The sequence below is a fragment of the Amycolatopsis ultiminotia genome, from assembly GCF_039536925.1.
Lineage (GTDB): Bacteria > Actinomycetota > Actinomycetes > Mycobacteriales > Pseudonocardiaceae > Amycolatopsis > Amycolatopsis ultiminotia.
In genome coordinates this window covers 114,029-169,889 of record NZ_BAAAZN010000007.1, presented here as the reverse complement: position 1 = coordinate 169,889, position 55,861 = coordinate 114,029, and the positions used below count along the sequence as shown (strand labels likewise).

54 protein-coding genes, 2 tRNA genes, 3 pseudogenes and 1 riboswitch (2 of these 60 cut by a window edge) are annotated in these 55,861 nt (G+C 69.4%); of the genes and pseudogenes, 37 read left to right on the top strand and 22 right to left on the bottom strand.

The annotated features are described in order from the left end of the window. From ABD793_RS18050 to ABD793_RS18025, 6 genes are all read left to right on the top strand, one after another. A protein-coding gene (locus ABD793_RS18050; RefSeq protein ID WP_344861335.1) for a replication-relaxation family protein crosses the window boundary here: on the top strand, positions 1 to 548 show its 3' portion. Its footprint begins 313 nt before the window's first position; the window shows 548 of its 861 coding nt (coding positions 314-861); its start codon lies off the left edge, out of view; it ends in the stop codon at positions 546 to 548. Then, positions 545 to 1,669, top strand: coding sequence for a ParB/RepB/Spo0J family partition protein (locus ABD793_RS18045; protein ID WP_344861333.1), 1,125 nt, complete (start codon positions 545 to 547; stop codon positions 1,667 to 1,669). Before ABD793_RS18050 ends, ABD793_RS18045 begins: the two co-directional genes overlap by 4 nt. 242 nt (positions 1,670 to 1,911) lie before the next feature. Beyond that, positions 1,912 to 2,790: a DUF4417 domain-containing protein gene (locus ABD793_RS18040; protein ID WP_344861332.1), complete on the top strand. Its 879-nt coding sequence runs from the start codon at positions 1,912 to 1,914 to the stop codon at positions 2,788 to 2,790. 237 nt (positions 2,791 to 3,027) lie between these two features. After that, entirely contained in the window at positions 3,028 to 3,342 is a 315-nt protein-coding gene (locus ABD793_RS18035; protein ID WP_344861331.1) for a hypothetical protein, read from the top strand. Continuing rightward, positions 3,332 to 3,949, top strand: coding sequence for a hypothetical protein (locus tag ABD793_RS18030; RefSeq protein ID WP_344861329.1), 618 nt, complete (start codon positions 3,332 to 3,334; stop codon positions 3,947 to 3,949). Before ABD793_RS18035 ends, ABD793_RS18030 begins: the two co-directional genes overlap by 11 nt. A gap of 61 nt (positions 3,950 to 4,010) precedes the next feature. Further along, a complete protein-coding gene (locus ABD793_RS18025; RefSeq protein ID WP_344861328.1) occupies positions 4,011 to 4,250 on the top strand; it encodes a hypothetical protein in 240 nt (79 codons plus the stop codon). Between the two features lie 109 nt (positions 4,251 to 4,359). Here the strand turns inward: ABD793_RS18025 and ABD793_RS18020 are convergent, their stop codons facing one another. Continuing rightward, entirely contained in the window at positions 4,360 to 5,184 is an 825-nt protein-coding gene (locus ABD793_RS18020) for a hypothetical protein (protein ID WP_344861327.1), read from the bottom strand. Between the two features lie 332 nt (positions 5,185 to 5,516). Here ABD793_RS18020 and ABD793_RS18015 point away from each other — a divergent pair, with 332 nt between their 5' ends. Then, positions 5,517 to 6,308: an N-6 DNA methylase gene (locus ABD793_RS18015; RefSeq protein ID WP_344861326.1), complete on the top strand. Its 792-nt coding sequence runs from the start codon at positions 5,517 to 5,519 to the stop codon at positions 6,306 to 6,308. A 60-nt stretch (positions 6,309 to 6,368) separates the two neighbouring features. Beyond that, positions 6,369 to 6,668 carry a hypothetical protein gene (locus ABD793_RS18010; protein ID WP_344861324.1) on the top strand — a complete coding sequence of 100 codons (300 nt, stop codon included), beginning with the start codon at positions 6,369 to 6,371 and terminating at the stop codon, positions 6,666 to 6,668. Positions 6,669 to 6,688: 20 nt separating this feature from the next. On the opposite strand, the gene ABD793_RS18005 is transcribed toward ABD793_RS18010, so the two are convergent. The 4 genes and pseudogenes from ABD793_RS18005 to ABD793_RS17995 all read right to left on the bottom strand — a co-directional run bounded on the left by ABD793_RS18005 (position 6,689) and on the right by ABD793_RS17995 (position 7,898). Beyond that, entirely contained in the window at positions 6,689 to 7,255 is a 567-nt protein-coding gene (locus ABD793_RS18005; RefSeq protein WP_344861323.1) for a Scr1 family TA system antitoxin-like transcriptional regulator, read from the bottom strand. Positions 7,256 to 7,258: 3 nt separating this feature from the next. Further along, positions 7,259 to 7,456 (bottom strand): annotated as a pseudogene (locus ABD793_RS42715) (helix-turn-helix domain-containing protein); the annotation flags it as partial. Beyond that, positions 7,453 to 7,641, bottom strand: coding sequence for a hypothetical protein (locus ABD793_RS18000; RefSeq protein ID WP_344861321.1), 189 nt, complete (start codon positions 7,639 to 7,641; stop codon positions 7,453 to 7,455). The gene ABD793_RS18000 and the pseudogene ABD793_RS42715, both read right to left, overlap by 4 nt. Next, positions 7,638 to 7,898 carry a hypothetical protein gene (locus tag ABD793_RS17995; protein ID WP_344861319.1) on the bottom strand — a complete coding sequence of 87 codons (261 nt, stop codon included), beginning with the start codon at positions 7,896 to 7,898 and terminating at the stop codon, positions 7,638 to 7,640. Before ABD793_RS17995 ends, ABD793_RS18000 begins: the two co-directional genes overlap by 4 nt. A 335-nt stretch (positions 7,899 to 8,233) precedes the next feature. Between ABD793_RS17995 and ABD793_RS17990 the strand changes: the two genes are divergently transcribed. Together ABD793_RS17990 and ABD793_RS17985 are read left to right on the top strand one after the other, a co-directional pair. After that, positions 8,234 to 9,280 (top strand): helix-turn-helix transcriptional regulator, encoded by a 1,047-nt coding sequence (locus ABD793_RS17990; protein ID WP_344861317.1) that lies wholly within the window; start codon positions 8,234 to 8,236, stop codon positions 9,278 to 9,280. 25 nt (positions 9,281 to 9,305) lie between these two features. After that, on the top strand, positions 9,306 to 9,962 hold the full coding sequence (locus ABD793_RS17985; RefSeq protein WP_344861315.1) for a YdcF family protein: 657 nt from the start codon (positions 9,306 to 9,308) through the stop codon (positions 9,960 to 9,962). A 24-nt stretch (positions 9,963 to 9,986) separates the two neighbouring features. Here the strand turns inward: ABD793_RS17985 and ABD793_RS17980 are convergent, their stop codons facing one another. Both ABD793_RS17980 and ABD793_RS17975 read right to left on the bottom strand, forming a co-directional pair. Next, entirely contained in the window at positions 9,987 to 11,333 is a 1,347-nt protein-coding gene (locus ABD793_RS17980; protein WP_344861313.1) for an FAD-binding protein, read from the bottom strand. Continuing rightward, the gene (locus tag ABD793_RS17975; RefSeq protein WP_344861311.1) at positions 11,334 to 13,544 is read right to left on the bottom strand and encodes an ATP-binding protein; all 2,211 of its coding nucleotides are present in this window, start codon (positions 13,542 to 13,544) and stop codon (positions 11,334 to 11,336) included. It lies immediately after the preceding gene. Between the two features lie 287 nt (positions 13,545 to 13,831). On the opposite strand from ABD793_RS17975, the gene ABD793_RS17970 reads away from it, so the two are divergent. The 17 genes and pseudogenes from ABD793_RS17970 to ABD793_RS42710 form a co-directional block, all read left to right on the top strand. Then, positions 13,832 to 14,200, top strand: a complete 369-nt coding sequence (locus tag ABD793_RS17970) for a DUF6355 family natural product biosynthesis protein (RefSeq protein WP_344861309.1) — start codon at positions 13,832 to 13,834, stop codon at positions 14,198 to 14,200. A 66-nt stretch (positions 14,201 to 14,266) separates the two neighbouring features. Next, complete coding sequence (locus tag ABD793_RS17965) at positions 14,267 to 14,839, top strand: hypothetical protein (protein WP_344861307.1); 573 nt, start codon at positions 14,267 to 14,269, stop codon at positions 14,837 to 14,839. Between the two features lie 254 nt (positions 14,840 to 15,093). After that, positions 15,094 to 15,708, top strand: a complete 615-nt coding sequence (locus ABD793_RS17960) for a hypothetical protein (RefSeq protein ID WP_344861305.1) — start codon at positions 15,094 to 15,096, stop codon at positions 15,706 to 15,708. A gap of 97 nt (positions 15,709 to 15,805) precedes the next feature. Continuing rightward, the gene (locus ABD793_RS17955; RefSeq protein ID WP_344861303.1) at positions 15,806 to 16,345 is read left to right on the top strand and encodes a flagellar biosynthesis protein FlgA; all 540 of its coding nucleotides are present in this window, start codon (positions 15,806 to 15,808) and stop codon (positions 16,343 to 16,345) included. A 1-nt stretch (position 16,346) separates the two neighbouring features. Further along, positions 16,347 to 17,252: a hypothetical protein gene (locus tag ABD793_RS17950; protein ID WP_344861301.1), complete on the top strand. Its 906-nt coding sequence runs from the start codon at positions 16,347 to 16,349 to the stop codon at positions 17,250 to 17,252. After that, positions 17,242 to 18,612, top strand: coding sequence for a TadA family conjugal transfer-associated ATPase (locus ABD793_RS17945; protein WP_344861299.1), 1,371 nt, complete (start codon positions 17,242 to 17,244; stop codon positions 18,610 to 18,612). Before ABD793_RS17950 ends, ABD793_RS17945 begins: the two co-directional genes overlap by 11 nt. Beyond that, on the top strand, positions 18,609 to 19,442 hold the full coding sequence (locus tag ABD793_RS17940; protein WP_344861297.1) for a type II secretion system F family protein: 834 nt from the start codon (positions 18,609 to 18,611) through the stop codon (positions 19,440 to 19,442). The genes ABD793_RS17945 and ABD793_RS17940 overlap by 4 nt, the downstream gene beginning before the upstream one ends. After that, on the top strand, positions 19,439 to 20,266 hold the full coding sequence (locus ABD793_RS17935) for a type II secretion system F family protein (protein WP_344861295.1): 828 nt from the start codon (positions 19,439 to 19,441) through the stop codon (positions 20,264 to 20,266). Before ABD793_RS17940 ends, ABD793_RS17935 begins: the two co-directional genes overlap by 4 nt. Before the next feature lie 16 nt (positions 20,267 to 20,282). Further along, entirely contained in the window at positions 20,283 to 20,489 is a 207-nt protein-coding gene (locus ABD793_RS17930; RefSeq protein ID WP_344861293.1) for a hypothetical protein, read from the top strand. A 1-nt stretch (position 20,490) separates the two neighbouring features. After that, positions 20,491 to 20,880, top strand: coding sequence for a hypothetical protein (locus tag ABD793_RS17925; protein WP_344861291.1), 390 nt, complete (start codon positions 20,491 to 20,493; stop codon positions 20,878 to 20,880). Beyond that, complete coding sequence (locus ABD793_RS17920; protein ID WP_344861289.1) at positions 20,877 to 21,314, top strand: hypothetical protein; 438 nt, start codon at positions 20,877 to 20,879, stop codon at positions 21,312 to 21,314. The genes ABD793_RS17925 and ABD793_RS17920 overlap by 4 nt, the downstream gene beginning before the upstream one ends. Continuing rightward, entirely contained in the window at positions 21,311 to 21,715 is a 405-nt protein-coding gene (locus ABD793_RS17915) for a pilus assembly protein TadG-related protein (RefSeq protein WP_344861287.1), read from the top strand. Before ABD793_RS17920 ends, ABD793_RS17915 begins: the two co-directional genes overlap by 4 nt. 155 nt (positions 21,716 to 21,870) lie before the next feature. Then, the gene (locus tag ABD793_RS17910) at positions 21,871 to 24,306 is read left to right on the top strand and encodes an AfsR/SARP family transcriptional regulator (protein WP_344861285.1); all 2,436 of its coding nucleotides are present in this window, start codon (positions 21,871 to 21,873) and stop codon (positions 24,304 to 24,306) included. 117 nt (positions 24,307 to 24,423) lie between these two features. Continuing rightward, positions 24,424 to 24,978 (top strand): hypothetical protein, encoded by a 555-nt coding sequence (locus ABD793_RS17905; protein ID WP_344861283.1) that lies wholly within the window; start codon positions 24,424 to 24,426, stop codon positions 24,976 to 24,978. Further along, positions 24,978 to 25,805 carry a DNA-methyltransferase gene (locus ABD793_RS17900; protein ID WP_344861281.1) on the top strand — a complete coding sequence of 276 codons (828 nt, stop codon included), beginning with the start codon at positions 24,978 to 24,980 and terminating at the stop codon, positions 25,803 to 25,805. Before ABD793_RS17905 ends, ABD793_RS17900 begins: the two co-directional genes overlap by 1 nt. Further along, positions 25,802 to 26,023, top strand: coding sequence for a helix-turn-helix domain-containing protein (locus ABD793_RS17895; protein ID WP_344861279.1), 222 nt, complete (start codon positions 25,802 to 25,804; stop codon positions 26,021 to 26,023). The genes ABD793_RS17900 and ABD793_RS17895 overlap by 4 nt, the downstream gene beginning before the upstream one ends. 477 nt (positions 26,024 to 26,500) lie before the next feature. Next, a pseudogene (locus tag ABD793_RS42710) lies at positions 26,501 to 27,442 on the top strand (site-specific integrase); the annotation flags it as partial. Between the two features lie 254 nt (positions 27,443 to 27,696). Here ABD793_RS42710 and ABD793_RS17885 read toward each other — a convergent pair. From ABD793_RS17885 to orn, 3 genes are all read right to left on the bottom strand, one after another. Then, positions 27,697 to 27,769: transfer RNA gene (locus ABD793_RS17885), tRNA-Lys, on the bottom strand. Between the two features lie 216 nt (positions 27,770 to 27,985). Continuing rightward, positions 27,986 to 28,061, bottom strand: a tRNA-His gene (locus tag ABD793_RS17880). Between the two features lie 74 nt (positions 28,062 to 28,135). Then, positions 28,136 to 28,744, bottom strand: a complete 609-nt coding sequence (gene orn / locus ABD793_RS17875) for an oligoribonuclease (protein ID WP_344861276.1) — start codon at positions 28,742 to 28,744, stop codon at positions 28,136 to 28,138. Positions 28,745 to 28,862: 118 nt separating this feature from the next. On the opposite strand from orn, the gene ABD793_RS17870 reads away from it, so the two are divergent. After that, complete coding sequence (locus ABD793_RS17870; protein WP_344861274.1) at positions 28,863 to 30,407, top strand: helicase HerA-like domain-containing protein; 1,545 nt, start codon at positions 28,863 to 28,865, stop codon at positions 30,405 to 30,407. A 138-nt stretch (positions 30,408 to 30,545) separates the two neighbouring features. Here the strand turns inward: ABD793_RS17870 and ABD793_RS17865 are convergent, their stop codons facing one another. The 3 genes from ABD793_RS17865 to ABD793_RS17855 form a co-directional block, all read right to left on the bottom strand. Then, positions 30,546 to 31,739, bottom strand: a complete 1,194-nt coding sequence (locus tag ABD793_RS17865; RefSeq protein ID WP_344861272.1) for a S1C family serine protease — start codon at positions 31,737 to 31,739, stop codon at positions 30,546 to 30,548. A 153-nt stretch (positions 31,740 to 31,892) separates the two neighbouring features. Next, entirely contained in the window at positions 31,893 to 33,215 is a 1,323-nt protein-coding gene (locus ABD793_RS17860; RefSeq protein WP_344861270.1) for a M20 family metallopeptidase, read from the bottom strand. A gap of 54 nt (positions 33,216 to 33,269) precedes the next feature. Then, a complete protein-coding gene (locus tag ABD793_RS17855) occupies positions 33,270 to 34,031 on the bottom strand; it encodes a class I SAM-dependent methyltransferase (RefSeq protein ID WP_344861782.1) in 762 nt (253 codons plus the stop codon). 165 nt (positions 34,032 to 34,196) lie between these two features. Between ABD793_RS17855 and ABD793_RS17850 the strand changes: the two genes are divergently transcribed. Further along, positions 34,197 to 35,105, top strand: a complete 909-nt coding sequence (locus tag ABD793_RS17850) for a DNA-3-methyladenine glycosylase family protein (RefSeq protein ID WP_344861780.1) — start codon at positions 34,197 to 34,199, stop codon at positions 35,103 to 35,105. Here ABD793_RS17850 and ABD793_RS17845 read toward each other — a convergent pair. Further along, positions 35,043 to 35,505: pseudogene (locus tag ABD793_RS17845) on the bottom strand (helix-turn-helix domain-containing protein); the annotation flags it as partial. The gene ABD793_RS17850 and the pseudogene ABD793_RS17845 overlap by 63 nt on opposite strands. A gap of 166 nt (positions 35,506 to 35,671) precedes the next feature. On the opposite strand from ABD793_RS17845, the gene ABD793_RS17840 reads away from it, so the two are divergent. The 4 genes from ABD793_RS17840 (at position 35,672) to ABD793_RS17825 (ending at position 39,846) form a co-directional block, all read left to right on the top strand. Beyond that, positions 35,672 to 36,460 (top strand): M50 family metallopeptidase, encoded by a 789-nt coding sequence (locus tag ABD793_RS17840; RefSeq protein WP_425548722.1) that lies wholly within the window; start codon positions 35,672 to 35,674, stop codon positions 36,458 to 36,460. 743 nt (positions 36,461 to 37,203) lie between these two features. Next, on the top strand, positions 37,204 to 37,404 hold the full coding sequence (locus ABD793_RS17835) for a hypothetical protein (RefSeq protein WP_344861267.1): 201 nt from the start codon (positions 37,204 to 37,206) through the stop codon (positions 37,402 to 37,404). A 71-nt stretch (positions 37,405 to 37,475) separates the two neighbouring features. Further along, positions 37,476 to 38,708, top strand: coding sequence for an aldehyde dehydrogenase family protein (locus ABD793_RS17830; RefSeq protein WP_344861266.1), 1,233 nt, complete (start codon positions 37,476 to 37,478; stop codon positions 38,706 to 38,708). Positions 38,709 to 38,742: 34 nt separating this feature from the next. Then, on the top strand, positions 38,743 to 39,846 hold the full coding sequence (locus ABD793_RS17825) for a dihydrofolate reductase family protein (RefSeq protein ID WP_344861265.1): 1,104 nt from the start codon (positions 38,743 to 38,745) through the stop codon (positions 39,844 to 39,846). Positions 39,847 to 40,070: 224 nt separating this feature from the next. Here the strand turns inward: ABD793_RS17825 and ABD793_RS17820 are convergent, their stop codons facing one another. The 6 genes from ABD793_RS17820 to ABD793_RS17795 form a co-directional block, all read right to left on the bottom strand. Next, positions 40,071 to 40,943 carry a glycoside hydrolase family 18 protein gene (locus ABD793_RS17820; protein WP_344861264.1) on the bottom strand — a complete coding sequence of 291 codons (873 nt, stop codon included), beginning with the start codon at positions 40,941 to 40,943 and terminating at the stop codon, positions 40,071 to 40,073. Positions 40,944 to 41,797: 854 nt separating this feature from the next. After that, positions 41,798 to 45,403 carry a cobaltochelatase subunit CobN gene (gene cobN, locus ABD793_RS17815; RefSeq protein WP_344861778.1) on the bottom strand — a complete coding sequence of 1,202 codons (3,606 nt, stop codon included), beginning with the start codon at positions 45,401 to 45,403 and terminating at the stop codon, positions 41,798 to 41,800. 52 nt (positions 45,404 to 45,455) lie between these two features. Further along, a riboswitch (cobalamin riboswitch) is annotated at positions 45,456 to 45,535 on the bottom strand. 51 nt (positions 45,536 to 45,586) lie between these two features. After that, positions 45,587 to 46,216 carry a hypothetical protein gene (locus ABD793_RS17810; protein WP_344861262.1) on the bottom strand — a complete coding sequence of 210 codons (630 nt, stop codon included), beginning with the start codon at positions 46,214 to 46,216 and terminating at the stop codon, positions 45,587 to 45,589. Beyond that, positions 46,213 to 46,455, bottom strand: coding sequence for a helix-turn-helix transcriptional regulator (locus ABD793_RS17805; protein ID WP_344861260.1), 243 nt, complete (start codon positions 46,453 to 46,455; stop codon positions 46,213 to 46,215). Before ABD793_RS17805 ends, ABD793_RS17810 begins: the two co-directional genes overlap by 4 nt. A 6-nt stretch (positions 46,456 to 46,461) precedes the next feature. Then, the gene (locus ABD793_RS17800; RefSeq protein ID WP_344861258.1) at positions 46,462 to 47,316 is read right to left on the bottom strand and encodes an ABC transporter permease; all 855 of its coding nucleotides are present in this window, start codon (positions 47,314 to 47,316) and stop codon (positions 46,462 to 46,464) included. After that, entirely contained in the window at positions 47,313 to 48,212 is a 900-nt protein-coding gene (locus ABD793_RS17795) for an ABC transporter ATP-binding protein (RefSeq protein ID WP_344861256.1), read from the bottom strand. Before ABD793_RS17795 ends, ABD793_RS17800 begins: the two co-directional genes overlap by 4 nt. A gap of 87 nt (positions 48,213 to 48,299) precedes the next feature. Between ABD793_RS17795 and ABD793_RS17790 the strand changes: the two genes are divergently transcribed. The 3 genes from ABD793_RS17790 to ABD793_RS17780 are packed head-to-tail and all read left to right on the top strand — an operon-like array spanning position 48,300 to position 51,543. Continuing rightward, a complete protein-coding gene (locus tag ABD793_RS17790) occupies positions 48,300 to 49,415 on the top strand; it encodes a precorrin-3B synthase (RefSeq protein WP_344861775.1) in 1,116 nt (371 codons plus the stop codon). Continuing rightward, entirely contained in the window at positions 49,412 to 50,035 is a 624-nt protein-coding gene (locus ABD793_RS17785) for a precorrin-8X methylmutase (protein WP_344861254.1), read from the top strand. Before ABD793_RS17790 ends, ABD793_RS17785 begins: the two co-directional genes overlap by 4 nt. Further along, positions 50,032 to 51,543: a precorrin-2 C(20)-methyltransferase gene (locus tag ABD793_RS17780; RefSeq protein WP_344861252.1), complete on the top strand. Its 1,512-nt coding sequence runs from the start codon at positions 50,032 to 50,034 to the stop codon at positions 51,541 to 51,543. The genes ABD793_RS17785 and ABD793_RS17780 overlap by 4 nt, the downstream gene beginning before the upstream one ends. Positions 51,544 to 51,614: 71 nt before the next feature. On the opposite strand, the gene ABD793_RS17775 is transcribed toward ABD793_RS17780, so the two are convergent. Beyond that, positions 51,615 to 52,370, bottom strand: a complete 756-nt coding sequence (locus ABD793_RS17775) for an AraC family transcriptional regulator (RefSeq protein WP_344861250.1) — start codon at positions 52,368 to 52,370, stop codon at positions 51,615 to 51,617. A gap of 54 nt (positions 52,371 to 52,424) precedes the next feature. On the opposite strand from ABD793_RS17775, the gene ABD793_RS17770 reads away from it, so the two are divergent. Next, positions 52,425 to 53,627, top strand: coding sequence for an MFS transporter (locus ABD793_RS17770; RefSeq protein ID WP_344861248.1), 1,203 nt, complete (start codon positions 52,425 to 52,427; stop codon positions 53,625 to 53,627). 4 nt (positions 53,628 to 53,631) lie between these two features. Here ABD793_RS17770 and ABD793_RS17765 read toward each other — a convergent pair whose 3' ends face one another. Continuing rightward, positions 53,632 to 55,861 carry the 3' portion of an arabinosyltransferase domain-containing protein gene (locus ABD793_RS17765; RefSeq protein WP_344861246.1) on the bottom strand. 857 nt of this gene lie beyond the right edge of the window, so 2,230 of the gene's 3,087 nt are visible here — the last part of the coding sequence; the start codon falls outside the window, past its right edge; it ends in the stop codon at positions 53,632 to 53,634.

The following is a 55,861-nucleotide window of genomic DNA, read 5'->3' as shown; positions in this document are numbered from 1 at the left end:
CCGGTCTCGCGTTCGTCGAGACCGCCCGTACGCACGGGCACGACTGCGGTCCGCTGTCCTGGACGCCGGAAGTCGCGCACCACCGCGACGGCCGCCGCGCCACAGTGATCGCGGACGCCGTCCTGCACTACGTCCTCGACGAGGGTCATCGTTCCCAGCGGATCTTCTTCCTCGAACTCGACCGGTCGACCATGCCGGTCGCGCGCCTGGCGCAGAAGCTCGTCGCGTACGTGCGTTACCACGACTACGTGCCGCGGCGTCCGGGAGCAAGTCCGGTCTGGCGCTCGCGGTACCCGCGGTTTCCCCGCGTCGTGATCGTCCTGTCCGGTGCTGCGGAGCACGTGCTCGAACGCCGGCTCGCGGACCTGCGTGCTCACGCGCAGGCATTGGCGGTGGCCGCCTCGGCCGGTGACCGGGTCGATCTGGCCGTGACGACCTTGCGGCGACTGCAGAACGACGGGGTGCTCGCCGACGTCGCCGTGCCCATCCTCGGCACGGACACACGCCGCCGGTCGCTGTTCGCGCCGCTCCACGGGAACACACGATGACCAGCGAAGAAGCAGAAGAAGCGGTCCAGCAGTTCGGGTTGTCGCCGAGGTTGCGGCAGCGGCGGTTCGCGCTGCTGCCGTTGCGCGGCGAGGGCACGGCGTTCACCGAGTCGCAGGGACGGCTGCCCGGGGACACCACCGCGCCTGCGGACCTCGCCGACCTCATCTCCTCGATCTCGACCGTCGGCGTCTTGCAGCCGGTGCTCGTCGAGGAGGTCGCATCCCGCGAAGGTCGCGCTCCGGCGATGAAGCTCGCGGCAGGGGAGCGCAGGCTCCGCGCGTGCCGGTGGGGTGCAGTTCACAAGCCGGACAATCCGCATTTCGCCGCGCTGCCCGCAGTCGTGTGCCCGGGGCCGTTGTCGGACGAGGAGCGGCGAATCTGGCAGCTGGTCGAGAACCTGGCCAGGGAGAACCTCCGCCCCGGAGAGTTGGCCGCTGCCCTCGTGCTCGACCGGTGTGCGGTCTTGCTGGGCAAACTGCTCGCGAACGACCACCCGGTCCCAGCTGACGTCTACGCCATCGACGACCCGATCGCCCGCTTCGCCGCGATGGAACGCATCCGCGGCAGCGACCGCAGCTGCGCCGCACCCTGGTCCGAGGTCCTGACCAGACTCGGCCTGCAGCTCACACCGCGCAAAGCGCGCGAACTCGTCCGCGCCTTCGCCGAGATGCCGCGCGAACTCGCCGAGGAAATGGACGAAGCCAAAATCAGTCTGCACACGCGCATCCGGTTCATCGAACTGCGCCGCGGCCGCGAGGGCGCCGCCGAAGGAATCTGGGCCGCAGTCAAGGAAAACGGCCGGACCCGACTGCTCGGTACCGCCCTCGCGCACGCCCACGACCGAGACCTCTCCGCCGAGGAGGCTCTCGCCTCGGCCGAGGAAACACACCAGCACGCCGACGAGGCCCGCGCAGCCAAGCTCCGGGCTCAACCGGCCGACGAGTACCTCACCGAGGAGGAAGCACCGCCGGTGGACCAAACGCTGGTCGACGCCGCACTCAACGCCCTTCGTGCGCTCGTGCACGCGGTGTCTGCCGGGAACCGGCTGCACGACCACGACGCCTCGTCCCTGCGCTTGCTCACCGATCACCTCGCCGATAATTCAGGGAGTACGCCGTGACCGTATTTCTCGGCCAACCAGGTTCCGCCGCGCCCGCCGCAGCCTGCGATTGCCGCCGATGCCCGTGGTACTCCGGCGAAGACGCCGAGCCCGGCGTCACCATCGCTCCGTTGTGCTCCGGCTCCAACTCCGACTGCAGCTACTGCGGCTGCGCTCGCGCGGACATGCCTGGCCCCGCTCGGCAATCAGCGTGCGGCGCTTGCCCGATCCGATGCGGTTCCCGCGTCGACATCCGAGCCTGGATGAGCGACGTCGGCGGCACCTTGGAATTCGACGACATCGAGCTGACCGGCACGCTGCCCGCCGGGCTGCCCGCGTTCATCCCGCAGATCGACGGCTCCCGCCAGGACCAGGTCGACGCCGCACTGCACTGGCCCGCTTATGCGGTCGGCCTGCGGCGGGTGTTCTCCCTGGCGAGCCACGCGATCTTCCCTCGCTGGCGAACCGGCGAGACCGCCGCCGAGGTTCTCGGCCTTCCGTCCTCGACCCTCACGGTGCTCTCCGGCTACGGCGAGGATCCGCTTGTCGAGTTGTTCTGGACCGTCCGTGACCGCGAACGGCTCGTCGACCGGATCGCCGCGCTCAGGTTCGACCTCGTGCTCGCCCCGAACTTCTCGGTCTACGGGAACTGGCCGCGCGCGGAGCACCTGCTGAACATGCGCCGGTCCCTGCTGATCGCCGCCGAATTCGCCGACGCGGGAGTCGCCGCAGTCCCGAATCTGTCCTGGTACCGGCTCGAAGACCTCAAGCGCTACGTCGACTGGCTCGGCACCGCAACCCCGCCGGCCGTCGCGATCAACCTCCAGACCGTCCGGGAAAGCGCCAACTGGGACACCTGGACCCTTCCCGGACTGGACTGGCTCGCCGAGAACCTTCCGGCCCAGCTGCCGGTCGTCCTCACCGGACTCTCGCGGCGCGACCGGATCGCCACCGCGGCCGAGCTCTTCGGCGAACGGCTGGTACTGGTCAGCGAGAACCCCGCCCAGTACGCACTCCACGGGGCCGTCATGACCGACGAAGGCCGCCGCGACCTCCACGCACGGACTGCCGACGCGTTCGCGCAATCGGTCCGCTATATGGCCTCGCTCCTGCCGTGCAGCACCGTGTCCGGCGGTTCCTGATGACACGGCGCGTCTGGATCCTGCTCGCCTGGTCCTCCGAATACGGCGCGGCGACAGTCCCGGTCGGAGTCCTCGACCTGCAGATCAACCGGCGTCGTGCCCTCGACGTCGCTGAGGTGCGGGTCGAAGGGCTGCAGCTGGAGCTGACGTTGACCACAGGCCAGGCCGCGGTCGTGCATCGGGTCCCTGCCCGGTTGCCTTGTCTCCCATGCCATTGCGCGGTCCGAGGGAGGCGACGTGGAGCTGCTGAGAACCGTCGAATGGGTCGCGAACCACGACGAGGCGCACGGCCAGTTGCTCGTCCGGGGCGAGAGCCTGGGCGGGATGATCGATTGTGCGTGTGCATCGGTGGCCGGACGTTTTCCGTACGGTCGGTTGCCGGGTCGGCTGCACCTGCTGCGGGTGGGCTGGTGGACGACCGTGCCGTGCCGATGCCATCGGACGATTGCTGTCTCTAATCACCCGAGCTGGCACTACCAACCAGCGCACCGCGGCGATGGCGGTGCTTGGTACGGCGCGGAGGTGCGGGTCGAGGTTCGGCGTGACGGTTGAATCTCTCGTCTGGACAGTCGTGGCCACGGTCGTCACCAGCATCGGCGGGGGCGTCGTGCTCTGGCACGTCGGGGCAGCGAGCCGCCGGTACGGACTGCTTCTCATCGGTTCCGTCGCGGTTGTCGCTGCCTGCACCACTGCATGGCCGCAGGCACTCTGGCCGGCTGCAGTCCCGCTCGGCGCGTTCGGGTTGCCAGCGGCCGTCGTGGACCTTGTCGAGCACCGGATCCCGAATCAGGCCAGCGCGATGTTCGTCGTGTCCGAGGCAGCGGGAATCACTGGGATCGCTTGTGTTTCGGAGACGCCGGAGATGCTGTTCCGCGCCGCGGTCGGCGGTTTGGGGTGGGGCGGCCTCTTGCTCGTGTCGTTCGTTGTCAGCGGGCAGCCTGGTCCCGGCGACGTGAAGCTCGTCCCGTCGCTGGGGATGCTCGCGGGCGCGGCGGGGTGGTCTGCGATCGGAACTGCGATCGCGCTCTGCTACCTGCTTGCCGGATGCGCCGCGCTGGCGCTTGTGGTGTCGGGTCGGCGGCAGGCACGAATCCCGCTGGCACCGGCGATGGTCGGCGGCACGGTGTTGGCCGTGACGATGACATCGCTGGCGGCCTGAATGATCGGTGACGGGGGGCGACCGTGTCTTGCGGGGAATCGGCGACGAAAGGGGTTTACTCGTGAATGAGCAGATGTGGCCGGAGGAAATGCTCGATCACGCCGCAGCGAACGCGGCCGACCGTTTCGACCTCGACCAGGACGAAGCCCGCGACATGGTCGGCATGGTGTCCGAGGCACTGGAGGAAGGAGGCGACGCCGTCGAGGACGTCGCATGGGACGTGCACCAACACGACACTTCTGTCCCCGGCGAAGACTTTGTCGAGGACGTTGCCGACAGCCTGGGCTACGACCTCGACTAGTTCGTCCGCCGAAGACCTCACTCGGCGGCGGACGTGTGGTAGGTGCGGCCGAATCCGTATTCGAAGCATTCCCGCGCGGTTCGCGCGTAGCCGACCATCGAGATCTGTTTCAGCCCGTGACGGGTTTGTTGACGAGGTTGACGGTCTTGCCGATGCGGATCGGCGCATCGGCTGGGCCGCGCCAATGGCCGGCGACGAGCGTCCGGCGGCGCAGTTGGCGGCCCGGCCCATATGCCTGCCGACGGACGAACGGCGCGACCGGGAACCGGACTCCGACTGTGCGGCCGCTCGGTTCGGCCGGTCGCGTGGCGGATCGCTGGGGCGTCCGGCTGACGGACACGACGCGTACCGGCGAGGTTTCGAGCCCCGCCCGTTCCGCGCGACGGCGCATCGTTCGCGGAAGGTGCTCGTCTTCGGCGACGGTGAACGAGTTCGGGCGGCAGAACAGCCACGCCGCGATCACGATCGGAAGCCACGCGGTTGTGGTTTGCCCGGCGACGACCACGCGCGGGTCGATCAGCCGTGGTCCCTCGGCAGGATCGGCGATCACTGGTGCCGCGGTATGCCCGAACGGCAAGTAGATCTCGTTGTCCCAGGTCAGCTCTGCATGGAGCGTTCGGGCATAACGTGCTGCCTCCGCGGCGGAAAGATTGGCACCGCGCAACGCCTTCTCGACGGCCGAATAGTCGGTCGCGCTCCAGAACGTGATCCATACACCGTTCGACGGGTCCTCGATGAGGTCAGTCGGCCCCCACGAGAACGCGACGATGGGAACGCTCGCCCCATCCGCCCTCGTGTACGTCGCCAGGGGCGTTGGGAACACTGCAAAGCCGGTGAGGGCAGGAAGTTCCTCCGGCTCGATCTCCCATTGACCCGTGACGCTTCGTGCGGCGTGCTGCACCAGCTGGGCGATGTCCTCGGTGAAGTAGAACATCTTGGCTTGGCTCAGTCGTTGGTGCTCGTCAGAAAAGCCGCCATTGCCGGGTCGCCTACCGGACGGATCGTGCCGAGCCCGTTGAGCATCGCTACCGCGGTGAGCTTCAGGGACTCGTCGCTGAGCAAGTACTCGACCTGCCGCTCCCGCAGCGCCGGAGTTCGCGCGGTGCCGGCGCGGCCCAGGACACCGGATCCGGCTGGTTCATCGCATCCTCCAAAAACATTGCAAGTACTGGTTGCAACGTTTACGGTAGATCAACGTTGAGGCGCATGTCTTCAATGTTTCTGGGATCTGCTCGATCGGAGGAACCAAAGGTGAGGACTGACGAGATGGCGACCCGCGTCGCCGATGCGGTCGACGAGGCCTGGCACCGGAACGGGAGCGGGGGCGGGCACGAGGTCCCGGTTGGCGTGGCCGCCACGCTGTCGCTGCTGCAACCCGACGACCGGCCCGCGTTCGCGAACCAGGTCGCGGCGATGACGCCCCGTGCGTACTGGTACCAGTCGCGCGCTGCGTGGACGGAGATCGTCCGGGCGCGGACTGATCTGGTGGACGCGATCAGTCCGATGATTTCCTGGTTGTTCGACGAGCCGGACGAGCCTCTCCGCGAGCGGGTAAAAGCGACAGCAGACGCGGCTCTGGCCGCAGGCTTGCTGGATCTGTACAAGCCGGAACTGCGGCATGACGCTGACCTGCTCGGCCGCTTGCTGGCGGTCCTGAAAACCCGCACGGAGGCCAAGGTCAATGCGCAGGTCTACACCCCGCCGGACATAGCTGACGTGTTCGTTTCGCTGACCGTGGATGCCGTGAAGCCCGGCCAGGCGATCTGTGAACCCACCGTCGGCACCGGCAGCTTCTTCCGGGCGACTGCCAAGCTTCTCCGGCAGCGGTCACTGGATCCGGCATCGATGATCTGGGTCGGAGCCGACATCGACGAGCTTGCCCTGGCGGTGACCGGAGTGAACAGCATGTTCTGGGGCCTCGGGCACCAGGTGATCCTCTACCACGGCGATACCCTCGCCCGCGCCGACTGGGTCGAGGTGGCGTTCAAGCGCCGCCACCACGTTCTGCGCTTGGCCAGCGAGGTGCGTGCCGCGCGCCGGATATTCGACCTGATGTGATCAGTTCAGTGCGCGTGGCGATGCTGCTGGAGCTGCAGGTTCGCTGCTATCTTCCGCGACGTGACCGACCGGCGAACCGAGGTCGACGGCCAGCCCGCCGAGCCCGACCAGACCCTTCGCTACCTCGACCTGGGCGAGGTCGGCAGTTGGTTCGGCGTTACCCAGACCACTGTCTCCACGTGGCGCAGCCGCTATGCCGAGACGCATCCGTTTCCCGAGCCGGACGTGGTCGTCGGCCGTACTCCAGGCTGGGCTCGCGGACGCCGCGAAGAGATCGAACGATGGGAGCGTGGCCGTCCCGGCCGCGGGGCTGGCGGAGGCCGGCCGCGGAAAGACCGCTCCGGCAAGTCCGGGCAGTAACCGGGACGATCCTTGCAGGGCTACCGGTTCGCCTTGAGATCGTGAAGGGTCATCTTGATCGCGTAGGCCGTCTCGGCCGTGGAAAGCGCTTCATCGGAGAAGCGCTGCATCGCGCGGACATAGGCGGAAGTCGCCAGGTCGGATGTCAGGTAGACGTTGCAGTGCGCGTGTCGCAACGCGACGGTGGGAGTCTTGCCGTCGATCTGATAGACGGCGAAAGCCGGAAGGTCTCCGACCTCGAAGGCCACTAGCCGGAGGCGTTCCGGTCCGTCGACGAGGCGGAGCAACTGTTCGGACTGTCCGGGGATCGCTTTCCTGCTGATGAACAAGTCCCGCGTGGCTTGCGGGTCGTCCGGCTGCGGTGCTCGGCGAACGAGCGGCAAGGTTCGGCGCGGCCCGCCCACGGTGAATTCGGGGCGCTGCAGGCGGTCAGGCAGGGACACCGGGGCCCACTCGACAATGTGGGATGCCAGTTTTTCGTAGGCGGTCCTGAGCCGTGCCGCCGCGCCTTGATCGGGTTCGACGTGGTCTTCTCGGCGCGCGTCCGCAGCGAGTTGCCGAATACGGCGGTGCTCGGTCATCGTCATGCGCAGCAGTCCCGCCAGGAACGAGACGCAGTCCGCTGGCGGAATTCGCTCTCCGCGCTCCCAGCTGCTCACTTGGGCGGGGTTTACGTCCGCCCTGCGGGCGAGTTCGCGGACTCCGAATTTGGCTTTCACGCGTGCAGCGCGAAGCTCGAGCCCGATAGCTACGGCGGCGGGACATGTGGCGCGAGTGAGCGTCTTCACGGTTCTGTCGATCTGGTGCGGCTGTCGAAGGCCCGCTGCTGCCGAATGCGTCGGCGAAGAGCCTCGACGGAGTTGGCGGAACGACGGACAGTCAAGTTCTGCCGGTGCTCGATGATGCCGGTCGCGGTGAAGAAGACGACGGGGAAGGCGATGACTGCGAGCACGAAAACGACGCCCCAGCTCATGATCGCGGATCCAGTGCGGTCACGCTGGCGAGAATGCGGTCGGCGTCAGCCTCGGTTTCGCGCTGAAGCTGCACGATGCCGCGTGCTTGGTCCTCGGCGTGGTCGCACACCAACTCCGTGGCTTCGCCGAGGAGATCGGCGAACTCGCGAACCTCGTCCGCTGTCAGTTGACCGTCTACGAGGCCGACAATGATCCCGGGCAGTCGGCGATGCACGCCTGCCAACGCAGTCAGCGTGTCGGTCGTCAAGAGATTCACGAGATCACCCGGCCGATCAGGCTCAGAGTCCGGGTCTTTCGTGGTTCTGTCATCGCGGCTGTCCTCCGTTGCTCGGGAAGCTGAGCAGCAACCCGGAGGCCGGGGCAGATTCGCACGCCGGGCTAGTTTGGCCCTCGACCGAATCCTCGGGGGGGGGCGGCCGCGCGGAACCTCCGGGTTGCCTGGCACGACTGTCGTTCTTTTGCCTGGAAGGGGCCAGGGCGGTAACGGGGCGGACGGGACGTTCTGGGGGCGGTGAGCCCGCTGGCGGGGTTGTACAGCGTGTTCCGCAAGTCGCGCTGAACTGGGGTAACTTGTTAGCAAGGGGGTAGATCATGAGCGCTCCGCGGATAAAGCTGAAGCGTGCGCGCAAGGCTGTGGGCTATACCCAAGAGGCGTTCGCCTATGCACTCGAAGTCGACCCGCGCACGGTCAAACGCTGGGAGCACGGCGTTTGGGCGCCGAGTCCGGTCCGTCGCAGCGAAATTGCACGGCTGCTGGGCATAAGTCTGAGCGAGCTCGAAATGCTGCTCGCCGATGCGGAGCCCGTCGGGTCTGAGAACGAACAGCGTCCCTATGTGTCCACTGTGGATTGTGAATCCTGGTCCGATGACCTGGACCGTGCGATAGTCCACTTCGGACGGCAAGACTTTCCGGCGGCGACCATGCTCGTCGATCGCTGGCTGCGTCGGTTTTCGCCGGACAACAATGATAGCTGCGGCATGTCGCTCTACGCCCGAAGCCTGCGGCTGCAGGGAGACTTGCGCCAGGACCAGGGCTTGCTCCGCGGGCCGCTGTCGGCCAGGCAGAGCTACTCGCTCGCCCACCAGATCTTCACCGAACTCGGCATGCACAGACGCGTCGCACAGATCGAGCTGCAACTGGCGGTGAACGAAGAGATGACAGGTGCGCACAGCCGGGCGGCGGAGAAATACCTCGACCTTGCCGGTGACGCGCGGTTGTCGGGACGTGACCGCGCAAGGTCCCGGCTTTGGGTCGGCACCGCGCTGAGCAAAGCGGGCGAGCCCGAACAGGCCGTCCACTTCATCGAACCAGCGATCATCGAATTCGACCGGCTGGAGGAACCGCTCGACTGGTCGACTGCCCACCAGAAGCTGGCGCTCGCGCACCGGAGCGCTGGCGATCTCCACCGAGCGACGGCGGCGATCAGCGTGGCATTGGACGCGCGCGGTTCCGGTACGCCCATGCAGCAGGTCCGCCTGGACACCGCCTACAGCCACATCCTGCTGTCTGATCCGCGGACGGAGACGGCTGGGCACCGTCGGCTTGAGGAGGCTGCAGACGTCGCTCGCCAGTACGGCATGATGCACCAGTTGCAGAGCATTCGAAGTCTTCGCTTCGCTCAGGAGGGCCAGGCGTGACCGAGAGGGGTTGACGGAGCACGTGGTGCGCGAGCTGACCGCTCAGGACTGGGCGGACGCCGAGGTCGTCTGGGACTATCACCAGCTCCACCACGAGCTTGTTCCGTGCTCGGCCGCGCTGGTTCTCGGCGGCAACGACATCGGCGTCGCGTCGTTCGCGGCCGAGCTGTACCACCGGAGCGTATTCCCGGTGATGGTCATCAGCGGCGGGAAGGCTCCAGGGACTGAGAAGCTCTTCCCCCGAGGCGAAGCCGAGCACTTTCGCGAGGTCGCGCTCGACTGCGGAGTTCCAGGCGAGGTGATTCTGTTGGAGCCGAACGCTCGGAACACCGGCGAGAACATCATTCTGTCGCGCGAGGTGTTCGCTGCGGCTGGGATTCAACCGACCTCGTTGCTGTTGGTCGCGATGCCGTACATGGAGCGTCGCGCCTACGCGACCTGCCGGCGGCAATGGCCAGAGGTCGACCCTCGGTGCGCGTCTGCGCCTGTCACCCTGCGCGAGTACGTCAAGACTATCGGGCCCGCGGCTGAGGTCGTCGACATGATGATCGGCGACATGGAACGGGTCATGCGTTACCCCGACCTGGGCTTCGCGATCGCGCAAGATGTGCCGGAGCCTGCTCTCGAAGCCTATTCGCGGCTCGTCGAGCGCGGCTTCACCAGCCGGATGCTGAAAGCCTGATACTCACGGAGTGGCGCTGCTCAGCTAAGGGGCGAGCTTGAGGCGGCGGTTGAGCACTCCACGGGGGTCGTAGCGGGCCTCGGCCGCAGCGAGCGGCCGGTGCGCTTCGCCGAGATGGTTTCGCCAGTCGCCCTCAGCGAAGGGTATTGCGCCGACTGGGTAACTGGTGCCGCCGAGGTTGACGGCGGTGTCGTACCAGCGGCGGTTGCTCTGCACCATCTGCTCGGCAATCGGTCCGGACGAGGCGAAGCGGAGCGCTGCGACGAGGAAGATGGTCGGTGCGTCCGGCACTCGGAAAAGGGGAGTGGCGAGAACGTCGGCGGGCACCGGGTAGGTCAGGATCAGCCCGGAAGCCCCGAGGTCAGCGTGGGTGAGGTCGTGCATGATCTCGTCGACGAAAGTGTCAGTCGTACGGTCGGGCAGGAACAGATTGGGCCACGGGTGCGGTGAACGCCATTCGCCGGTGCTTTCGAGGTAGGTGACGGTTTCGTCGAGCCGGGTGGCGAACTCCCAGTAGCTGAGGTCTTCGATCTTGTCCCGACCTGCGTCGAAGCCGATGCCGTCCAGCAAGTCGGCGTCGTCTGGCTCGGCGGGCGAAGTGTAGAAGGCGGCGACGTCGAGCAGGTGGACCCAGCCCGCGTCGCTGGGGAGGATCTGTCCTTGGAGGAAGTCGAACCGGCGCTCGCCGAGGAGTTTCCGTTGCTGGGTACGTAGTTCGGCCGCAGTCGAGTAGTAGACCTTGATCCGCCGCACCCGCGCCGGCGCGGCGATCAGGGGGATGGTGGCACGCACGATGACCCCGCAGCGGCCGAACCCGGCGAGCACCGCGTTGAAGAGATCGGGTGATTCGGTCGGTGAGCAGGTTCGGAGTACCCCGTCGCCGGTGACGACGTCGAGGGACAGCACGTTGTCGGTTTGGACTCCGTAGCGGTGGGTCGTCCCGCCGATGCCGCCGACGGACAACGTTCCGCCGACGGAGGTGCCGAGATAGTCAGTGAGGACGCGGGGAGTCAGCCCGTGCTGGAGAGTAGCGGCCAGGAGCGCGGCCCAGGTCGTGCCGGCGTCAACGACCACGCGATCGTCGCTGATGTCGTGCACCGCATTGAGATCGCTGAGGTCGAGCACGATGCCGGAGCGGGCCTGGGCCTGCCCCATGCTGCTGTGGCCTTGTCCTCGCGGAGTGACCGAGAGACCGTGGTCAGCAGCGAAGGTGAGGACGGCGGTGACGTCCTGTGCCGAGCTGACCTGGGCGACGGCGAGCGGAATTTGGGACACGATTCCGCCGAAGTCAGTTGCCGCGTAGGCGATTTCTTGGGGATCAGTGGACAGGTTGCCCTCAAGCCGTAGTCCTGAGAAGGATTGTTCGGGCATTCACTGCCTCCCAGTGTCGAGGTCGTCAAGCCGTGCACGGACTTCGGCTTCAGCCGGTTCACCGCGCTGGCTCAGGATCGTCGCCGCCTGTTGAAGGTAGTCCCGTGCGGTGTCGTGGTCGCCGGCGGCGGTCAGCACTTCGTTCAAAAGCAGGAGAGTGTCAGCCTCTCCCTTGCTGTCCCGGGCGGCTCGCTGGCTCGCAAGTGCCTCCTCCAGGTAGCGCACCGCGGCTTCGAGTTTCCCTCCTGCGAAGTTCGCTTTGCCTATTTGGTGAAGGGCGAGTCCTTCGCCGTACTGATCCCCGACCGTGCGGCAAAGCGACAACGCGCGGAACGCGTACTGGACCGCGTCCTCGTGGTCTCCTTCTTCCCCGCACACTTCGGCGAGGTGCATGAGAGTGACGGATTCACCATGCTGGTCGCCCTGCGCCTGCTGGATCGCGAGCCCTAGTTCGAACGACTCTCTGGCCTCGGGGTGGCGTCCTGCTCCCGCGTAGGCGAGCCCGACGCCGACGTGGCACCACGCAGTCCCGTCTGGGTCGTGATGGTTCTCAAGCGTTTCCAGCGCTCGCAGAAAGAAGTCGAGACCCTCGTCGTACAGGCCGAGGCCCAGCCGGACCAGGCCGAGCCCGGTGAGCATTTCCGCTTGGGCACTGGGGTCGAGCGCCTTGTGCGAGCCTTCGAGGCCGAGTTGGTAGATGCGGTCCCAGGCTGTCCAAGGCTTGCGCAGGTGCAGAAACGGAAACAGTGCCTGCGAGATTTGCCAGCCGATTTCTGGATATTCGCCACGCAGCGCGCATGCGATGACGGAGGGGAAGTTTTGCAGCTCCGCTTCGCTCCACCTGAAGGCAGCTGCATAGTCGAGTTCCACGGTGGCGGCACTGGGTTCGCGGTACGGCGCAAGGGCTTGTGCCGCGGAACGACACATGTGCAGGTACCACGAAAGTTCGCGCAGTTGTGCGGCGTCGCGTTCGGCCGGAGGCTCTTCGTCGAGCGCACGCTCGGTGGCGTAAACCCGGAGGAGGTCGTGGAGCCGGAAGCGGTCTCGATCGATCTCGGCCACGAGATGCCCGCCGGCGAGGACTCGCAGCAGTTCGCCGGCGCGTGCGACCGGGAGATCTGCGAGTGCGGCGATGGCCTCGACGCTGATGTTCTTGCCGGGATGTAGGCCAATCATCCGGAACACGCGTGCGGTATCGGCGGCGAGAGCTCGGTATGACCACGAGATCACCGTTCGTACGTTGGTGTCGTCGTCCTCGACCGTCAGCGCGCCGAGCCGATTGCGCTCTTCTTCCAGCTCTTGGGCGAGATCGGACAGCCGGAGTGGGTGCGCCGCAATGCGTTCCGCGGCGACTGCCACCGCCAGGGGCAGGTGTCCGCACCGGTCGAGCACGTCGCGCGCGGCATCCGGCTCCTGATCGACCCGCAGTCCGACCACGTCGCGAAGGAGCCGAAACGAATCGTCCGGCGCGAAGGGGTCGAGGCGGAGTTGCGTCGCTCCCGGTCGCACGGAGAGCCCGGTGAGCACGCGCCGCGTGGTCACCAGCACCATGCTCGTCGCGTCGCCGGGCAGGAGCGCCCGGATCTGTTCCGAGGACACGGCATTGTCGAGCACGATCAGCAAACGGCGTCCGTGTGTCATCGTCCGGAACAGAGCTGCCCGCTCTTCGGCTGTCGCGGGTACGTCCGACGGGGAGAGCCCCAAGGAAATGAGGAATTCTTCCAGGGTTTCGGCTGCTTCGACCGGATGGCCATGCCGCGAGTATGCGCGGAGATCAGCGAAAAGCTGGCCGTCCTCGAAATGGGCGGCGTTGCGATGTGCCCAATGCAGGGCGAGTGTCGTTTTTCCCACGCCGGGAGGACCGTGCAAGACCGCGACCGAGAGTTGGTCTTGGCGCTGCGCGAGGGTGTCGATGGCCGCGAGATGTTCGCTCCGGCCGATGAATCGACCCGCGGCGGCTGGCAGTTGGGCCGGACGTGTCTGGGGCTTCGGAGCCGCCGATCGTTGTTTCGGGATGAGCGCTTTGAGTTCGCCGTCGGCGCCGAGTGCGTCGTCGCACGCCTCGGCGAGTTCGAAACTCGCTGCTTTCGTGCCGTGCTCGACATTGTTGAGGTGGCTGCGGCTGTAATGGACGCGCTGCGCCAGAGCAGCCAGCGAAAGTCCTTGAGAGGTGCGCAATTCGTGAAGCTTCTTCGCGAATTCAGTTCGCATTCGCTCGGGCTGCTTCGAGTGCGTCTTCTGTATTCCCATCATGAGAAGACGGAAACCCCCTAGTCATACCCGTTGCCGCATTCGATCCTTGACGGAGTGAAGGCGAGCATCCCCCTCGCACGACCCCTCGTCTGTTGAGGGTAACGCGACCGGGCTCGGCTCACATGCGGCTTCCAGTGTTCACCCTAAAGGAGCTGGTTTTAGTGGCTATCTGTAGTCGAACTGACCACGGCGGCCAGGTGGCGTACCTCGGGGAACGTGGGCAAGCCGCTTGATGATCACTAGTTGTGATCAGCGTGAAGCAATTTCGTTTTCATCGGGGAGGAACTATGTCCATTTCCGGAACGATCAGACGTGCCGTGGTGACGGGGGTGGCGGTGCTCGCGCTGGGCGCGGGTGTCGCGACGGAGGCGTCGGCCAGCCCGGCGAGCGTCCGTATGCCGTGCGGCTACATCGATCCCGGGACGTACCGGCACTGCGACGGCGGATCGGGTTCGACCGTGATGCTCGATGTGCAGGACATTTTCCGGAATCTCTTCCACTACTGCGTCGGACCGGGCATCACGAACGTGCAGCCGGTGGTCCATTGGCGGGTGATCGACGCCTGGTGGAACGGTGGCGTCGGATGCCAGCCCGGCTACTACGGCCCGGCCTGACCCTGTCCGCTGCGGTGTGGCGGACCTGCTCAGGCCCGCCACACCGCCAATCCCTTGGAGACCCTGATGACTCAGCTCAGGTATCCGGCCGCCGGCCTGATCATCGTCGGTGCTGCTCTCGCCGGATGCTCCAGCGCGGTGCCGACACCGCCTTCTGCACCGCCATCGGCCGCCGCGCCGTCGTCTCCCTGGATCCCCACACCTGAACACGAGATCGCGCCGAAGGCGTTGGCGGTCTACCGCCAGTACTGGGAACTGAGCGAGCAAGCGGAGGCGGCACCCCGGTCCCACGATTGGCGTCCGGCGCTGACTCGCCTGATGGCTGACCCCGCCCTGACGTCGTTCGTCGACGAGCTGGCCAACCTGGCCTCGGTGCCTGCCCACTCGATCGGGCAATATCACCGGGCTCCCACGGTGCGCTCGGTCAGCCTCGCCGACCCGGCCCGCGTCGTGATCGATGACTGCCTGGATGCTTCCGACGAACACCTGGTCAGCGACCGGCTGGGGGAGACGGGCAAGTACCTCGACAGCCCTGGGCAGCCTCGGCGTTATCGGCTGGAAGCTGAGGTGGTCCGGTATCCGGCACCGTACCGGTGGCTGGTGCAGAGCGTGCGACCGCACGTGGACCAGCCATGCTGAGCCGCACCGACGTCGCTATCGGCGTGCTTCTGCTGCTGATCCTCATTCCGGCGCCGGCTGCCGGGCAGGAGGGCGGGTGTACGTCGACCGGTACGCGCGGTCGCTGCTGGGTGGCCGCAACCGACCCTGGCCGTCCAGGAGGTCCTGCTCCTGTGCCGAGCCCTTCTCCGCCCGGCACAGGAGGCCAAGCGCCGCGGCTGAAGTTCACGTGTGTCGAGCGGCCATGGGCGCAGCAGCCGCCTCCGGGAGATCCGATGTGGGGCGGGCACGACCCGCACGAGGGGTCGTTGAAGTTCCAGATGTGCCAAGGCGACGGAGCGGCGCTGCCCTGGCCGAGGGTCGTGTTCGCTCCCAACGGTCAGCCTGCCGCCGCTCCGCAGGTTTCGCCCGCGGAGCTGGCCCGGCAAGTGATCGCTGAACTGGGGCTCGAGGCCCCGGATATCCAGCTCGCGCCGCCGGGAGATTCGCCGCACGGCGCGACCGTCGGTTTCCCGGTCTGGATGTGGACGACCCGTCGGCCGTCAACGACCGGCCCGATCTCGAAGACGGCAGCCGCTGGCGGGATCTCGGTGACTGTGACCGCCGCACTCGAGTCGATCACCTGGGCCATGGGCGACGGCGCGACGGTCACCTGCCCGGGCCCGGGCACCCCGTTCACCGACGACCAGGCCGGCCGGCCGTCTCCGTCCTGCGGGCACGTCTATGTGCAGCCCTCCAAGCCAGGGTTCTCCATCGCCGCGACTGGGCACTGGCGGATCAGCTGGTCCGGGGCAGGGCAGGGCGCGGCCGACTCGATGGACCTGACATCGCGGGCGCAGCTGGCCGTCCGGGAGATCCGCACGCTCAACACCGACGTGCGGGGAGGCTGAGATGACCGTCAAGTCCGTGCCGCCCGCGGTACCACCTGCGCCGACGCCTCTGCACCCGCCGCGGCGGCACCGGTCGAAGCTGCTGATCCTCGTCGGCGTGGTGCTCTCGGCGATGTGCGCCGCCGGAACCGTGGCCGTCTTCCGCTCGGCCAGCGACACCATCGCGGCAGTCGGCGTCGCCGCACCGGTTCGCTTCGGCGAGGTGGTAACTGAGCTTGCGTTGCGAGAGGTCGAGGTCCATCCGACTGCTGGGCTCGACCCGGTTCCGTGGGACGACCGGGCGGAGATCGTCGGCAAACCGGCTACCTCGGACCTTGTCGTCGGCAATCTGGTGACGCGGAGCCAAGTCGAAGGCCCGCTGCTTCCCGTCGTCGGCCAGCAACTCGTCGGCGTCCCATTCAAAGCCGGGCAGATGCCGGGAGACGCACCGACCACTCGATCGCCGGTCTTGCTGGTCTCGGCCGAGGCCGACAGTTGGCAGCCGGTCCGCGCGACCGTGCTGCGGGTCGGTACGCCCGACGCCAGCGGAATCCGCGTGGTCGACGTCGTCGTGCCCGCCGCCGACGGTCCTCGTCTCGCGGCCAAGGCCGCCGCCAGCGCGGTGGTGCTGATCATGCTTCCGATGGGGGCTGGATGACATGCTGATCTCGTTCTTCTCACTGGCTGGCAGCCCCGGCGTCTCAACTGCGGTGCTCGCTCTCACCTGGTCGTGGCCGCGCGATGCCGTCGCTGTCGAAGCGGATCCGACCGGCGGGCACGCGCTGGCGGTCTTCGACCCGGACGGCACTCACGGCCACCGCGGTCTCCTTGAGCTGACGGTGGCCGCCCGCAGGACTCCGCTGCACCACGCCATGTCGGCGCAGCTGATCACCTTGCCGGACGGAACCGGCCGCCATCACCTGCTGCCAGGATGCCGCGGTCCGCTGGAGTCTGACGGGGTTCCCTGGACCTCGCTTGCGGGACTGTTCCGCGAGTTCAAGACGGTCGACGTCCTGGTCGATTGCGGTCGGATCCGGGCACCCGGGGCACCGCGTGCGGTCATGGCCGCCTCGGACCTGGTCGTGCTGGTTCTCCGGAACGACCGCCATTCGCTGGCTCGCGCGGTGCGCTCATTCGATCTCGTCCAGCGCGAAGCCGGGCTCACCGCGTCCGGCGACGGCAGTCTCGTCGCCGTGGTAGTCCCTAGCGGTTCTGCAGTGTCCCAATGCTTTCCGCCTGCAGAGGTCGCGAAAGTGTTCGCCGCGCACGGGCTGCCGTTGGCAGGCGTGCTGGCCAAGGATCCGGCGGCGGCCGCGCAGTTCGCCGACCTGTTCCAGCCGTCGCGGCGATTCCTGACCTCCCCGTTGCTGTCGTCGAGTCGCGCGGTCGCACAGGAACTGGGGAGGCGCGCCTCGACCCGGGAAGCCCTGTTGCGCTCCGCCAACGTCGTCCGGTTCCCGCCCCGCCCCGGGCCTCCGTCGGTGCGCATGGCACCGGTGCCTGCGGTTCGGCCGATCCCGGTGCCGAGGCCGAATCACGGTGGGGAGCCAGACGATGCCGGATGACGCGGAGATATTCGAGGGTGCCGACGAGCTGGTCGATCTGGTGCAGGAACGCTTGGCCCCGCGCGTCCAGAACGCGCTGCGGCACGGAAGCCACGCTCCGGCCGACGAACGAGCGGTCGCCGGGAACCTTCTCGACGAAGTACTGAGCGAAGTCGGAAAGGAGTGGATCGCTCGCGGTCGGTCGCTTCCGGATCCGGATCAGGATTGGGTGATCCGGCAGGCCGTCATGGCGGAGATGTTCGGTCTCGGCCGTCTCGAGCCGCTGCTCGCGGACGACTCGATCGAGAACATCGACGTGATCGGCAGCGACGCCGCGTGGCTGTCTTACAGCGACGGCCGGGTCATGCGCGGACCGAGGATCGCACCCACCGATGACGCGCTGATCCGTTGGCTGCAACGCGTCGCCGCGCGCCACGGTCGGACCGAGCACGCGATCAACGCGACGCATCCGCTGCTGAACATGGAGTTGCCCGGCGGCGAGCGTCTCGCCGCGACAGTCGGGGTCACCGACCGGCCGCACGTCTCGATCCGCCGCCACCGGCTCGGCGCGGCCGACCTGGAGGCGCTGCGCGCCCGCGGAATGATCTCCACCGCCCAACTGGCGCTGCTGCGCGCCGCGGTCCGGGCGGAGAAGAACATCGTGGTCAGCGGACGGCAGAAGGCCGGCAAGACGACGCTGCTGCGCGGCCTGTGCTGGGAGATCCCGCCGACCGAACGGTTCGCGACCCTGGAGACCGAGTTCGAACTCGGCCTGCACCGGCATCGCGACCGGTTCCCCGCCGTGGTCGCCTTCGAAGAGCAAGAAGGGAACGCCGAGCACCTCGAGAACGGCCATGCGGCCGGTGGCGTCAGCCTGATGCAGCTCGTGTGGCAGGCCCTTCGCATGCACACAGCCCGGATCGTGGTGGGCGAGGTCCGCGGCAAAGAGATCGTCCCCATGCTCAACGCCCTGTCATCCGGCGGAGCTGGATCTCTGTCCACTGTGCACGCCCGCAGCGCGGACCAGGCGATCCAGCGCATGGCCTTGCTGTGCCTGGACGCGAATTCCGCGTGGACGCCCGAGTTCGCGCGCGACATGGTCGCGCAGTCGGTGGACCTGATCGTCCACGTCGACCTCGCTGCCCGCGCTGGTGCACTCGACCGGTCGGTGTCGGAGATCGTCGCCGTCGAACCCGGAGAACACGGGCGCCCGGCGCGCACCCACCTCTTCCGACGTCCGACCGGAGCGTCCCGCGCTGTCCCGACCGGGAACCTCCCGACCGACATCGCCGACCTCGAAGCCTGCGGCTTCGACCGGAACTGGCTCACCACGAACGGAGACGGCGACTGGACACTCCCGGCTGAGGGGCGGGCGTCATGAGCAGCCTCCTCGTCGCACTCACCGGTCTCGGATTTGCCGCCGGACTGACCGCAGTGCTGGCCGGCCTGCACGGCACGACCGCAGCCCGCGTCGGGTGGCCGCATCGTCTGCGGCGCCTGCGGTTCACGCGACGCCACCTGGCCGCTGTCGGCACCGGGGGAGTGCTGTGGCTGGTCTCCGGGTGGCCGGTTGTCGCGGTCGGCGGTGCCGCAGCGGTGGTGTTCCTGCCCTGGCTGGTCTCTGCCGGCCGTGAGTCGGCGGTGCGGATCGCTCGGTTGGAGGCGATCGAGACCTGGCTCCGCCGCCTCGGCGACCTTCTCGGTCCCGGTCACATCGGCCTGTCGACCGCGATTCAGGCGTCCGCGCACGAAGCACCGCCGGAGATCGCCTCAGAGGTGAGCACTCTCGCGCAGCGGTTGCGGATCTGGGAGTTCCGTCCGGCGCTGCTGGAGTTCGCCGACGACCTCGACGACCGGGTCGGCGACATCGCCGCCGCCGGTCTGTGCGTGGCCCACCACTACGGCGCAGGCGCTGCCGAACTCCTCACCGCACTGGCACGCCAAGTTTCCGACGAAGTCGGCGCACGCCGCGCCGCCGAAGTCGACCGCGCCCGGCGACGCTCGACCGCGCGAATCCTGCTCGGGATCTGGGCCTTGATGTTCCTCGGCTCCGCCCTGCTCGGCGGCTCGAGCTACACCGGCGTCTACAACACGGTCGGCGGCCAAGCGGTGCTCGCCGCCGTCCTGGCCCTGGTCGGTGCCGCGGTCGCGTGGCTGCGCCGGCTCGGCATCGAACCGAAACCGCCGCGGTTCCTGGGAGCGCCGCAATGACCGCGCTCTCGCTGCTGATCCTCCTGTCCGTCGGATTCGCGACCGGCGTGATGACGGTGGCCGCGGCATTCGTCCAGGCTCCGCCGCGACTGGCCGACATCGTCGGCGACCCGCGCCCGAAGGGCGTGCCCGTGCGATTCGCCTTCCTCACCGCGCCGCCCGCCGACCTGGGACTGGCCGGGCAGACACCGGAAGCGTTTCTGCTGCAACGGATCGTGTTCGCGACGATCGGCGCGCTCTGGGTACCGCTGCTCGCCGTCGTCCTCGCCCTGGGCGACGTGGCCCCACCTGTCATCCTCACCGGCGCGCTGTCGCTGGCCACGGCCGTCGTCGGGTGGATGCTCCCGGCCGCGAGCCTCAAATCAAAGGTCGCCCGTGCACGGGCCGAACTGCGCGGCGCGCTCGCGTGCTACTGCCGCCTTGTCGCGCTCGGCAGGGTCGGCGACCGCGGCCCGGTCGAGGCACTCCGCTACCCCGCAAGCTTGGGCGACGGCTGGACGTTCCGCCGCATCCGCGACGCGATGGACGAGACCGCCCTGCTCGGCGAGATGCCCTGGGACGGCCTGCAACGACTCGGCGTCGCGACCGGTGTCCGCGAACTGAGCGACCTGACCCACGTCGTCGCCAGCGCCGGTCGCGACGGCGCGAGCATCGTCACCTCGTTGCGCGCCAAGGCCGATTCCATCGAGCAGCAACTGTCGGCCGAACGCAAAACCGGCGCGGCGGTGCGTTCCGACCGGATGGATCTCCCGCTTGCCCTGCTCGGGCTCGCGTTCGTCGTCTTCCTCGCGTTCCCCGGCGTCGTCACCATGCTCACCACCTAACGAAGGGAAGCCCGTCATGACCCGCCTCTTTGTGACCTGCTGGCTGTTCGCACACGAGCTGCTGTCCATTCGGCTGCAGGAGTTCCGCCGCGACAGCGAATGCGGCGACGAGAACATCACCAAAGCGCTGTACGCCGCGCTCGCCGTCGGCATCGCCACCCTCATCGCCGGTGCGATCACCGCCTACGTCAACGGCAAAATCCCCCTCATCGGCGGACACTGACATGAGCCGCGTCGAACAGTTGCGAACAGGGGAGCGGGGCGACGACACGATCACCGCGGTCCTGATCGTCAGCACCCTGATCATCGCTGCACTGACGGTGTTCCAGCTCGTCGCGGTGTTCCTCGGCCGCACGATCGCACTGGAAGCCGCGCGCGACGGTGCCGACCGTGCCCGCATCCCGCCCGTCGATGTGACCGGAGCCGCGCAACAGGCCGCCGCCTACGCCCGCGACGCCACCGGCACGTGGCTGTCGCATGTGGACGCCAGCGGACACTCGGCCGGCAACGTCGTCCGGGTAACGGTCGACGCTGAGGTCGCGTCTTTTGTGCCGTTCGTGACCGTGCGGATCAGCCAGACCGCCGCCGCACCGATCGAGCGGATCCGGCCATGACAACTCGCCTCGCCGAACTGCGCACCGAACGCGGCGACATGAACATCGAAGCCGTCATCGGCATCTCCGCCCTGATCGCGCTCCTCGGCCTCGGACTGCTCGGCATGCGCGTCGAAACCGCCCAATCCGCCGTCGACGCCGCTGCCCGGGCAGCAGCCCGCCAAGCATCTCTCGCCCACGACGGCCGGGCAGCCGCCTCCGCAGCCGAGCAGCAGTCCCGCGCCGTACTCGCCGAGCAATCCATCACCTGCGCACGCCTGACCGTCGGCGTCGACGCCAGCGAATTCGCTCGCCCCGCAGGCACCGACGGCACCGTCACCGCACGCATCCGCTGCGACGTCCCTCTTGCCGACCTCATTCCTGGGCTGACCGGGACCAGACCAGTCGAAGCAACGTTCCGTTCCCCGATCGACCGATACGGAGCCCGACGATGAACCTGTTCCGCGACGAACGCGGCTCCGTCTCCGTGCTGATCCTCGGACTCAGCCTCGCCCTGATCATCGCCATCGGACTCGCCGTCGACGGCTCCCGCAAAGCCCTCGCCGCCTCACGGGCCACTGCGGTCGCCGAAGAAGCCGCCCGCGCCGGCGGCCAAGCCCTCGACCCGCACGCGCTCGCCGCCGGACGCACCGCGCACGTCGACCCAACCGAAGCTGCTGCCGCAGCGAAACGCTATCTCGCCGAGGCTGGCATGACCGGGACCGTGCAGGTCCGGACCGACCGCATCGCCGTGGAGACAACGGACTCGCTCCGCACCGTTTTCCTGGGCGCTGTCGGCATTTCCGGGCTCATCGTGCACGGCCACGGCGCGGCGGACTTGTTGTCCGCCGACTGACCACGAAGGAGTCGATCATGCGTCCCGTCACCAGCATCGTCCGGTTCCTGGGCGGACTGCTCGCCTTGGCCGCGATTCTCGCCGGGCCGCCGACCGCCTTCTGGACCTTCCGCGACGTCCTGCTCCCGAGCCACGTGCACAGCTTCGCAAACGTGGTGGCCGCACTCGTCACGCGCGACAGCGGTCAGGTGTTCCTGACACTACTTGCGTTCGCTGGCGTCGTCGCCTGGCTGCAGCTTGCCGCCGCGGTGCTCGTCGAAGCGACCGGCCGCCTCCGCGGACTCCCGGTCCGCCGAGTCTCCGGGCTCGCCTGGGCGAGGAAGATCGTCGCCGGAGTGCTCCTGCTAATGATCGGGACCGCCACCGCCGCCGCAGCAGCGGAACCACTCGCTTCTTCCGCATCTCCATCGCGCACGACGCCATACGTCGTGAGGCCCGGCGACAGCCTGATGCGCATCGCTGCCGAACACCTCGGCGACGAACGCCGCTACACCGAGATCTACGACCTCAACCACTCCCGTCGCCAACCTGACGGGGAAACCCTCCGCGACGTCGCTCTGATCAAACCGGGATGGCGCCTTGACCTGCCCGCGAAGACGGTCTCGGACGAGTACCTCGTCCGCCCGGGCGACACGCTGACGTCTATCGCCCGGGATCGACTTGGCAACGCGAACCGCTACGGAGAAATCGTGCGGCTCAACAAGAACGTGCACAGCCCGGACCGCATCCGCGCGGGTGAGACGCTGCAGGTGCCGACCGTGCCCCCGGCCGTCCCCGCACCGCGGCCGCAGCCGGACCCTCGGATTCCGCCTCCACCGGTGATTCACCCGATGGCGGAACCGCCGACGAAGCAGGACAGCATCGCACCGCCGGCCCCGCAGCCCGGATCGACCGTCAACACGCCGCTCGTCATCGCAGGAGCCGCCGGGCTGGCAGCGGCAGCCGTCCTGAGCGCTCTCGGCATCCGCCGGCTCCGCGCAGCCCGCAGACACGGCCCGGACGACGCGGAAGCCGCACCACTCGCGGACCCGATCGACAATCTCGACCGCGCCCTGCGCCAGCTCGCCCACGAAGCCGAGAGCCAGGGGAGCAAACTGCCGGGAATCCGAATGGTCCGGCTCGGCCGCGAGGACACGATCGTCTGCCTGGACGAGCCCGCGGAGCCGATCGCGCCGTTCACCGGCACCGCGACGAGCACTGAATGGCACCTGCCCGATCCCGTCCCGTCGGCGGATCACTCCGACGGAGACGCGCCGTACCCGTTCTTGACCGGCCTCGGCCACGACACGGACGGCGCCCTGATCCTGCTGAGCCTCGACCACGCCGGAGCACTCCTCCTCGACGGAGACCTGACGGACATCGCGGAAGTCGCCTCGGCCGTAGCCGTCGAAATCGCCAGCTCGCCCTGGACTCGGGACGTCACCATCGACCTCGTCGGAGCCGGTGACGCCCTCGGCGACGCCGACCGCATCAAACGCCATCAATCCGTCGGCGACCTCCTCGAACGCCTCGCCGACGCAGATCGAGGTCCGCACATCGTGATCGTCCCGGAGCCCCTTGCCCAGGACGACGCCGACCGGCTCGCGACCAGCGACGCCGCCGCCGACATCGTCGTCGTCGTCGCCGGCGCCGATCCGGACACGGACCTCCCGGGCGCGTGGGAACTCGACCTCCGCCAGCATCCGACCCCGGTGGAGCAACTCGGCGTTCGCCTCGCACTGCAGCGCCTCCCCCGGGACGACCCGCCGGATCGTGCCGAGACCGTTAGTCCCGATCCCGTCGAGACCGACGCCCGTCCACCGCTGACTGGCCGAGACGAGCCCGAGACGCCTGTCGAGACCGGTCTCGAACCGGCGGTGCCGGAGCTGCGGCTTCTCGGTCCGGTCTCGCTGCGCCGGGTGGACTACACCCGGGTGGAAGGCAAGAAGGTCAACCGGCTCACGGAACTGGCCGCTTTCCTGGCTCTCAACTCGGGCGTCCACGCCGACGAGATCTCGCAGCAACTGGGAACCGCGACCCAGCCATGGTCGGCCGCCACGAGGCAGGGCTACATCTCCCGCCTGCGCACTTGGCTCGGCCACGACCGCGACGGTGCGCTCTACCTGCCCAACGTTGATGCCAAGAACGGCGGCTACCGCCTCGCCGACACCGTGCTGTGCGACTGGTTCCGGTTCCAGCACCTCGTCAAGACCGCCGACGGTGAGAACCGGCTCGAGCAGTTGCAAGAAGCATTGGACCTGGTCGGGGGCACGCCCCTGAGCAATGTTCCGCGGGGCCGCTACGAATGGAGCTCCTGGCATCAACGCGACATGATCGACCAGATCGTCGAGGTCGCCCACGCCCTCGCCACCGCCTATCACGAAATCGGCGATCTCACCTTGGCGCGCCGTGCCGCCGCACGAGGTCTCCGTGCTGAACCCGCAAGCGAAATCCTGAGCCGAGACCTGCTCCGCGTCGAACACTCCAGCGGGAATCGCCCGGCGGTAAACGCAGAGATCGGGAGATTGAAGCAGAGCGCTGCGACGCTCGGCGTGCCATTGGAAACAGACACCGCCGAGCTGCTGCGCACCGTTTCGAGCGAACACCGTTGACCGGCTGCCTCTCGTGGGCGGCGGTGGCACCAATTCTGGCCGCCGTCGTCATCACGGAGTATCAAGTGATGTCGCATTGTTCCGTGTCTGTTTTAGCCAACAGTCACGGAGGCAGGAATGACCAATTGCGAAATATTCCCAGGAACTTCGAAGACGGGCCTCTCTGCTATTCCTGATGCTTCAGTGGACTGCTGTCTTGCTCGGCTGTCCGCGTCCGCGGTACCCGCGCATCAGGTGCGAGCCCTTGCCGGAGAACTCGATCGGATTTTGAGGCCGGAGGGATCGGCGTGGTTCAGTGTGGACGAGAGGTGCACTGCGGGCGGTCTTGACGGGTTGCCGTGGCGGGTCGCGTTCGCGCTCCAGAATGACGGCTGGCTTCTCCGCAACGCCGTCATCGTCGGCTCCGATGACGGCAAGTACGAAACTGTGCTCTTCTGTGTGAAGCAACGTGGCTATTACTTAGATTTGGCGGCAGCTCGCTCGGTGTTGGGGCCGGATCGCGGTGATGTCGTGCTGTCCGGACGAGCGGAACTCGCGGACCGGGTCGTGCTGGCGGCCTGTCCGGTCGGCGGGGTTGTTCTGGACTTGACGGACTGGCCGGAAGCACGGGCTGCTGCGGATCGTTGGGGGCGCAGGATTGCCCAGGCTCCGCGGGCAACGGCGGTGGCGTGATGTTGGTTTATGACGACGGGCAGGTGGCTCTGTACTGCGAGGACGCGGTCGTGGCGTTGCGGTGTCTGTCGGCCGGTTCAGTGGATTGTGTGGTGACGTCGCCGCCGTATTGGGGTTTGCGGGATTACGGGGTTGCCGGGCAGATCGGTGCCGAGGCGACGGTGAGCGAATATGTCGACCGGATTGTCGCTGTGTTCGACGAATTGGCGGTCGTGCTGGCGTCGTTTGGCTCGGTGTGGCTGAACTTGGGGGACAGCTACGGCGGCTCCTGGGGCAATTATGTCGCTGACGGTTCGGCGGCGCGCTCGGCGGCGAGGCGGTCGGGGTCGTTGTATGGCCGTCATCGTCCGCCGCAGGCGCGGCATCGGGCGAAGGATCTGGTCGGGGTTCCGTGGCGGGTCGGGCATGCGTTGCAGGATCGCGGCTGGGTCGTGCGTCGGTCGATCGTCTGGCACAAACCCAACGCACGTCCCGAGAGCGTCCGAGACCGGTTCTCCCACCGGTACGAGACGATCTTCGTGTTGACCCGGGACCGTCGAGACCTCGCTGAGACCGGCACCGAGACGTGGGCGGGACGGGACCTGTGGACGGTCTCGGCCGGCCGCAGCGGAGTGGGGCATCCGGCCGTGGGGACGGTGGAGATCGCCCGCCGATGCGTGCGGTCGGGGTGCCGGCCGGGCGGGACGGTGCTGGACCCGTTCTCCGGCAGCGGGACCACGGGTCTCGCTGCCCGAGAGCACCGATGCCGTTTCATCGGCATTGACCTCGATCCCGGCAGCCATCGGGTGGCGTTGCGGCGGCTCGTCCTCGACGAGGCGCAGTCGTGACAGCCGCGCGCGAGATGACGTTGGCGGAGGCGGCGGCGTTACCGGCGGTGGTGGATCTGATGACCGCGGCGCGTGCGTTGCGGATCCGGCGGACGACGGCGTATGCGCTGGCTCGCGCTGGCTCGTTCCCTTGCCCTGTTCTGCGGGTGGGCGGCGTGTATCGAGTTCCGACGGCGGGGTTGCTGCGGCTGCTGGGCGTCGATCACCTGATGCGGTGATCTCGCATCTGCTCGGGCTTCCCCGAGTGTGGGTCGCAGCGCGAGTATCGATGCCCGAGAAAACGCCCTGGTGGGTGATGGCCAAGACGAGAGGGGCGCGACGTGCCTGTCGCGAAGGGATCGGTGTTCCGGCGTTGTTCGTGCCGGGACGCGAGCGGGAAGTCGTTGGGCGGCGAGTGCCCGAAGCTGTCGAACCGGCGGCATGGGCAGTGGTTCTTCCGTATCGAGCTGCCATCTGATGCGGCGGGCAATCGGCGTCCGCGTCGTCGTGGCGGGTATGAGAGCGCGACGGATGCCGAGACTGGTCTCGGTCGTGTCCGGGACTTGCTCGCGATCGCGGGGGAGGAGGACGAGGAGACGCTGCGCAAGATCGGCGATCTGGTTGCTTCGGTGATCGCGGAGAAGCTGCCGTTGCCGGAGGTGGAGTCGGTGCGGAGGTTGGTGCGGGCGGCGGCGCCGGTGTTGGAGCATCCGTTGATGGACGAGGTGTTCGATGCGTTCCTGGTGTTGAAGAAGCGCACGGTGAGCCGGAACATGTATCGCTCTTACGAGTCGCATGTGCGGCTTTATCTTCGGCCGCATCTGGGGAAGGTCCGGCGGGACCGGTTGCGGGTGGGGCATCTGGACGCGATGTTCGAGGCGATCGTGGAGCGCAACGAGGTGATCGGCGAGTACCGCGCGAGCGGCGATCCGCGCAAGATCGCTGCGGTGAAGTGGCAGCGTCCGGTGGGGCCGTCGTCGCTGCACCGGATCAGGGAGTCGTTGCGGGCGATCTTGAGTCCTGCGGTGAAGGAGGGGTTGTTGGTGGTGAACGTGGCGAAGCTGGTGGAGTTGCCTGCGGCGGTGCGGCCGCGGCCGAAGTTGTGGACGCCGGAACGTGTCGCGCTGTGGCGGGAGACCGGAGAGGTCCCGTATCCGGTGATGGTGTGGACGGGGGAACAGACCGGAGAGTTCCTCGATTCCGCCATGAACCATCCGCTGTATCCGTTGTTCCATCTGGTCGCTTACACGGGGTTGCGGCGGGGCGAGGCGTGCGGTCAGCGCCGTTCGGACACCTTCCTGGACGCGGCGAGCCTGGAGGTGGCGAACCAGATCGTGCAGTACGGGTGGGAAACCGGGCAGAGCAAGCCCAAGACTCCCTCGTCAGAGGGCATTGTCGCGCTGGACCCGGACACTGTGCTGGTCTTGCGGGCGCACCTGGCGGATCAGGACGAGGCGAAAGCCCGGCTGGGCAGCGACTGGGTCGAGAGCGACTTGCTCTTCACCTGTCCCGACGGTCGGCCGCTGCATCCCGCGGACGTCGCGGACGAGTTCGCTCGCCTGATCCAGAAAGCGGGTCTCCCGCCGATCACGTTGCATGGGCTGCGGCACGGCGCGGCGACCCTCGCGCTCGGAGCGGGGGTGGACATGAAGGTGATCCAGCACATGCTCCGCCACTCGTCGATCAAGGTGACGATGGATCTCTACACCAACGTCGCCCGGGAAGTCGCCGCTGACGCTGCCCGCAAGCTCGCCGGCGCGATCCCGCGGAAGACAGCGCTGCACCCGGCCCGCGCTCTCGGGCTCCCCTCGGGCTCGCAGGAGACCACAATGGACAGTGCGGAACCGGAAGAAGCGTGTCCGGATAACACAAATCCCCAGGTCGAAAACTTCTCGAACCTGGGGAGTGAGGGTGCGCCATCAGGGACTCGAACCCCGAACCCGCTGGTTAAGAGCCAGCTGCTCTGCCAATTGAGCTAATGGCGCTTGGTGCTGGTCGCCGTGGTGTTCTCTCGGCGACGTGGGAAAGATTAGCAGGGCGTTCAGCCGGTGTTTCAGGGGGGTCCGGTTACCGGGGTGACGGGTGGCTGTGCAGGTCGGAAGGGGGCGGGGTGCTGGAGCCGGACGGCGGCGGAGGGCTTGCGGACACGAAAAACCCCAGTCCGCGCGGAGACTCGGGGAGTCTCGGACGGACTGGGGTGCTGGGGTGGACGACGGGGCTCGAACCCGCGACCTCCTGGACCACAACCAGGTGCTCTACCAGCTGAGCTACGCCCACCATCGGCTCAGGGATCCTGCGATCACCTTGCTGGCGGTAATCGTAGCGTGTCCTCGGCGCGGGGATTCAGCGGGTCACCTCCGGTGCCGTTCCTGCACTTCGGCGGCGGCGGCCTTGGCCTGGTCGCTGGTCGGGCCGGGCTGGGGGACGAAGGCGGCGCTGCGGTAGTAGTCGAGTTCGCTGATCGATTCGCGGATGTCGGCCAGTGCGCGGTGGGCGAGGCCCTTCTCCGGCTTGGCGTAGTAGATCCGCGGGTACCAGCGGCGGACGAGTTCCTTCACCGACGACACGTCGACCATGCGGTAGTGCAGGTGGCTGTCCAGCGCCGGCATGTCACGGGCGATGAAGCCGCGGTCGGTCGCGATGGAGTTGCCCGCGAGCGGGACGGTGCCGGGGTCGGGGATGAACTCGCGCAGGTAGGCGAGCACTCGCTGCTCGGCCTCGGCCAGCGTCACCGTGGACGCCCGGACCTCGTCGGTGAGGCCGGACTTCGCGTGCATGTCGTGCACGACCTCGGGCATGCCGTCGAGGAAGGTGTCGTCGGCGTGGATGACGATGTCCACCCCGTCGCCGAGCACGTTCAGGTCGGCATCGGTCACCAGTGCGGCTATTTCGATCAACGCGTCCTTGCCGAGGTCGAGCCCCGTCATCTCGCAGTCGATCCAGACAAGATGGTCGCTCACCTGTAGCACCCTAACCCGACACGGTGATGTCGACGGCGTTACCTGGGCTTCCGGCGCGTTACGCTCGCCCCGGCCAGGTGCAGCGGGTGATTTCGGACTCGGGAACGGGGTGTGGCAGATGGCCGGGCAGACGTCGGGACCAGCGGCGGAGATCGCACAGGGGTACGCGAGCGAGGGGACCGCGGTCGAGCTGGGTGCCGTGGTGATCGACGGGAAGACGGAGTCCTCGGCGGCGGTCCGGCTGCCGCTGGCCACGCTGAACCGGCACGGCCTGGTCGCGGGCGCGACCGGGACCGGCAAGACCAAGACCTTGCAGCTGCTCTCGGAGCAGCTGTCCGCGGCCGGGGTACCGGTGGTGCTCGCCGATGTGAAGGGTGATCTGTCGGGGCTGTCTGCGGCAGGCGAGGAGAACGACCGGCTGGCCAAGCGGGCCGAGGAGCTGGGCGACGACTGGGCACCGGAGGCGAGTCCGGTGCAGTACCTGTCGCTGGGCACCGGGGGCAAGGGCTCGCCGATCCGCGCGACGATCACCAGTTTCGGCCCGGTGCTGCTGTCGAAGGTGCTCGGCCTGAACGAAACGCAGGAGTCGACGCTCGGCCTGATCTTCCACTGGGCCGACCAGCGCGGTCTGGCGCTGCTGGACACCAAGGACCTGCGGTCCGTCATCACCCACCTGACCAGTGACGAGGGCAAGGCGGACCTCAAGGGCATCGGCGGGGTGTCCGCGGCCACCGCAGGGGTGATCCTGCGCGCACTGTCCAATCTGGAGGCCCAAGGCGGCGAGGAGTTCTTCGGCGAGCCCGAACTCGACGTGCACGACCTGATGCGCCTGCAGGACGGCAACGGGGTGATCACCTTGCTGGAACTGGACAATCTGCAGTCGAAACCGGCGTTGTTCTCCACCTTCCTGATGTGGCTGCTGGCGGAGCTGTTCGAGGAACTGCCCGAGGAAGGCGATCTCGACCAGCCGAAGCTGGTGTTCTTCTTCGACGAGGCGCACCTGTTGTTCTCCGACGCGTCGAAGGCGTTCCTCGAGCGCATCGAGCAGACCGTGAAGCTGATCCGGTCGAAGGGCGTCGGCGTCTTCTTCTGCACACAGCTGCCGACGGACATCCCGAACAACGTGCTCTCCCAGTTGGGTGCCAGGGTGCAGCACGCGTTGCGCGCCTTCACTCCGGACGATCAGAAGGCGCTGGCCAAGACGGTCAAGACGTATCCGAAAACCCCGCACTACGACCTCGAGACGGCGTTGACGTCCCTGGGTACCGGGGAAGCGATCGTCACCGTGCTGTCCGAGCGCGGGGCGCCGACCCCGGTGGCCTGGACGCGATTGCGCGCGCCGCGGTCGAAGATGGGTTCGGTGGGTGCGGACGCGATCGCGTCCGCCGTCGCGTCGTCCGATCTGCACGCGAAGTATGCGGAGACGATCGACCGGGAGTCGGCGTACGAGAAGCTGACCGCGAAGGTGGCGGCAGCGGAGGAAGCGGCACCGGCCAAGCCGGACAAGGCGGCACCGGCGCCCGCGGACAAGGCGGAGAAAGAGGAGCCGGGGTTGATCTCGCAGGCGATCAGCAATCCGGCGGTCAAGTCGTTCATGCGGTCGGCCGCGAGTTCGCTCGGCCGGGAGATCAGCCGCGGGCTGTTCGGCAACCGCCGGCGGTGACCTCCGCTGCCACGACATGGTGAAGGCCGTTCTCCCCGGGCCCCGATTCCCGCGGAGAACGGCCTTCAGCCACCTCAGTGCCCCGACCGCTGAGGTGCGGGACGGGCCGCCCCGACCGCGGTCCGTCCCCGGTCCGGATCAGTCGTTCACGATCTGGTCCACGATCTTCTTCGCGTCGTCGATCGGGATGGCGAAGCCGATACCGACGCTGCCCGCCGAGCCGCCGGCCGACGCACCGGGGCTGTAGAGCGCGGAGTTGATGCCGATCACCTGGCCCTGGGCGTTGACGAGCGCGCCACCCGAGTTGCCCTGGTTGATCGAGGCGTCCGTCTGGATCGCGGTGTAGCTGGGGCCGGAGGTCTCGTTCGAGGTCTGCTGCCCGAACGGGGTTTCCTGCTGCGGTCCGTCGCCGTTGCCGACGTCGGAGAGCGGCCGGTTCAGCGCGCTGACGATGCCGGTGGTCACCGTGTTCTGCAGCCCGCCGGGCGAGCCGATCGCGATGACTTCCTGGCCGACGGCGAGCTTGCCGGAGTCGCCGAGGGTCGCGGCGGTGAGCCCGCCGGCCCCCTGCGCCTGCAGGACCGCGATGTCGCCCTTCGTGTCCGATCCGACGACGGTGGCCTGGTACTTCTTGCCGTCCGACGTGGTGATCGTGACGTTCCGGGCGCCCTCGACCACGTGTGCGTTGGTGAGGATCCGGCCGTCGGAGGTGAGAATGACGCCGGAGCCGATCGCCTCGCCCTGCGCGGTGGTCACGTTGACCTGCACCACGCTGGGCACGACCTTCGCGGCGACCTCGCTCACGTCACCGGAGGACGTCGTGGTGCTGACCGTCTGCCCGGTGGTGGACGACGACCCGGCCGCCGCGGCGTCGCCGCCGGTGAGCCCGACGATCGCCGCCCCGGCCCCGCCCCCGACGAGCGCGGCGGCGAGTGCCGTCGCACCGACGAGGGCAGTAAGCCGCCCGCGACGCTTCCGCGGCGCCCCGGCGAGCGCAACCGGCACCTGCCCGGCGTGCGGCGCCGGCTGCGGCCCGGGGTGTACTGCCGTGGCCTGGCCTGCGTAGGGCTGCCCGGGACCCGGTTGTGACGGGTGGCCGGGATGCGGGTTGTTCTGCGGAGCCGACGGCCGGCCGAGGTGCGGAGCCGACGCCGGGGTTGCCGGGAGCTGCCCGGAGGGCGGCGTGGGGGTCTGTCCGGGCGAGAACGGGTACGGCCCGGCCTGCGGCCGGTATCCGTACTGGCCGTCCCGGCCGTACTGCTGCGCACTGCTCTGGTGCGGCTGGTGCCCACCGGTGGCGGCGGGGCCGGGCCGGCTCTCGTTCTCGCTCATGGGTCAAGATTCGCGCCCGTGCTTGTGAGAATCCTGTGGAAATACCTTGGGCTTTGCTGAGAAGAATCAGCTGAGAATCCTCAGCAGGCCCTCAGTCGGACGGCCGCCACCGTCCCGTCGCTGCGTCCGGCCGGACGGGGCGGCCGCGGAATGTCAGTCGAAGAAGGCGGGTACGTCCAGCGCCCCTCCGGCAGCCTCGAACTCGTCGTGTACCGCCTTCCGCAGTTCTGCGTCGGCCAGGTAGTCCGCCGCGGTCAACGCGAGCCCGAGTGCACCGTCGACCACTGCCTTGTCTCCCGTGGGGGATCCGGCTGCCGCGGCGAACTCCTTGGTGTGCAAGGCGACCGTCGGTTCGGAGACGGCGATCATCGGGTGCAGGGCAGGCATCCGGTACGACAGGTTGCCCAGATCCGTCGACCCGGTGAGGAACTCCGGCACGACGCCGGGGGGCAGCGGGGTGCGCCCCGTGCCGGTTTGGTTGACCGACCACCGTCCGGCCAGCGCGGTGTTGAACCGGATCGGCAGGTACGCCGGCTGCGCGTCCCAGCGCAATTCGACGCCGCAGCCGGTCATCTCGGCCGCGCCGTGCGCGATCGCGGTCATCCGGCGGGCCAGGTCGCGCAAGGTCTCGGGATCTGCCGAACGCAGGTAGAACAGCAACGCCGCGCGCGCCGGGATCACGTTGGGCCGCGCGCCGCCGTCGGTGAAGACGCCGTGCACCCGGTCGGTCGACGGCAGTTGCTGGCGCAGCCCGGAAACGCCCTGGTACGCGGCCACTGCGGCATCGAGTGCGTTGCGCCCCATGAACGGTTGCGCGGATGCGTGCGCGCCGACGCCGTGGAACACCATCTCCAGCTGACGTCGTCCCAGGAACGGGTGCAGCGCGATGTCGTGGCTGAACGGGTGCAGCATGATCACCGCGTCCACGTCGTCGAACACGCCCGCGCGGGCGAGCGTTTCCTTGCCACCACCGCCCTCCTCCGCGGGCGTACCGACCAGCGAGACCCGCCCGCCGAGCCGCTCGGCGACCACTGCCGCACCGAGGAACCCGCCGGCCCCGGCCGTGCAGATGACGTTGTGCCCACAGCCGTGTCCGAGCCCTGGCAACGCGTCGTATTCGGAAAGCACCGCGAGGTGCGGACCGCCGTGGTCGGCCGTGCCGGTACGCAACGCCGTGTCCAAACCGCCCAGCCCCACGGTCACCTCGTGGCCGTGCGCACGCAGCAACTCGGCCAGCGCCGCGACGGACCGGTGCTCGGCGAAGCCTTCCTCCGGATGTGCGTGCAGGTCCTGGCTGAGCGCGACCAGTTCGGCCGCCCGCGCCCGCACTTCCTGCTCGACGGCGGTGCGGACTTCCGCAGGGGCCCCGGTGTATTCGGAACCGAGCGGTTCGGCTGAGGTCACGGCCTCGGCGGTGGCCTCGAGCAGGGCGCGCAGATGGCTGTCGTCGGGCGGGATGGGCGCGGCGTGGGTCATGCGGCGAATGCTAACGCCAAAACCGGCGGGGCCGGTGACCGTCCGGGCTCGTGATCACGCAGCCGCCACCTGCCCGGAGACGAGCTGGGCGAGCCCGAAGTACCGCTCCCGCACGTGCCGGAAGCCGCGGGCGCGCAGTCCCGCCGCGATCTCGCCACGGTCGAACATCCGCTGCCCGCTGAGGATTCCGCCTGCGGTGTCCGCGAACCTGGCCGGCTGCCAGTCCCGGCGCGCGCTCGTGAGCAGTGCGATCCGCCCGCCGGGGCGCAGGATCCGGGTGAACGAGTCGAGCGCCCGTTCCGGCTCGGTGAACATGTGCAGTGCGGCGAAGCAGCAGATCGCATCCACAGTGGACGATTGCAGTGGCGGCTCGACGGCGTCCGCACGAAGGTAGACGGCTGCGGGCGGACCGGATTCCTCAAGAGCGCGCGACAGCATGCCGCGTGCGCCGTCGAGGCCGATCGCGAGTCCCTTGCTGCCCACCGCGTCCCCGAACGCGCGGGTGAACCGTCCGGTGCCGCACGCGACGTCCAGCACGACCTCGCCCGGACGCAGGTCGAGGAGCTCCCTCGCAAGCCGCACTTCGCCGGCCATGCTGGGGCCGGCCAGGCCTTTCAGTGCCCGGCCGAGCACCGGTCGCCAGTAGTGCTCGTAGATCCGCGGCAGCAGTGCGGTGCTCATGAGGCGCTGGGTGAGCCCGGTGGCGGGACCGGCCGGTGGTGCCGCGCCGAGGACGTCGACGAAGCCGTTGGTCGCGGTGGCTGGTTCGCGCACCAGTGCGGCGAGCCGCTGCCGGGCGCTCGGTTGCTCGGGCACGGGCGTCCTCTCGGGTCGGATACCGGCAGTATGCCGCCGGTCCAGCCACTCGTTCGAGTGAAGATTTACCCGATCAGACGTTCGAGACCGCGCAGTGTCGGTACCCCTTCCTAACGTCGTCAGCACGGTCGCCGACCCGCGGAGGCCAGTGAGGAGGACCTGCTGATGACTGCCCCGATCCTGCGTCCGATCGATCTGCCGGTCGGCGAGATCACCGTGCACGGAGCCTTCGACCTGGCCGCCGCGGCGCGCCGGTTCGCCCCGTCCGGATTGCCCGAACCAGGTGTGCTGGCCTTGGCGTTCCCGGTGGAAGGCGTCTGGAGCCATGCCGGCGCGGTGATCCGGCAGAGATCGCCCGGCACGGTGTCGGTCGAGGTGGTCGCACCGGTGGACGTGGCCGACCGGGTGGTCGGGCAGGTGAGCCGGATGCTGTCCCTGGACGCCGATCCGTCGGGCTTCCCAGCGGTCGCCGCACGTGACTCCGTGGTGCGGCGGCTGGTGTCCCGCCACCCGGGGGTGCGTCCGGTGCTGCATCCGTCGCCGTACGAGGCGGCCTGCTGGGCGGTGCTCGTCCAGGGGATGCGGGCCGCGCAGGCGACGCGGTTCCGGGAGCGGCTCGTCGCGCGGCACGGCCGGGTCGTCGAGCACGCCGGTGTCCGGATGCTGTCGTTCCCGGCGCCGTCCGTGCTGGCCGGACTGTCCGATGAGCCTGGGCTCGGGCAGTTCCGCCTCGCGCGGCTCCGGGCGGTGGCGAAGGCGGCGGGCAAAGGGCGGCTCGACGCGGGGGAGCTGCGCGCGTTGCCCGTTGCCCGCGCTTTGGCTCAGCTGTGCGCGATTCCGGGGATCGGCGCGTTTTCCGCAGAGCAGATCCTGCAGCACGGAGCGGGACATCCGGACCTGTTCCCCCGCACGGACACTCAGCTCCACCAGGTCCTGCGTGCGGAGTACGCACTGCCGCCGGACACGCCGGTCCCGGAACTCGAGCCGTTGGCCGACGACTGGCGCCCGTACCGGTCGTGGGTCGCCCATCTTTTCCGGATTGATCGCCAGTCGCGGCGGCGGGCGGAGGAGTGATCGCGGAAGCCGGTAGTTCTTCGACGGGGTCGCCAACTGGTGATCCCGTGTCGGCACCAGCGCGCCGTCCACGATCGCCACCGCATCCACCCGGCGAGTGCGGGCCGGCACCAACGCCAGCAGCGGACCGACCGTGTCGATCACCCGATGCGCCGCCGAATGCGACACCCCGAACAACGTGGTGATTTGACGCATCGCCCGCGTTCGCCCGCCAGTAGGTCGCCACCGGCAGCACCCGATCTGCTAGCGGCAACGCCCACTGCCGGCCCGTACGACCGTCCGCGATGTTGTCCCCGTGGTGCTTCGCGACCAGCCGCACGAGCTTGCGGAGCTGGTCCGGCTGCAGCCCGGTGAACGGGGCAATCCACTTCGGCCGCGGCGCTGTGATCACCTGCGCCACAACAACGTGATCAAGTACCGGTCCGGCACCGGGGTTGCGAGACAACCCCTCAGGAGAAAGGAAGGGCTGCCATGGAATGAGACACGCCTATATCGAACGGCTGCGGTCGGCACGTGTCCGGGCGCTCACAAGGGCCAGATGTGCCCTGTGGTGAGGTGTCGGCGTGATGATGCGTGTGCTCGCTGTTTCGTCCGCTCTGCCTGTCCGTCCGGCTGCCGGAGACCTCTCCGGCGCCGCTGCGGCGGCGGACACGGGGGCGGTCGGGGCGGCGTTGGAACAGGCGAACACGCCGAGCGTGATCACGCTGGTCACGGGTGGTGTCGCGTTGCTGGTCGTACTTGCCGGCGGGACGCCGTGGCGACTTGCGCGCAACGTCGTCACCATCGTCCACGAGGCGGGCCACGCACTTGCGGCGGTGCTGGTCGGGCGTCGCCTGCGGTCGATCCGGCTGCACTCGGACACCTCCGGCGTGACGGTGTCGCGTGGCAGACCCGACGGGCCGGGCATGGCGTTCACCGCGATGGCGGGGTATGTCGCGCCTTCGGTGCTGGGCCTGCTGTTCGCGAGTCTCGTCGGTGCGGACCTGATCACCGCGGTGCTGGTGCTGATCGCGCTGTTGCTGCTGGGTGTGCTGGTCATGGTGCGCAACGCCTACGGGGTGTTCTCGGTGGTCGCCAGCGCGGTCGTGCTGGGGCTCGTGGCACTGGTGGCGCCGACGGTCGTGCAGGCACCGTTCGTATACCTGCTGACCTGGTTCCTGTTGTTCGGCGGGATCCGGCCACTGGTGGAGCTGCAGGTCAAACGGCGCCTCGGGCAGGCCCGTGACTCCGACGCCGACCAGCTGGGCAGGCTTACCGGCGTGCCACCGGTGCTGTGGGTGCTGGTGTTCGGGGTCCTCACCGTCAGCTGCGTCATCGCGGGCGGGCTGTGGTTGCTGCAACCGCTGGCGTCCTGACCACCGGACCGGCTCGCGCCATGCCTGCCCCTGCCCGAGACGGCCGCTACTCCGAGACGTTCGCTGCCCCTGCTCCGAGACGTTCGCTGTCCGGGACCGTCCCTGCCCCGGGACCGCCGCTGCCCCAGGACCGCCGCTGCCCCGAGACAGCCGCGCCACGGGGCGGGTCCTGCCCGGGGCGACCCAGTGCAGCCCAGTGCCTGCCCCGCGGTCGACAGCTACCACGGCGAGCCGCGATTGCCCAGGTGACCGACTCGGGCCGACCGGCGACCGGCGGCAACCGCGGTGACCGACTCCGGCCGTCTGACAACCGGCGGCAACCGCGGCGATTGCCCAGGTGACCGACTCCGGCCGGCCGGCGACCGGCGGCAACCGCGGTGACCGACTGTGGCCATCTGGCGACCGGTGTGGTTGGCACGGTGACCGGCCGCTGCCTCGGGGACCGGCGGCTGCCGCCGCGGTCGGCTGCGGTGGTCTGCTGACCGGCGGTGTCCGGGGGCTGGCGGGGGCTACCCGGTGGCCCGAACTGTTGGACCGGTGTGGCTCGGAGAGGAGGGCTACGCCGACCACAGCGCGAGTGACGGTGGTCTTGCACGCGGAGCGTTGGGCGGGTGCAGGCGGCTGGGTTCTTGAGCCGTAGCCCTGTGGGCTGACGGCCACCGGGTCCACGGCCTCGTGGGTCCACAGGTCCCCACAAGTCCACAGGTCCCCACAAGTCCATGGGTCCACAGGTCCATGGGTCCATGGGTGCGGTGATTGCGGCTCGTCTGCGTGCCGTCGGCTCGGCTACTGCGGCCCTGGTGATCGTCGACGTGGCTGCGCCGTGTGGCGGTGGGCTGGCTGTGGTGGGGCTGGTTGTGGCGGGGCTGCGGATCGTGGTGGCACGGTGGCTGTTCGTGGTGGTGTGCTGGCTGCCGGGGGCGGAGGTGTGTCCCGAGGGGTGAGCCCGTCGTCTTTCGATGTGGGCGGATGCGGCAGACTGGGTGTCTGCCTGAGCTGCGGAGGGAGCAAGACGATGGACGAAGTCGCGAAGGCCGTCGAGGAGTGTGCGCGGGCGGCGAAGGTGGCTGCGCCGTCGTTGGGTGCTGCCGGCGGCGATGCGGTGGACGCGGCGCTTCTCGGGATGGCGGAGCGGCTGGTCTCGCATCGGGACGAGGTGCTCGAGGCCAACCGGGCCGATGTCGGGCGGGCGCAGGCGGACGGGATGAGCGCCGGGCTGCTCGACCGGCTCACCATCACCCCCGAGCGGCTCGACGGCATGGCCGGGCAGTTGCGCCTGCTGGCCGCGGCGCCGCACCAGGAGCGGTCTGTCGAGGTGTCCACATTGGACGACGGACTGCGGCTGGTCGAGCGGCGCCGTCCGGTCGGGGTGATCGGCGCCAACTACGAGGCCCGGCCGAACGTGACCGTCGACGTGGCTTCGCAGCTGGTGAAGTCACGCAATGGCGGCGTGCTGCGCACTGGCTCGGCGGCGCTGGGTTCCGCGCAGCGGCTGCGGGACACGGTCATCGCGCCCGCACTCGCGGCGGCCGGGATCGATCCCGACGTGGTGCAGCTCGTGCCGCGGGTGGAGCGTGAGGCGGCGTCGGCGCTGGTGCGGTTGCCGGAGCTGGTGCCGCTGGTGATCCTGCGTGGCAGCGGCGACAGTACCCGTGCGCTGGCCACCGAGGCCGCGGTGCACGGTGTGCGCACGCTGGCCCACGCGGACGGCGGCGGCGTGCTGTACGTCGACGTCGCGGCGGAAGCCGGAAAGGCGCGCGATCTGGTGTACGCGAGCCTCGACCGGCTCGGCGTGTGCAACCGGCTGAACCTGCTGCTGATCCACGAGGACGTGCACGACGCAGTGTGGCCGCAGATCGAGTCGGCGCTGGCCGAGCGCGGGGTCACGCCTTCGCTTTCGCCGCACGAGCACCCGATCGGCTACGAGTGGGCGCTCGATTCGGATCGGGAGGCGACCGTCACGGTGGAAAGGGTGGGCAGCCTCGCCGACGCCGTCGAAATCGCGAACGAGCGCACGTCCGGTCTCGCGGCGGGGATCGCTACCGAGAACCCGGACGCGGCCGACGCGTTCTTCGACGGTTACACCGGCACGGGCGTGTTCTGGAACGCACCCACCCGGCTGCTCGACGGGTTCAAACTGCTCGCCGTGCCGGAAACCGGGATCAACCTGGACCGCGTCCCCGGGCCGCGGGGACCGGTGACCTACACCGACCTGTACGTGCGCCAGTACGCCGTGCTGCCGGCGTGACCACCGGCATGGCCTGCTCGAGCGGGCGGGTGCGATGAACCGGCCACACGTCCTGCTCTCCGCCGCGCAGTCGCTCGACGGTTATCTCGACGACGCGAGCGGCACCCGGCTGCTGTTGTCCAATGAGGACGATTTCGCCGAGGTGGACCGGCTGCGCGCGGAAGCCGACGCGATTCTCGTCGGCGCCGGCACGGTGCGGGCGGACAACCCGCGGCTGCTGGTGCGCTCACCGGAACTACGCCAGGCGCGGATCGCGGCGGGCCGGCCGGAACAGCCGATGAAGGTCACTGTCACCGGAAGCGGCAAGCTCGATCCGGAGTCGCGATTTTTCACCGTGGGAGACGCACCGAAGCTGGTCTACACGGCACCGGGCACCGCCGCCGACGGATGGGGTACGGCCGCGACAGTCGTCGACAGCGCTCCGCCGCGGCTGGAGCACATCCTCGACGACCTGGGCAAGCGCGGTGTGCAAAAGCTGCTGGTGGAGGGCGGCTCAGCGGTGCACACCGCGCTGCTCGACGCCGGCCTTGCCGACGAGCTCCGGCTCGCGATTGCGCCGATCGTGGTCGGCGACCCGCGGGCGCCGCGATTCCTCGGCACGGGCGCGTTCCCGCGGCCGCTGGCGCTCACCGAGGCGCGGCGGCTCGGAGACGTCGTGGTGCTGCACTACCGTGCGGCCGCCGAACCGTCGTCGCTCGACGTGCTGCGGCTGCGGCAGGCAATCGAGCTCGCCGGCCAATGTCCGCCGAGCTCGACGTTCCGGGTCGGCGCGGTGATCGGGCTGCCCGACGGCACGGTGCTGGCCACCGGGCATTCGGGCGAAGGCGATCCGCGCAACCACGCCGAAGAGGCGGCGCTGGCGAAGCTCGAACCCGGCGATCCGCGGCTCGCGGCCGCGACCATGTACAGCTCGCTGGAGCCGTGCAGCGCCCGTGCGTCGCATCCGAAGAGCTGCACGCAGCTGATTCTCGAGACTGCGATCCCGCGGGTGGTCATGGCATGGCGTGAGCCGTCGCTGTTCGTCGAGGCCGAAGGCGTGGAGCAGCTCCTCGCGGCCGGCCGGCAGGTGATCGAGGTGCCGGCCCTCGGCGCGGACGTTCGCCGCGCCAACACACACCTGCCGGGTGTCCGTCCCTGAGGCTCACCGCCCCGGCGCGCACTTGCTGGTGTTCGTTCTGGGGGTTCGTTGTGCTGGTGCGTGCCTGCCGGGTGTTCGTCTGGGGGTTCGCTGTGCTGGCGCGTGCCCGCCCGTCGTTCGTCCTGGGGTTTCTCGGCGGTTTGCCCCGATTCGTGGAGATGCCCGGCCCCGCTGCGGATTTCGCTGCTGCGGGGCCGGGTTTTCACCGCACTGCTGGTCTCGGCTCAGCCGGCCGGCGGGGTCGCGCCGGCGAAGCGGGTGGTGAATTTCGTGAAGTCCCAGTCCTTTTGGTCGACGTTCGAGCACACGCCGTTGTCCGTCGTGCCGACACAGGGGCGGTCGCGGTTCACCGACCAGAACGTGAAACGGCCGAGATGGTGACTCGTCGCGTAGTCGTACACGGTCTGGAAATCGGAGACGTTGAAAATCTCGGCGGAATCCGATTTACCGTTCATCCCGGAGAAGCCCTCGTGCGCGTACGCCGTGTCGCTGTCCCAGCCGAGATGGCTTTGGAGCAATCCGTGGAAGGCCTCCAGCGCCGAAACTTGGGAGTCTGCGCCGTTGAATCCGCCGTCGAAGGGCATGATGGAGAAGTTCGCCGGGCTGAACCCGATCGATTTTGCCTGGTCCAGCAGCTGTGTGCCGAACCAGCCGGTGCCGGCCGAAGTACCGGGCATGGTCACCGACACGAACAGTCCGGGATTGTCCGCCTGCAGCTTTTTCGCCGCGCCCAATTCGTTGGCGATCGCCGCAGTGTCCTCGTATTCGGGTTCTTCGAGGTCGAAATCGATGGCTTTGAGTTTGTATTTCGTGATGACCTGCTGGTAGGCCGCGGCGGTCGCGTCGGCGGTGTCGCAGGTCTGGCCGAGCTTCGTGCCTCCGTAGCCGCCGACGGAGACCGAAATGTCGCCGCCGTTGTCACGGATCTTGCCGATCGCGTCGGCGACGGCTGCGTCGTCCGAGAGCGCAGTGGTGCCGTCCCACGTCGGTGAACAGCCGCCGCCGTCGGGTGCGAGGATGAAGGCGAGCTGGAATGCCTTCTGTCCGGTCGCTTTCATCACGGCCACCGGATCGGGCGGGTTGTTGTCCTGCGGCATCAGGTACGGCGCGGACGCGTACCAGGCGGTGTCGAGGTCGGTTGTTCCGGCCTGCGCGTCGGCCGTGGTGGTCAGGACGCCTGCCGTCCCGAGCGCGGTGGCGGCTGCGACGAGGGTGGCAGCCAGTCTGCTTCGTTGCATCTGTCCTCCGGCGGTGGAGCGAGGGCGGGTGTCGGTAAGCATTGGACTAGACCATTGACAAGTCAAGGTGTATCCCGCAGAAATCGCCGAAAGGCGGGTGGGTTCGGGTGGTATGCCGGGATTCGAACCGTGGGCTTCACCTTGGCGGCGCAGCGAATCCCGGACATCCGGCCGCGGACCGCCGCCCCGACCGGTCCACCGCCGGCCCCGCGACGCGACGTCGGCGGGCCGTGGAGTGTGACAGGCGTCGGTCGGGTCGGACAGGCCCGCCGGTGCGGGTGCCGAGTACGGCGGCTCAAGCCGGTACTCGGCTCAAGCCGGTACTCGGTGTTTCGCGGGTCAGGTTCGCTTACCCGCAGCCGCCCGGAGTTCTCCGCCGCCCCGGGTACGGCGATGGGCCGCTGGCCGAGATGCCCTACCGGCGGGGCGGTCCGGATCGGGGACCTCGGCACCGACACGGACTTCGCGACTGATACCGGCGTCGACACCGGCTTCGACACTGAAATCGACACCGCCGGGCCGCGGCGTCGACACTGACCTAGGCACCACCGGTGCGGTCCGGACACCGCTCGGCCTCGGACACCGGCCCGCCCGGATGCCGCTCGGCCCCGGACACTGCCCCGCCCGGATGCCGCGTGGCCCGGATGCCGCCCGGCCCCGGCACCGCCGGTGCCTCGGGTCCAGCATTCCCGGGGCTTCGGCGTTGTCCGGGATCAGTCGGCTTCCAGGTCGCCTTCCAGGGTCAGGTACACCTCGCGCATCCGGGCCAGCAGGTCCGGGTCCGGGGTGGACCACAGGTTCCGGTCGGCGGCTTCGGAGAGGCGTTCGATGATCCCGCGCAGTGCCCACGGGTTGGCTTGGCGCAGGAAGTCCTGGTTGACCTCGTCGAGGACGTAGGATTCGGTCAGCTTCTCGTACATCCAGTCGTCGACGACGCCGGAGGTTGCGTCGAAGCCGAAGAGGTAGTCGACGGTGGCGGCGAGTTCGAAGGCGCCCTTGTAGCCGTGCCGGCGCATGGCCGAGAGCCAGCGCGGGTTCACCACCCGGGCGCGGAACACGCGGGCGGTCTCTTCGCCCAGTGTTCGGGTACGGACGGCGTCCGGGGTGGTCGAGTCGCCCACGTACGACGCGGGTGCGGTGCCGGTCAGTGCGCGCACGGTGGCGATCATCCCGCCGTGGTACTGGAAATAGTCGTCGGAGTCGGCGATGTCGTGTTCCCGCGTGTCGGTGTTCTTCGCGGCCACCACGATGCGCCGGTACGAGGATTCCATGTCCTCACGGGCGGGCCGTCCGTCCAGCTCGCGGCCGTAGGCGAACCCGCCCCACACCGCGTACACCTCGGCCAGATCCTTGTCGTCACGCCAGTTCCCGGAATCCATCAGCGGCAGCAAGCCTGCCCCGTACGCGCCGGGTTTCGAGCCGAAGATCCGCGTGGTGGCGCGGCGGGCGTCGCCGTGCGTGGCCAGGTCCGCGGCGACGTGCGCACGCACGAAATTCGCGGACTCCGGTTCATCCAGGCCGGCGACCAGCCGCACGGCGTCGTCGAGCAGGGTGATCACGTGCGGGAAAGCGTCCCGGAAGAACCCGCTGATCCGCACCGTCACGTCGATGCGCGGGCGGTCCAGTTCGGACAGCGGGACGGCCTCGATCCCGGTGACCCGCCGGGAAGCTTCGTCCCACACCGGCTGCACGCCCAGCAGTGCGAGCACCTCGGCCGCGTCGTCGCCGGACGTCCGCATCGCCGACGTGCCCCACACCGACAGGCCGACCGAACGGGGCCAGTCGCCGTTGTCGTCGCGGTAGCGGCGCAGCAGCGAATCGGCCAGGGCCTGCCCGGTTTCCCAGGCCAGCCGGCTCGGGATCGCCTTCGGGTCCACGGTGTAGAAGTTCCGCCCGGTCGGCAGCACGTTCACCAGACCGCGCAACGGAGACCCGCTGGGGCCGGCCGGGATGTACCCGCCGTCCAGTGCATGCAGGATCGCGTCCACCTCACCGGAGGTACCGGCGAGCCGGGGGACGATCTCGGTGGCGGCGAAGTTCAGCACGCGCTCGACCTCGGCGTCCGGCGCCGCCAGCACCTGCGCGACCACGGCGGGTACGGCGGACGGCGACCACGCACGGGCTTCCATCTCCACCACCAGCGACCGTGCAGTGGTCTCGATTGCGTCCACTTCGGACAGCGGAGCGTCGGAGTTCTCCTTCAGGCCCAACGCCGAGCGCAGCCCGGGTACCGCGCCCTGCTTGCCGCCCCACATCTGCTGGGCACGCAGCATGGCGAGCACCAGGTTCACCCTGGCCTCGCCTTCCGGCGCGGAACCCAGCACGTGCAGGCCGTCGCGGATCTGCGCGTCCTTGACCTCGCACAGCCAGCCGTCGATGTGCAGCAGGAAGTCGTCGAATTCCGCGTCGTGCGGGCGTTGTTCGACGCCGAGGTCGTGGTCGAGCTTCGCGGCCTGGATGAGCGTCCAGATCTGCGCCCGGATCGCGGGCAGTTTCGCCGGGTCCATTGCGGCGATGTTGGCGTGCTCGTCGAGCAGTTGTTCCAGCCGCGCCAGGTCACCGTAGGATTCGGCGCGCGCCATCGGCGGCACCAGGTGGTCGACGATCGTGGCGTGCGCCCGCCGTTTCGCCTGTGCGCCCTCGCCGGGGTCGTTGATCAGGAACGGGTACACCATCGGCAGGTTGCCGAGCACCGCGTCCGGGGCGCAGGCGGCGGACAGCCCGGCCGTCTTGCCCGGCAGCCATTCCAGCGAACCGTGCTTGCCGAGGTGTACCACGGCGTGTGCGCCGAACTCCTCCTCCAGCCAGCGGTAGGCGGCGAGGTAATGGTGGCTCGGCGGCAGGTCCGGGTTGTGGTAGATGGCCACCGGGTTCTCGCCGAACCCGCGTGGCGGCTGGATCATCAGCACGACGTTGCCCGACTGCAGGGACGCCAGCACGAGGTCGCCCTCGGGGTTCGCCGATGTGTCGACATACAGCGAACCGGGGGCCGGACCCCACTGCTGCTCCATCGCCTCGCGCAGCGATCCGGGCAGCTGGGCGAACCACTCGCGGTAGCGCGCGGCAGGCACCCGGATCGGGTTGCCCGCGAGCTGCTCTTCGGTGAGCCATTCCGGGTCCTGGCCGCCCGCTTCGATCAGCGCGTGGATGAGCGCGTCGCCGTCCGGCTGCTCGGTGCCGGTCGGGTCGACGCCGGGAAACGCCTCCGCACCGAGGTGGTAACCGCGTTCGCGCATCACCCGCAGCAGCTTGACCGCGGACGCCGGGGTGTCGAGGCCCACCGCGTTGCCCACGCGGGAATGCTTCGTGGGGTAGGCCGAGAGCATCAGCGCGATCCGGCGTTGCGCCGGTGGGGTGTGCCGCAGCCGCGCGTGTGCGAGCGCGATCCCGGCCACGCGGGCGGCGCGTTCCTCGTCCGGCACGTAGCGGGGGAGGCCGTCGGCGTCGAATTCCTTGAAGGAGAACGGAACGGTGATGATCCGCCCGTCGAACTCCGGCACCGCCATCTGGTTGCCCGCGTCCAGCGGCGACAGGCCCTCGTCGCCGGCCGACCACGTCTCGCGGTCGCTGGTGAGGCACAGCGCCTGCAGTACGGGGACGTCGAGCGCGGCCATCTCCGCGACGTCCCACGACTCGTCGTCGCCGCCCGCACCTGCTTCCGAGGGACGGGTGCCGCCCGCGGCCAGCACGGTGACCAGCAGCGCGTCGACCTTGCCCAGCTCGGCCATCATCTCCGGGGCACGCGTGCGCAGCGACGCGGTGTGGATCGGCAACGCCCGCCCGCCCGCGGATTCGACCGCGTCGGCGAGTGCGTGCACGAATCCGGTGTTCCCGGAAAGGTGGTGCGCGCGGTAGTACAGGATCCCGACAACCGGTCCGTCACCTGCGGAAGCGGGCCGCTCCAGCACACCCCACGACGGCAGCTCGGCAGGCGGCTCGAAGCCCTCGCCGGTGAGCAGCAGCGTGTCGGAGAGGAAACGGTGCAGCTGGGTCAGGTTCTCCGGGCCGCCCTGCGCGAGGTAGGCGTGCGCCTGCGCGGCGATCCCGGCCGGCGTGGTGGACAGCTTCATCAGCTCCGCGTCCGGCGTCTGCTCGCCGCCGAGCACCACGACGTGCGTACCGGACGCGCGCAGCGTGTCCAGTCCCTCCTGCCAGGTCCGGGGTGTGCCGAGGATCCGGACGACGACGATCCGCACGTCGGTGAGCAGTCCCGGCAGGTCCGCCGTCGGCAGCCGGGCGGGGTTGCCGAGCCGGTAGCCGGCCCCGCTCGCCCGTGCGCTCAGCAGATCGGTGTCCGAAGTGGACAGCAGCAGGATCACGGCGTTCCTCACTCGGGGTGTCCGCGCCCCGGGTCGTCGGGCACACCGGCGGGAGTTCCTGGCTCCCGGCACCCGCTCGCGCGGGTGCCGGTCACAGTGGCGGGACCGTCCCGGATTTCCACCGGGTTCCTCCGCGTGCCGGCGCGTGGTTCGCACTCACTCTCGCCGGGCGCGCAGGCCGCGTCAAGGTGACGGAATCCGCACCGCGGCGATCGGCCGTTCCGCCACGGTGTGCTCGCGCCGTGCGGTGACGCTCCAGGCGTATCCGGCGAACGCGCCGGTACCGGGGTCGGCGTGCAGCACCAGGTGCCCGTACCCGGCGCCCTGGCCGCCGGGGGAGCGGCTGTCCGGGAACTGCGGGGAGCTGCCGTGCGGATCGGCGGTGCAGTCCGCGACCGGGACCACGTACCGGTGCTGCTCGAATGGCCGCGGTGGTTCCCGGACCAGCACGATGTGGCCGGTGTTGACCGCCTGCCGGTGGCCGTAGTCGATCACCACCAGGTCGCCGGGGCGCAGGCCGGACACCGTGCGCACCGGCGTGAAGTACGGCACCGCGCGGCGGGCGAAGACCCAGCGGTAAGTGCGCGACGGCGGGCTCACCGAGCCGAAGTGGGTGGCGAAGAACTCGTCGTCCGCCCAGTCGTAGACCCGCTTGAGCAGCTGGGTCTGGAACGACGCGCACTGGGTGTGGTTGCGCCACCGCGGTGCCCAGCTGATCAGATCGGGTTCGCCTGCCGCCTTGTACCGGTTGTCCTCCGGCCGCACGTGGTCGATCAGGTCCTGCGCGGCCCGCAGGTGCGCGGGCCCGCTCACGCCGGACGGCTCTCGTGGCCGATCCGCGGGAACGGCGTGGTGGAGAACAGCACCTCCACGGCCACCTCGAAGAAGCCCGCGATGCGCAGCGCCAGGTGCAGGCTCGGGCTGTACTCGCCGCGTTCCAGATAGCCGATCGTCTGGTAGTGCACGCCGAGTGCCTCGGCCAGCTGGCGGCGGGAGATCCCGCGTTCCGCGCGCAGCACCGCGATGCGGTTGTAGACGTTCTCGCTGCTCACTGTGGATCACACACGCTGCAGTGCCCTTTCCCGCCGTGCCGCCACCGACGATCCCGATTCGCGCCGGGCCATCCGCCGGAGCACGACGGGGGCCAGTGTCATCCCGAGCACGGCCCACGCGAGCAGCACCCCGAGGGTCGCCGGCAGCCGCCACGACTGCCCGATCTCCGCCACCACAGCCTCCTCCGGCAGCAGTGACGAGCGCATGCCGAGCCCGAGCCAGTACATCGGGAACACCTGCCCCACGTCCTGCAGCCACGCCGGCAGCGCGGTGATCGGGTAGAAGATCCCGGAGATCGCGGTGAGCCCCGCCATCGGCAGCATCACCAGTGCCATCATCCGGGAATCGCGCAGCAGTGAGCCGATCACCGCACCCAGCGGCATGGTCGCGATCAGCCCGAGCGCGAGCACCCACAGCAGGTGCAGCAGGGACCACGCGCCGTCCGGGGCCAGTCCGTCGAACAGGATCAGGGCGGGCACGAGCAGTACGACGATGCCGGCCACCTGGGTCAGCGAGAACGTGGTGATCTTGCCGACCAGGTAGCCGAGCATGCCGTGCGGGGTCGCCTTGGCGCGCAGCAGCGTGCCGTCCTCGCGGTCGGTGATCAGCGTGCCCGCGATCCCGGACAGGCCGTTGAACACGATCCCGGCGCCGAGCACGCCCGGCACGGTCGCGCTGCCGAGCGAGAACGACGTGCCCGGCAGCTGCGAACCACGCATGAACAACAGCGCGCCGAAGACCAGCCCCAGGAAGACCAGCTGGGCGAACAGGTCTTCGCGGTTGGTCCACTGCTGGCGGAACTCGATCAGGCCGCGGCGGATCCCGGTCCGCGCGGCGGCTCCTTGCGCGGATGCCGTCATCGCACACCGACCACGCCGGATTCGGCCCGGTGCACGAGCTCGAGGTAGGTGTCCTCCAACGACGCCCGCCGGACCTCCAGGTCGGCGACCGCGTCGCCGTGCTGCTTGAACAGCTCGTACACGTACTTCGTCGCTTCCGTGGTCGAGTGCACGAAGTGCTGCCCGCGCACGGTCCAGCGCACCTCGGCCTCGCCGGCGATCTGCCGGCTCAGCTGGTCGGGCGAGCCGTCCGCGACGACCTGGCCGCCGCCGAGGATGAGGATCCGGTCGGCCAGTTTTTCCGCCTCGTCGAGGTCGTGCGTGGTGAGCAGGACCGTGGTGTCGGCGTCCGCGAGATGGTGCACCAGATCGTGGAACTCGCGCCGGGCCCGCGGGTCGAAACCGGCGGTCGGCTCGTCCAGGAACAGCAGCTCCGGCCGTCCGACGATGCCGATCGCCACGTCGAGCCTGCGCCGCTGGCCGCCGGAGAGCATCCGGATCTTCCGGTCCGCATGCTCGGTGAGCCCGACCGCGGCGATCAGCTCGTCGGTGTCCCACGGACGCCGGATCGCCCCGGTCGAATACGGCGCGTAGTAGGACCCGAGCAGGTCGAGCAGCTCGCGCACGCGCCATTTGCCGTGGTCGCGCCAGGACTGCAGGACGACCCCCAGCCGCGCCCGCCAGTCCTCGCCGCCGCGTGCCGGATCGGTGCCCAGCACGGACACTTCGCCTGCCGAGCGCATCCGGAAGCCCTCGAGGATTTCGATCGTGGTCGTCTTGCCCGCGCCGTTCGGACCGAGCAGGCACAACACCTCGCCGCGGTACGCGGTGAACGAGATGCCGTGCAGCACGTCCCTCGCGCCGTAGCGCATCCGCAGGTCTTCGACGCGCAACACCACTTCGCCGGGATCTCGCATCGGTCCACCCCCATCTTGTGAATGCAATCGAATGTAGCACATCTACTACATTCGATCCTGGGTCTGCTGAATCCGGTGCGGGTTACAGTGAGCGGCATGTCGCGAGTGCGCGCCGACGCCTGTCCCGGAGTGTTCGCCACGCATGACGCGGCGGACGGTCCGCTGGCGCGGGTCCGGTTGCCCGGCGGGGCGGTGACCGCGCAGCAGATGCAGGTGCTGGCCGGCTGCGCGCAGGACCTCGGTGACGGTGACGTCCATCTGACCTCGCGCGGCAACGTCCAGCTGCGCGGGGTCCGGCAGCCCGGTCTGGCGGCTCGGCTCGGGGACGCCGGGTTGCTGCCGTCGCCGACGCACGAACGCGTGCGCAACGTGCTGGCCTCGCCGCTCAGCGGGATCCACGGCGGGCTGGCCGACGTTCGCGGACTCGCCGGGGAACTTGATCGTGCGCTGTGTGCCCGCCCCGCGCTCGCCGGATTGCCGGGTCGGTTCCTGTTCGCCTTCGACGACGGCCGTGGCGACGTCGCAGCCGAGGGTGCGGATGTGTGCTGGCGCGCGGTCACGCCGTCGTCCGGGGTTGTTCTGCTGGCCGGTGTCGACTCCGGTGCGCACGTACCGCGGAGCGGCTCGGTGTCGTCGCTGCTGGCGGTGGCGCAAGCGTTTGCCGACGCGCGGGGTTCGGCGTGGCGGGTCGGTGAGCTGGCCGAACCGTCGGTGTTGCTGCCGGACGGGCCGCGGGAAGTACCGCGGGAGCGTGCGGTCCGCGTCGATCCGACGGTCGGCCGGATCGGGCAGGCGGTCGGTGTCGCGCCGCGCTTCGGACGGTTGACCGCGGAGCAGTTGCGGGTGCTGGCGGAGTCCGGCGACGCCATGGTCACGCCGTGGCGCTCGGTGCTGTTGCCGGCCGGGGCCGACGTCGAACGGCTGCATGAAGCGGGACTGTCCACGGATCCGGCGACGGCGGAGATCACCGCGTGCATCGGTGCGCCCGGGTGTGCGAAGTCACTGGCGGATGTGCGGGCCGACGCAGCCGTGCTGGTGCCGAGTGGGGAGCAGGTGCATGTCTCGGGCTGCGCGCGGCGGTGCGGACGGCCTTCGGGGACCCACCGCGACGTTGTCGCCGAGGGCGGCGGCTACCGTGTCGACGGGCGTTGGACCCCGGCGTCCGGTTTGGCGGATGCGTTGGCGAGAAGGGCACTGGCGTGATCGACTACCTGCGGGACGGGGCCGAGATCTACCGGCATTCGTTCGCCACCATCCGTGAGGAGGCCGACCTGGCGATCCTGCCCGGCGACGTGGCCGGCGTCGCGGTCCGGATGATCCACTCCTGCGGCATGGTCGACCTGGTCGAGGATCTGCGGTACTCGCTCGACGTGGTCGAGGCGGGCCGGGCCGCGCTGCGCGCGGGGGCGCCGATCCTGTGCGATGCCAAGATGGTCGCCAGCGGGATCACCCGCAAGCGGCTGCCTGCGGCGAACGAGGTCGTGTGCACTGTGGACGATCCGGCGGTGCCGGGGCTGGCCGAGCGGGCCGGTACCACGCGTTCGGCGGCCGCGCTCGAACTGTGGCGGGACCGGCTGCCCGGGTCGGTGGTGGCGATCGGCAACGCGCCGACCGCGTTGTTCCGGTTGCTGGAACTGCTTGCCGAAGGCGTCGGCGCGCCTGCCGCGATCATCGGGGTGCCGGTGGGCTTCGTCGGCGCCGCGGAGTCCAAAGTGGAGCTGGTGAAACGGGCGCCTGCGCCGTATCTGGTGGTGCACGGCCGTCGCGGTGGAAGTGCGCTGGCGGTGGGCGCGGTGAACGCGATCGCGAGCCCGGCCGAATGAGCGGGCGGCTCTACGGCGTCGGGCTCGGTCCCGGCGATCCGGAACTGATGACGGTGAAGGCGGCCAGGCTGATCGGCGAGGCGGACGTCGTGGCCTACCACTGCGCCCGGCACGGCCGCAGCATCGCGCGGTCGGTGGCCGAGCCGTACCTGCGCGAAGGACAGCTGGAGGAGCGGCTGGTCTACCCGGTGACCACGGAGACCACCGACCACCCCGGCGGCTACGAGGGCGCGATCGCCGACTTCTACGAGCTGAGCGCGAAGAAACTCGCCGAGCACCTGGATGCCGGACGGGACGTGGTGCTGCTGTGCGAGGGCGACCCGTTCTTCTACGGCTCCTACATGTACATGCACGAACGGCTGGCCGGCCGGTACCAGGCGGAGGTGGTGCCCGGCGTGACGTCGGTGAGCGCCGCGTCGTCGGTACTGGGGCGGCCGCTGGTGCAGCGGGACGAAGTGCTCACCGTGCTGCCCGGCACGTTGCCCGCGCCCGAGCTGGCGCGCCGGCTGGCCGACACGGACGCCGCGGCGGTGCTGAAACTGGGCCGTACGTTCGGTTCGGTCCGCGAAGCCCTTGCCGAAGCGGGAAAGCTGGACGACGCCTGGTACGTCGAGCGGGCGACCTGGGGACGGCAGCGGATCGAACCGCTCGCCGACGTCGATCCTGCGGCCGTGCCGTACTTTTCGCTGGCACTGCTGCCCAGTCCCGCTTATCAGTCTCGAGTGGACGGTGCGCCGGCGGCCGAAGCGCGGCCGGCAGCCGAAGGCGGCGAGGTCGTGGTGGTCGGGCTCGGGCCCGCCGGACCGGAATGGCTGACCCCGGAGGCTTCCGCGGAACTGGCCGCGGCGGACCACATCGTGGGCTACGGGCCCTACCTGGCACGGGTTCCGCAGCGGGCCGGGCAGCAGCGGCACGCGTCGGGCAACCGGGTGGAGGCCGACCGTGCGGTGGCGGCACTGCAGCTCGCCACCTCCGGTGCCAGGGTGGCCGTGGTGTCCTCGGGGGATCCGGGGGTGTTCGCGATGGCTTCGGCGGTGCTGGAGCAGGTCTCCGCCGGCCGCGGCACGGGCGTGCGGGTCCGGGTCGTGCCGGGGGTGACCGCGGCGCAGGCTGCGGCGTCCAGGGTCGGCGCACCGCTGGGGCACGACTATTGCGTACTGTCCCTTTCGGACCGGCTCAAGCCGTGGGAGATCATCGAACGCCGGCTGGACGCGGTCGGCGCGGCGGACCTCGTGGTGGCGCTGTACAACCCGGCGTCCCGCACGCGGGTCACCCAACTGGCTTCGGCCCGCGAAGTCCTGCTGCGGCACCGTCCGGCGGAGACGCCGGTGGTGGTGGCAAGGGACGTGGGCGGACCGGAGGAGGACGTCCGGGTGACCACGCTCGGCGGGCTTGATCCCGCTACTGTGGACATGCGGTGCCTGCTGATCGTCGGTTCGTCGAAGACGGTGGCCGAAACGGGTCCGGACGGCGCTTCGGTGGTGTGGACGCCGCGCAGCTATTCCTGAGCCGTTCTTCGCGCGCAGAGCAGCCGTTCGGCTTCGGCGAGGTGGTGTTCCGGCTCCGGATCCGGGCCGGCTCAGGAAGGTCCACTGTGGAGGAACGAGCCGGGGGTGTGCCCGAGGCAGCGGCGGAAGACGTCGATGAACGCGCTGGCGGTGGCGAATCCGCACAGCTGCGCCACTGACGTCACGGGCCGGTCTTCGGCGAGCAGGCGCAGTGCGTGGTACAGCCGCAGTTGCGTGCGCCATTGCGGGAACGTCATCCCGGTGTCGTGCCGGAACAGCCGGGTCAGGGTCCGGCCGCTCACGCCGACCTCGCGGCCCAGCGCTTCGAGGCTGCGGGAATCCGACGGGTCCTGCTCCAGCAGACGGCAGAGCGCGGCCAGCCGCGGGTCCCGCGCGGCGGGCACCTGTACCGGCCGCTCCGGGGCAGTGGCGAGCTGGTCGAACAACACGGCCCGCATTCGCCGTCCGGCGGGCGTCCCGCGGTCCCGGCCGAGTGCGGTGTAGGCGATCAGCAGTTCCCGCAACAGGGGAGTGACCGCGATCGCGGTCGGTTCGGACAGCTGCAACGGGCTGGTCTCCTGAGAGAAGCCGAACAGGTGCAAACGGGTCACGCCGTAGGCGCGGTGCGAATGCACGGTGCCCGCGGGAATCCACAACGCCCGGTGCGCCGGGGTGATCCACCGCGACCTGGCCGTGTGCACGGCGAGCACGCCGCTGCTGGCGTAGACGACCTGGTTCTCGTCGTGCCAGTGCGCGTGGACGCTCGCGGTGGCGGTCAGGTCCCGGATGTCAGTGGGTGCTTCCGGGAGATGGCGAGAATCCGACACAAATTGGCACAATAGCGGAATCGGTAAGCCCTCGGCCGGTCCGACGATGGCGGCATGACGACAACCACCGATTCCCCGGCGCCCGCCGGCGTGTCCCGGTGGCCGATGGTGCTGCTGGCCGTCGGGCACGCGGTCGACGATCTCTACCAGGGCGCTGTCCCGGCCATCGTCCCGTTCCTCGTCGCCGAGCGGCACTACGGTTATCTCGCCGCGTCCGGTATCACGCTCGCCGCGACCCTGCTGTCCTCGGTGGTGCAGCCGCTGTTCGGCGTGCTGACCGACCGGCGGCCGATGCCGTGGCTGGTCCCGCTCGGCATGACCGTGGCCGGTGCCGGTATCGGCCTGTCCGGACTGGGCAGTTCCTACGCGGCCACCTGGCTCGCGATCTGCCTGTCCGGCCTCGGGGTTGCCGCCTACCACCCGGAATCGGCCCGCATCGCCCGCCGGGTCGCTGGCGCCGGGCACGTCGGGATGAGCTGGTTCTCCCTCGGCGGCAACGTCGGGTTCGCGCTCGGCCCGGTGCTGGTCACCCCGGTCCTGCAGGCAGGCGGGCTCGGCGCGAGCCCGTTCCTGGTGCTCCCGGCGGTCGCCGCCGGACTCGGCACGGCCATGCTGCTGCGACGGCTAAGCGGCCCGCGGTCGGCCGCTCAGCACACCGCGTCCGCGGGGCGGGACGACTGGCGCCGGTTCGGGCTGCTCACCGTCGTGGTCATCGGCCGTTCGATCGTCACGTTCGGACTGAACACGTTCCTCGCCCTCTGGGTGACCCAGCGGGTCGGCAGCAGGACCGCCGGTGAGGTGGCGCTGGTGGTGTTGTTCGGGGTCGGCGCGCTGGGCACCCTGCTCGGTGGCGTGCTGGCCGGGCGGTGGGGCCGGATCCGCACTGTGCGCACCGCCTACGCGCTTTCGGTGCCCGCGGTCGCCGCCGTCGCGCTGGTGCCGGGCTACGCGGTGTTCCCGATGGTCGCGATCGCCGCGCTGACCCTGTACGTGCCGTTCTCCCTGCACGTCACGCTCGGCCAGGACTACCTGCCGAACCGGCTCGGCACCGCGAGCGGGGTCACGCTCGGCCTCGCGGTCAGCGTCGGTGGCATCGCCGCGCCCGCGGTCGGCGCGATCGCGAACGCGACCTCCTTGCAGTGGGCACTGCTGTCGCTCACGGTGCTGCCGGTCATCGCCAGCCTCGCCGCCCGTGGCCTGACCGACCCACCGCAGCACGGCCAGGTCCGTCCCCCGGAGCCGACCGAGGCAGCGTGAGCACTCAGCGGGTGGGGTCCTTGCCGTTGGGCTGGGACGGCCCGGGGCCCGGTGACCACCAGCCCCACACGGTCTTCTCGCCGTGCACCACGGTGGGCGCGACGCCGGTGCTGAACGGTTCGACCTGTTTCAGCTGACCCCACGACTGGCTCGGCTGGCCGAGCAGGAAACTGGGCACCTCCGGTTCGTCCGCGAGCTCTTCGAGCCAGCCGTTCGGCCCGCCGTTGGTGCTGGAGGCCCAGTCCGCCTCGTCGGCGAGCCCGCCGGAGGTGATCCGGTAGTCCGGCACCTCGGAGATGCCGTCGCGGGAGGGCACCGGGTTCGCACAGGGGTAGACGAACGACGCGGGCCAGTCGATGTACACCGATTTGCCGGCGAGCTTGTCGGTGAGCGTGGTGAAGGTCGGCACGCGCGGTGCGGACGCGGCGATCCAGCCGTCCTCGGTGAGGTCGTTGTCCACCATGTTGATCCGCACCGAGGTGGTCTGCGGGGGCAGGTCGCGCAGGTTGATCCGGGTGTCGGTCCACGCTCCGGTGCCCGCGCCCGGCGGCAGCACGAACTGGCTGCGCAGCACCTTCACCCCTTCCGGGGTGCGCACGCCGTAGTCGAGGCTCACCGACGAGGGCCCGCGCGGCTGGCCCGCGGTGGCGACCACGATCTGGCCGTCCGCGGGCTTCTTGTCCAGCGCGTACCAGTCGCCGCGCAGCCGCCCCGCCCGCGTCTGCGGGTCCAGGTAGCTGCTCCACATCGGCACTTCTTTCTGCGTGAAGCCGTGCGGGGGCTCGGCCAGCGGATCGTCCTCGTCGACCGGGCTGGTGTGGAACCCCAGCTGGACCCGTCCGTTGTCCCGGTTCGGATCGGGCAGCGGCGAGGGGTTCACCTCCTCCGGTGCGACGGTGCGCTGTTCGGCCTGCGGGTGCAGCACGCTCTTGGCCGCGTCGTTCTCCACCATCACGTGGTCGGAGAGGTTGCAGCTGTTGCCGAGCAGGTGCCGGAAGTTCGCCGCGCCGAGGCTGTAGCTGTCCCGCTGGGTGTAGATCGCGGCCGCCATCGTGTAGATCTCGCCCGCCGCGACGAGACCGCAGACCACCACGAGCGAGAGCGAACCCAGCCGCAGCGACCGGCTCCCGCCCTCCGGCGCACCGGTGGGTGCACCCGGCCGGTGCGCGCGGATGTTCTCCACGAACGCGTAGATCCCGGCGACCGCAGCGGCACCGAGCAGGATGGTGGACAGCGGCACCCCGGCGATCGAGGGCGCCGAACCACTCCACGGCACGCCGAGGCGGGAAACGAACCAGTAGGTGTTCGGTCCGGTCGCGGCCAGTGCGCCGACCACCAGCAGCACGGCGAGGAACGCCGCGCGATTGCGGTTCGAGCGCAGCACGGTGGAACTGGTGGCCAGTGCGGTGAGTGCGGCCATCGAGGCGCCGACCGCGGCGAACGCACCGAAGTGGTGTGTCCACTTCGTCGGCGTGAGCGCGAGCAGCAGGAAGAACAGCGCGGTGGTGCCGATCAGCCGTCGGCTCGGGCCGAGCGCGGCGCCGGGGATGCGGCCACGGCGCAGCAGCACGACCAGGCAGGTGACCGTGCACAGCAGCACCAGCAGCACCGGGAACCGCCGCGGTGCCGAGCCGTCCGGCAGGTTCGCGAACAGCAGCTGGTACCGCACCAGTTCCTGGAACCAGGACAGGTTCGGGCCCACCGCGGTGCGGATGCGGGTGGCCTCGGTGACGGTCGCGAACGTCTGGTCGGCGAACACCACCACGAGCACGAGCAGCCCGGACGCGACGATCGGCGCCAGCATCGGCAGCCAGCCGTCACCGGAGCGCTGGCGGACCAGTTTGAGCAACGGCCGGGCGGCGACGAGGAACGGGGCCACCGCGATCAGCCCGGTCGGGGTCGCGGCGAGCGTGAACGCGGCGGCGGTGAGCCCGAGGCACAACGGCAGCAGCCGCCGGGTGACCAGTGCGCGTTCCACCGCGCAGATCGCCAGCAGCGAGCCGAGCGCAGCCACCGGTTCCGGCCGGACGCCGTTGTTGTAGGGCATCCACCACACCAGGAACACTGCGGCCGCCGCCCAGCCCGCCGCGCGGCTGCCGCGTACCTGGGTGCCCAGCCGGGGCATCACCTCGCGGCTGATCAGCAGCCAGCTGATCACGCCGAGCAGGTAGGAGGGCAGCCGGATCCACGGCGGCGCCGTGCTGACGTGGGTCATCAGCTCGTACAGGTGGTAG

Bases quoted from the DNA above. Each gene is read 5' to 3' on its own strand.
- ABD793_RS17865 (WP_344861272.1), bottom strand. From the start codon at position 31,739: ATGAGCGAGAACGAGAGCCGGCCCGGCCCCGCCGCCACCGGTGGGCAC.
- ABD793_RS17800 (WP_344861258.1), bottom strand. From the start codon at position 47,316: ATGACGGCATCCGCGCAAGGAGCCGCCGCGCGGACCGGGATCCGCCGC.
- ABD793_RS18020 (WP_344861327.1), bottom strand. From the start codon at position 5,184: ATGTTCTACTTCACCGAGGACATCGCCCAGCTGGTGCAGCACGCCGCA.
- ABD793_RS17920 (WP_344861289.1), top strand. From the start codon at position 20,877: ATGACAACTCGCCTCGCCGAACTGCGCACCGAACGCGGCGACATGAAC.
- ABD793_RS17900 (WP_344861281.1), top strand. From the start codon at position 24,978: ATGTTGGTTTATGACGACGGGCAGGTGGCTCTGTACTGCGAGGACGCG.
- ABD793_RS17990 (WP_344861317.1), top strand. From the start codon at position 8,234: ATGAGCGCTCCGCGGATAAAGCTGAAGCGTGCGCGCAAGGCTGTGGGC.
- ABD793_RS17820 (WP_344861264.1), bottom strand. From the start codon at position 40,943: ATGCCGCAGGACAACAACCCGCCCGATCCGGTGGCCGTGATGAAAGCG.
- ABD793_RS18015 (WP_344861326.1), top strand. From the start codon at position 5,517: ATGGCGACCCGCGTCGCCGATGCGGTCGACGAGGCCTGGCACCGGAAC.
- ABD793_RS17945 (WP_344861299.1), top strand. From the start codon at position 17,242: ATGCCGGATGACGCGGAGATATTCGAGGGTGCCGACGAGCTGGTCGAT.
- ABD793_RS17795 (WP_344861256.1), bottom strand. From the start codon at position 48,212: ATGCGAGATCCCGGCGAAGTGGTGTTGCGCGTCGAAGACCTGCGGATG.
- ABD793_RS18045 (WP_344861333.1), top strand. From the start codon at position 545: ATGACCAGCGAAGAAGCAGAAGAAGCGGTCCAGCAGTTCGGGTTGTCG.
- ABD793_RS18040 (WP_344861332.1), top strand. From the start codon at position 1,912: ATGAGCGACGTCGGCGGCACCTTGGAATTCGACGACATCGAGCTGACC.
- ABD793_RS17780 (WP_344861252.1), top strand. From the start codon at position 50,032: ATGAGCGGGCGGCTCTACGGCGTCGGGCTCGGTCCCGGCGATCCGGAA.
- ABD793_RS17950 (WP_344861301.1), top strand. From the start codon at position 16,347: ATGCTGATCTCGTTCTTCTCACTGGCTGGCAGCCCCGGCGTCTCAACT.
- ABD793_RS17850 (WP_344861780.1), top strand. From the start codon at position 34,197: ATGACTGCCCCGATCCTGCGTCCGATCGATCTGCCGGTCGGCGAGATC.
- ABD793_RS17975 (WP_344861311.1), bottom strand. From the start codon at position 13,544: ATGCGAACTGAATTCGCGAAGAAGCTTCACGAATTGCGCACCTCTCAA.
- ABD793_RS17935 (WP_344861295.1), top strand. From the start codon at position 19,439: ATGACCGCGCTCTCGCTGCTGATCCTCCTGTCCGTCGGATTCGCGACC.
- ABD793_RS17930 (WP_344861293.1), top strand. From the start codon at position 20,283: ATGACCCGCCTCTTTGTGACCTGCTGGCTGTTCGCACACGAGCTGCTG.
- ABD793_RS17840 (WP_425548722.1), top strand. From the start codon at position 35,672: ATGATGCGTGTGCTCGCTGTTTCGTCCGCTCTGCCTGTCCGTCCGGCT.
- ABD793_RS17925 (WP_344861291.1), top strand. From the start codon at position 20,491: ATGAGCCGCGTCGAACAGTTGCGAACAGGGGAGCGGGGCGACGACACG.
- ABD793_RS17770 (WP_344861248.1), top strand. From the start codon at position 52,425: ATGACGACAACCACCGATTCCCCGGCGCCCGCCGGCGTGTCCCGGTGG.
- ABD793_RS17825 (WP_344861265.1), top strand. From the start codon at position 38,743: ATGAACCGGCCACACGTCCTGCTCTCCGCCGCGCAGTCGCTCGACGGT.
- ABD793_RS17960 (WP_344861305.1), top strand. From the start codon at position 15,094: ATGTGGGGCGGGCACGACCCGCACGAGGGGTCGTTGAAGTTCCAGATG.
- ABD793_RS17905 (WP_344861283.1), top strand. From the start codon at position 24,424: ATGACCAATTGCGAAATATTCCCAGGAACTTCGAAGACGGGCCTCTCT.
- ABD793_RS17980 (WP_344861313.1), bottom strand. From the start codon at position 11,333: ATGCCCGAACAATCCTTCTCAGGACTACGGCTTGAGGGCAACCTGTCC.
- ABD793_RS17915 (WP_344861287.1), top strand. From the start codon at position 21,311: ATGAACCTGTTCCGCGACGAACGCGGCTCCGTCTCCGTGCTGATCCTC.
- ABD793_RS18000 (WP_344861321.1), bottom strand. From the start codon at position 7,641: ATGAGCTGGGGCGTCGTTTTCGTGCTCGCAGTCATCGCCTTCCCCGTC.
- ABD793_RS17835 (WP_344861267.1), top strand. From the start codon at position 37,204: ATGGGTGCGGTGATTGCGGCTCGTCTGCGTGCCGTCGGCTCGGCTACT.
- ABD793_RS17860 (WP_344861270.1), bottom strand. From the start codon at position 33,215: ATGACCCACGCCGCGCCCATCCCGCCCGACGACAGCCATCTGCGCGCC.
- ABD793_RS17870 (WP_344861274.1), top strand. From the start codon at position 28,863: ATGGCCGGGCAGACGTCGGGACCAGCGGCGGAGATCGCACAGGGGTAC.
- ABD793_RS18005 (WP_344861323.1), bottom strand. From the start codon at position 7,255: ATGACGATGACCGAGCACCGCCGTATTCGGCAACTCGCTGCGGACGCG.
- ABD793_RS17965 (WP_344861307.1), top strand. From the start codon at position 14,267: ATGACTCAGCTCAGGTATCCGGCCGCCGGCCTGATCATCGTCGGTGCT.
- ABD793_RS17830 (WP_344861266.1), top strand. From the start codon at position 37,476: ATGGACGAAGTCGCGAAGGCCGTCGAGGAGTGTGCGCGGGCGGCGAAG.
- ABD793_RS17940 (WP_344861297.1), top strand. From the start codon at position 18,609: ATGAGCAGCCTCCTCGTCGCACTCACCGGTCTCGGATTTGCCGCCGGA.